The sequence below is a fragment of the Psychrobacillus faecigallinarum genome (assembly GCF_014836595.1).
Taxonomy (GTDB): Bacteria; Bacillota; Bacilli; order Bacillales_A; family Planococcaceae; genus Psychrobacillus; species Psychrobacillus faecigallinarum.
The window spans coordinates 65,217-122,887 of sequence record NZ_JACSQO010000011.1 but is presented as its reverse complement, the minus strand read 5'-3'; the positions used below and the strand labels follow the sequence as shown (position 1 = coordinate 122,887).

At 37.2% G+C, this 57,671-nt stretch carries 54 protein-coding genes, 1 pseudogene and 2 riboswitches (2 of these 57 cut by a window edge); of the genes and pseudogenes, 48 read left to right on the top strand and 7 right to left on the bottom strand.

Annotated features, from left to right (window positions below):
* The 14 genes from purM to gatB all read left to right on the top strand — a co-directional run.
* A protein-coding gene (purM, locus tag H9650_RS17725) for a phosphoribosylformylglycinamidine cyclo-ligase (RefSeq protein WP_151112714.1) crosses the window boundary here: on the top strand, positions 1 to 134 show its 3' portion. It extends 922 nt beyond the left edge of the window; only the last 134 of its 1,056 coding nucleotides appear in the window; its start codon lies beyond the left edge, outside the window; it ends in the stop codon at positions 132 to 134.
* Positions 134 to 703: a phosphoribosylglycinamide formyltransferase gene (purN, locus tag H9650_RS17720; protein ID WP_191697802.1), complete on the top strand. Its 570-nt coding sequence runs from the start codon at positions 134 to 136 to the stop codon at positions 701 to 703. Before purM ends, purN begins: the two co-directional genes overlap by 1 nt.
* 266 nt (positions 704 to 969) lie before the next feature.
* Positions 970 to 2,505: a bifunctional phosphoribosylaminoimidazolecarboxamide formyltransferase/IMP cyclohydrolase gene (purH, locus tag H9650_RS17715; RefSeq protein WP_191697801.1), complete on the top strand. Its 1,536-nt coding sequence runs from the start codon at positions 970 to 972 to the stop codon at positions 2,503 to 2,505.
* A gap of 17 nt (positions 2,506 to 2,522) precedes the next feature.
* The gene (gene purD, locus H9650_RS17710; RefSeq protein WP_191697800.1) at positions 2,523 to 3,782 is read left to right on the top strand and encodes a phosphoribosylamine--glycine ligase; all 1,260 of its coding nucleotides are present in this window, start codon (positions 2,523 to 2,525) and stop codon (positions 3,780 to 3,782) included.
* A gap of 462 nt (positions 3,783 to 4,244) precedes the next feature.
* Complete coding sequence (locus H9650_RS17705) at positions 4,245 to 5,975, top strand: adenine deaminase C-terminal domain-containing protein (protein WP_154309958.1); 1,731 nt, start codon at positions 4,245 to 4,247, stop codon at positions 5,973 to 5,975.
* 14 nt (positions 5,976 to 5,989) lie between these two features.
* Positions 5,990 to 7,048 carry a DUF3048 domain-containing protein gene (locus H9650_RS17700; RefSeq protein WP_154309959.1) on the top strand — a complete coding sequence of 353 codons (1,059 nt, stop codon included), beginning with the start codon at positions 5,990 to 5,992 and terminating at the stop codon, positions 7,046 to 7,048.
* Positions 7,049 to 7,073: 25 nt separating this feature from the next.
* Complete coding sequence (locus H9650_RS17695) at positions 7,074 to 7,394, top strand: YerC/YecD family TrpR-related protein (protein ID WP_144541618.1); 321 nt, start codon at positions 7,074 to 7,076, stop codon at positions 7,392 to 7,394.
* A gap of 349 nt (positions 7,395 to 7,743) precedes the next feature.
* Positions 7,744 to 8,424: a heptaprenylglyceryl phosphate synthase gene (locus H9650_RS17690; RefSeq protein ID WP_154309960.1), complete on the top strand. Its 681-nt coding sequence runs from the start codon at positions 7,744 to 7,746 to the stop codon at positions 8,422 to 8,424.
* Positions 8,425 to 8,491: 67 nt separating this feature from the next.
* Positions 8,492 to 10,720, top strand: coding sequence for a DNA helicase PcrA (pcrA, locus tag H9650_RS17685; protein ID WP_191697799.1), 2,229 nt, complete (start codon positions 8,492 to 8,494; stop codon positions 10,718 to 10,720).
* A 22-nt stretch (positions 10,721 to 10,742) separates the two neighbouring features.
* Positions 10,743 to 12,743 (top strand): NAD-dependent DNA ligase LigA, encoded by a 2,001-nt coding sequence (ligA, locus tag H9650_RS17680; protein ID WP_191697798.1) that lies wholly within the window; start codon positions 10,743 to 10,745, stop codon positions 12,741 to 12,743.
* Between the two features lie 14 nt (positions 12,744 to 12,757).
* Entirely contained in the window at positions 12,758 to 13,894 is a 1,137-nt protein-coding gene (locus H9650_RS17675; RefSeq protein WP_154309963.1) for a CamS family sex pheromone protein, read from the top strand.
* An 81-nt stretch (positions 13,895 to 13,975) separates the two neighbouring features.
* The gene (gene gatC / locus H9650_RS17670; protein ID WP_154309964.1) at positions 13,976 to 14,266 is read left to right on the top strand and encodes an Asp-tRNA(Asn)/Glu-tRNA(Gln) amidotransferase subunit GatC; all 291 of its coding nucleotides are present in this window, start codon (positions 13,976 to 13,978) and stop codon (positions 14,264 to 14,266) included.
* Positions 14,267 to 14,288: 22 nt separating this feature from the next.
* The gene (gene gatA, locus H9650_RS17665) at positions 14,289 to 15,755 is read left to right on the top strand and encodes an Asp-tRNA(Asn)/Glu-tRNA(Gln) amidotransferase subunit GatA (protein WP_154309965.1); all 1,467 of its coding nucleotides are present in this window, start codon (positions 14,289 to 14,291) and stop codon (positions 15,753 to 15,755) included.
* Entirely contained in the window at positions 15,755 to 17,185 is a 1,431-nt protein-coding gene (gene gatB / locus H9650_RS17660) for an Asp-tRNA(Asn)/Glu-tRNA(Gln) amidotransferase subunit GatB (RefSeq protein ID WP_144541632.1), read from the top strand. The genes gatA and gatB overlap by 1 nt, the downstream gene beginning before the upstream one ends.
* 928 nt (positions 17,186 to 18,113) lie before the next feature.
* On the opposite strand, the gene H9650_RS17655 is transcribed toward gatB, so the two are convergent.
* A complete protein-coding gene (locus tag H9650_RS17655; RefSeq protein WP_191697796.1) occupies positions 18,114 to 18,581 on the bottom strand; it encodes a hypothetical protein in 468 nt (155 codons plus the stop codon).
* A gap of 201 nt (positions 18,582 to 18,782) precedes the next feature.
* On the opposite strand from H9650_RS17655, the gene H9650_RS17650 reads away from it, so the two are divergent.
* Positions 18,783 to 19,418 (top strand): Type 1 glutamine amidotransferase-like domain-containing protein, encoded by a 636-nt coding sequence (locus H9650_RS17650; RefSeq protein WP_191697795.1) that lies wholly within the window; start codon positions 18,783 to 18,785, stop codon positions 19,416 to 19,418.
* A gap of 158 nt (positions 19,419 to 19,576) precedes the next feature.
* On the opposite strand, the gene H9650_RS17645 is transcribed toward H9650_RS17650, so the two are convergent.
* A complete protein-coding gene (locus tag H9650_RS17645; protein ID WP_151112741.1) occupies positions 19,577 to 20,893 on the bottom strand; it encodes a TrkH family potassium uptake protein in 1,317 nt (438 codons plus the stop codon).
* Positions 20,894 to 21,017: 124 nt separating this feature from the next.
* On the opposite strand from H9650_RS17645, the gene H9650_RS17640 reads away from it, so the two are divergent.
* The 5 genes from H9650_RS17640 to cydS all read left to right on the top strand — a co-directional run bounded on the left by H9650_RS17640 (position 21,018) and on the right by cydS (position 25,380).
* Positions 21,018 to 21,584 carry a thioredoxin family protein gene (locus H9650_RS17640; protein WP_191697794.1) on the top strand — a complete coding sequence of 189 codons (567 nt, stop codon included), beginning with the start codon at positions 21,018 to 21,020 and terminating at the stop codon, positions 21,582 to 21,584.
* A gap of 117 nt (positions 21,585 to 21,701) precedes the next feature.
* Complete coding sequence (locus tag H9650_RS17635) at positions 21,702 to 22,613, top strand: diacylglycerol kinase (RefSeq protein ID WP_191697793.1); 912 nt, start codon at positions 21,702 to 21,704, stop codon at positions 22,611 to 22,613.
* A gap of 279 nt (positions 22,614 to 22,892) precedes the next feature.
* Complete coding sequence (locus H9650_RS17630; RefSeq protein ID WP_151112747.1) at positions 22,893 to 24,239, top strand: cytochrome ubiquinol oxidase subunit I; 1,347 nt, start codon at positions 22,893 to 22,895, stop codon at positions 24,237 to 24,239.
* Positions 24,236 to 25,261 (top strand): cytochrome d ubiquinol oxidase subunit II, encoded by a 1,026-nt coding sequence (locus H9650_RS17625; RefSeq protein WP_154309970.1) that lies wholly within the window; start codon positions 24,236 to 24,238, stop codon positions 25,259 to 25,261. The genes H9650_RS17630 and H9650_RS17625 overlap by 4 nt, the downstream gene beginning before the upstream one ends.
* Positions 25,262 to 25,275: 14 nt before the next feature.
* Positions 25,276 to 25,380, top strand: coding sequence for a cytochrome bd oxidase small subunit CydS (cydS, locus tag H9650_RS20910; RefSeq protein ID WP_404814919.1), 105 nt, complete (start codon positions 25,276 to 25,278; stop codon positions 25,378 to 25,380).
* A gap of 459 nt (positions 25,381 to 25,839) precedes the next feature.
* On the opposite strand, the pseudogene H9650_RS17620 reads toward cydS, so the two are convergent.
* Together H9650_RS17620 and H9650_RS17615 are read right to left on the bottom strand one after the other, a co-directional pair.
* Positions 25,840 to 26,126, bottom strand: a pseudogene (locus H9650_RS17620) (transposase); the annotation flags it as partial.
* The gene (locus H9650_RS17615) at positions 26,084 to 26,287 is read right to left on the bottom strand and encodes a hypothetical protein (RefSeq protein WP_191697792.1); all 204 of its coding nucleotides are present in this window, start codon (positions 26,285 to 26,287) and stop codon (positions 26,084 to 26,086) included. The pseudogene H9650_RS17620 and the gene H9650_RS17615, both read right to left, overlap by 43 nt.
* Before the next feature lie 352 nt (positions 26,288 to 26,639).
* Here H9650_RS17615 and H9650_RS17610 point away from each other — a divergent pair, with 352 nt between their 5' ends.
* The 20 genes from H9650_RS17610 to H9650_RS17515 all read left to right on the top strand — a co-directional run bounded on the left by H9650_RS17610 (position 26,640) and on the right by H9650_RS17515 (position 48,681).
* Positions 26,640 to 27,341: a YjjG family noncanonical pyrimidine nucleotidase gene (locus H9650_RS17610; protein WP_151112750.1), complete on the top strand. Its 702-nt coding sequence runs from the start codon at positions 26,640 to 26,642 to the stop codon at positions 27,339 to 27,341.
* Positions 27,342 to 27,704: 363 nt separating this feature from the next.
* Positions 27,705 to 28,415 carry a cytochrome c biogenesis CcdA family protein gene (locus H9650_RS17605; protein WP_191697791.1) on the top strand — a complete coding sequence of 237 codons (711 nt, stop codon included), beginning with the start codon at positions 27,705 to 27,707 and terminating at the stop codon, positions 28,413 to 28,415.
* A gap of 37 nt (positions 28,416 to 28,452) precedes the next feature.
* Entirely contained in the window at positions 28,453 to 28,989 is a 537-nt protein-coding gene (gene resA, locus H9650_RS17600) for a thiol-disulfide oxidoreductase ResA (protein WP_191697790.1), read from the top strand.
* A 55-nt stretch (positions 28,990 to 29,044) separates the two neighbouring features.
* The gene (locus H9650_RS17595) at positions 29,045 to 30,406 is read left to right on the top strand and encodes a sensor histidine kinase (protein WP_191697812.1); all 1,362 of its coding nucleotides are present in this window, start codon (positions 29,045 to 29,047) and stop codon (positions 30,404 to 30,406) included.
* Between the two features lie 37 nt (positions 30,407 to 30,443).
* Complete coding sequence (locus H9650_RS17590) at positions 30,444 to 31,121, top strand: response regulator transcription factor (protein WP_191697789.1); 678 nt, start codon at positions 30,444 to 30,446, stop codon at positions 31,119 to 31,121.
* Positions 31,122 to 31,136: 15 nt separating this feature from the next.
* Positions 31,137 to 32,060, top strand: coding sequence for a F510_1955 family glycosylhydrolase (locus H9650_RS17585; protein WP_151112758.1), 924 nt, complete (start codon positions 31,137 to 31,139; stop codon positions 32,058 to 32,060).
* 21 nt (positions 32,061 to 32,081) lie between these two features.
* On the top strand, positions 32,082 to 32,816 hold the full coding sequence (locus H9650_RS17580; protein ID WP_151112760.1) for an urease accessory protein UreH domain-containing protein: 735 nt from the start codon (positions 32,082 to 32,084) through the stop codon (positions 32,814 to 32,816).
* A 124-nt stretch (positions 32,817 to 32,940) separates the two neighbouring features.
* Positions 32,941 to 33,537, top strand: coding sequence for a YdhK family protein (locus tag H9650_RS17575; RefSeq protein WP_151112762.1), 597 nt, complete (start codon positions 32,941 to 32,943; stop codon positions 33,535 to 33,537).
* A gap of 312 nt (positions 33,538 to 33,849) precedes the next feature.
* Complete coding sequence (locus tag H9650_RS17570; RefSeq protein ID WP_144542031.1) at positions 33,850 to 34,038, top strand: hypothetical protein; 189 nt, start codon at positions 33,850 to 33,852, stop codon at positions 34,036 to 34,038.
* A 127-nt stretch (positions 34,039 to 34,165) separates the two neighbouring features.
* Positions 34,166 to 35,527: a 23S rRNA (uracil(1939)-C(5))-methyltransferase RlmD gene (gene rlmD, locus H9650_RS17565; protein ID WP_191697788.1), complete on the top strand. Its 1,362-nt coding sequence runs from the start codon at positions 34,166 to 34,168 to the stop codon at positions 35,525 to 35,527.
* A gap of 202 nt (positions 35,528 to 35,729) precedes the next feature.
* Positions 35,730 to 35,827: riboswitch (TPP riboswitch) on the top strand.
* A gap of 59 nt (positions 35,828 to 35,886) precedes the next feature.
* Positions 35,887 to 35,984: riboswitch (TPP riboswitch) on the top strand.
* A gap of 73 nt (positions 35,985 to 36,057) precedes the next feature.
* Positions 36,058 to 36,747, top strand: coding sequence for a thiaminase II (gene tenA, locus H9650_RS17560; protein WP_144542041.1), 690 nt, complete (start codon positions 36,058 to 36,060; stop codon positions 36,745 to 36,747).
* Positions 36,728 to 37,471 (top strand): hydroxyethylthiazole kinase, encoded by a 744-nt coding sequence (gene thiM / locus H9650_RS17555; protein ID WP_144542043.1) that lies wholly within the window; start codon positions 36,728 to 36,730, stop codon positions 37,469 to 37,471. The genes tenA and thiM overlap by 20 nt, the downstream gene beginning before the upstream one ends.
* A complete protein-coding gene (gene thiD / locus H9650_RS17550; protein ID WP_191697787.1) occupies positions 37,468 to 38,280 on the top strand; it encodes a bifunctional hydroxymethylpyrimidine kinase/phosphomethylpyrimidine kinase in 813 nt (270 codons plus the stop codon). The genes thiM and thiD overlap by 4 nt, the downstream gene beginning before the upstream one ends.
* Positions 38,271 to 38,882: a thiamine phosphate synthase gene (gene thiE / locus H9650_RS17545; RefSeq protein ID WP_191697786.1), complete on the top strand. Its 612-nt coding sequence runs from the start codon at positions 38,271 to 38,273 to the stop codon at positions 38,880 to 38,882. Before thiD ends, thiE begins: the two co-directional genes overlap by 10 nt.
* A gap of 512 nt (positions 38,883 to 39,394) precedes the next feature.
* A complete protein-coding gene (locus H9650_RS17540; protein ID WP_191697784.1) occupies positions 39,395 to 40,246 on the top strand; it encodes a DegV family protein in 852 nt (283 codons plus the stop codon).
* Between the two features lie 401 nt (positions 40,247 to 40,647).
* Positions 40,648 to 41,751 carry a TolB family protein gene (locus H9650_RS17535; RefSeq protein ID WP_154309977.1) on the top strand — a complete coding sequence of 368 codons (1,104 nt, stop codon included), beginning with the start codon at positions 40,648 to 40,650 and terminating at the stop codon, positions 41,749 to 41,751.
* Between the two features lie 281 nt (positions 41,752 to 42,032).
* Positions 42,033 to 42,950 (top strand): LysR family transcriptional regulator, encoded by a 918-nt coding sequence (locus H9650_RS17530; RefSeq protein ID WP_154309978.1) that lies wholly within the window; start codon positions 42,033 to 42,035, stop codon positions 42,948 to 42,950.
* Between the two features lie 190 nt (positions 42,951 to 43,140).
* Positions 43,141 to 44,499, top strand: a complete 1,359-nt coding sequence (locus H9650_RS17525; protein WP_144541324.1) for an MFS transporter — start codon at positions 43,141 to 43,143, stop codon at positions 44,497 to 44,499.
* Between the two features lie 229 nt (positions 44,500 to 44,728).
* The gene (locus H9650_RS17520) at positions 44,729 to 46,081 is read left to right on the top strand and encodes an SMI1/KNR4 family protein (protein ID WP_191697783.1); all 1,353 of its coding nucleotides are present in this window, start codon (positions 44,729 to 44,731) and stop codon (positions 46,079 to 46,081) included.
* 218 nt (positions 46,082 to 46,299) lie between these two features.
* On the top strand, positions 46,300 to 48,681 hold the full coding sequence (locus H9650_RS17515) for a polyprenyl synthetase family protein (protein ID WP_191697782.1): 2,382 nt from the start codon (positions 46,300 to 46,302) through the stop codon (positions 48,679 to 48,681).
* Between the two features lie 143 nt (positions 48,682 to 48,824).
* Here H9650_RS17515 and H9650_RS17510 read toward each other — a convergent pair whose 3' ends face one another.
* Together H9650_RS17510 and H9650_RS17505 are read right to left on the bottom strand one after the other, a co-directional pair.
* Positions 48,825 to 49,175, bottom strand: a complete 351-nt coding sequence (locus H9650_RS17510) for a YciI family protein (RefSeq protein WP_191697780.1) — start codon at positions 49,173 to 49,175, stop codon at positions 48,825 to 48,827.
* A 333-nt stretch (positions 49,176 to 49,508) separates the two neighbouring features.
* On the bottom strand, positions 49,509 to 49,655 hold the full coding sequence (locus tag H9650_RS17505) for a hypothetical protein (protein WP_154309982.1): 147 nt from the start codon (positions 49,653 to 49,655) through the stop codon (positions 49,509 to 49,511).
* Positions 49,656 to 49,777: 122 nt separating this feature from the next.
* Between H9650_RS17505 and H9650_RS17500 the strand changes: the two genes are divergently transcribed.
* From H9650_RS17500 to H9650_RS17485, 4 genes are all read left to right on the top strand, one after another.
* Positions 49,778 to 50,458 (top strand): hypothetical protein, encoded by a 681-nt coding sequence (locus tag H9650_RS17500; protein ID WP_151112786.1) that lies wholly within the window; start codon positions 49,778 to 49,780, stop codon positions 50,456 to 50,458.
* Between the two features lie 185 nt (positions 50,459 to 50,643).
* Complete coding sequence (locus tag H9650_RS17495; RefSeq protein WP_151112788.1) at positions 50,644 to 51,429, top strand: SDR family oxidoreductase; 786 nt, start codon at positions 50,644 to 50,646, stop codon at positions 51,427 to 51,429.
* Between the two features lie 255 nt (positions 51,430 to 51,684).
* Positions 51,685 to 52,365, top strand: a complete 681-nt coding sequence (locus H9650_RS17490; RefSeq protein WP_225216154.1) for a YwaF family protein — start codon at positions 51,685 to 51,687, stop codon at positions 52,363 to 52,365.
* Positions 52,366 to 52,470: 105 nt separating this feature from the next.
* Positions 52,471 to 52,938, top strand: coding sequence for a hypothetical protein (locus H9650_RS17485; protein ID WP_151112790.1), 468 nt, complete (start codon positions 52,471 to 52,473; stop codon positions 52,936 to 52,938).
* A gap of 85 nt (positions 52,939 to 53,023) precedes the next feature.
* Here H9650_RS17485 and H9650_RS17480 read toward each other — a convergent pair whose 3' ends face one another.
* The gene (locus tag H9650_RS17480) at positions 53,024 to 53,986 is read right to left on the bottom strand and encodes an alpha/beta fold hydrolase (RefSeq protein ID WP_225216153.1); all 963 of its coding nucleotides are present in this window, start codon (positions 53,984 to 53,986) and stop codon (positions 53,024 to 53,026) included.
* 204 nt (positions 53,987 to 54,190) lie between these two features.
* Between H9650_RS17480 and H9650_RS17475 the strand changes: the two genes are divergently transcribed.
* The 4 genes in view from H9650_RS17475 to H9650_RS17460 are tightly spaced (at most 14 nt apart) and all read left to right on the top strand, a layout consistent with a single transcriptional unit that may run on beyond the window.
* A complete protein-coding gene (locus tag H9650_RS17475; RefSeq protein ID WP_151112792.1) occupies positions 54,191 to 55,174 on the top strand; it encodes a LacI family DNA-binding transcriptional regulator in 984 nt (327 codons plus the stop codon).
* Positions 55,171 to 56,055 (top strand): ribokinase, encoded by an 885-nt coding sequence (gene rbsK / locus H9650_RS17470; protein WP_154309984.1) that lies wholly within the window; start codon positions 55,171 to 55,173, stop codon positions 56,053 to 56,055. The genes H9650_RS17475 and rbsK overlap by 4 nt, the downstream gene beginning before the upstream one ends.
* Positions 56,052 to 56,441 (top strand): D-ribose pyranase, encoded by a 390-nt coding sequence (gene rbsD, locus H9650_RS17465; RefSeq protein WP_144541305.1) that lies wholly within the window; start codon positions 56,052 to 56,054, stop codon positions 56,439 to 56,441. The genes rbsK and rbsD overlap by 4 nt, the downstream gene beginning before the upstream one ends.
* Before the next feature lie 14 nt (positions 56,442 to 56,455).
* Positions 56,456 to 57,671, top strand: the 5' portion of a protein-coding gene (locus H9650_RS17460; protein ID WP_144541304.1) for a sugar ABC transporter ATP-binding protein. It continues 281 nt past the right edge of the window; the window shows 1,216 of its 1,497 coding nt (coding positions 1-1,216); the start codon lies at positions 56,456 to 56,458; the stop codon falls past the right edge of the window.

The window sequence follows — 57,671 nt, the reverse complement described above, 5'->3', positions numbered from 1 at the left end:
CATTGTCTCAAGAAGAGGCAGAGAAGGCGATTGCTATAGCTGAGTCTCATGGAGAAAAGGCATATACAATCGGTCGTGTGGTGAAAGGTGAAGGTGTTCTATTCAACGGAACACATGACGGGAGCTTAGTGTAATGAATACAGGACCAAGATTTGCCGTCTTTGCTTCTGGAAGCGGCTCTAATTTTCAAGCAATCTATGATGCTGTACGGACAGGTAGGTTAATAGGTGAACCCGTATTAGTTGTAACTAATAAACAAGACGCTTACGTTGTAAAACGTGCAGAGGCAGTAGGAGTAGAAACACTTGTTTTAAAGCCGACTAGCTATTCTACAAAAGACGCCTATGAGCAGGAGATTTTAAAAAAGCTACAAGAACTGCAGGTCGAATGGCTAGTGCTTGCTGGATATATGAGATTAGTTGGCAATATATTGTTGGATGCATTTCCAAATCGTATTGTTAATATTCATCCATCCTTACTCCCAGCATTTCCTGGAAAGGATGCTATTGGTCAAGCATTGAAGCATGGAGTAAAGGTTACTGGAGTTACAGTACATTTGGTAGATGCAGGTATGGATACCGGACCAATACTATCTCAATATGCAGTAGAGGTTGTAGCGGAGGATCGAGAGAAGACAGAGGAAAGAATCCATGCAGTGGAGCATGAATTATACGTGAAGACCTTACAACAGCTATGGAGTTAATGGAAGAAGATAAGACAATGCCTGTAACGAATATTCACATTGACAAGGTAGTATAAGCTCGTACTTTCAAAAAAGTAAGTCATAAAGTAAAGTATGTTGATTTCTGCTCTAGGCGGACGCTTTCCGCGGGGTGAGCGATAAGCCATCCCCGCCGCTAATGCGTCGTTTGTGATTTTTCCGCACGCTAATAAGTAGGTGCGGACATAGGCTGCACTTTTCTTATTAATGAGTAATATTGATTTTTCGATAAATTAGGAGGAATTATTGTGTCAAAACGTGCATTAATCAGTGTATCAGATAAATCAGGAATTCTTGAGTTTGCAAAAGAGCTGGAACAGCTTGGTTACGAAATATTATCAACTGGTGGTACTAAATCATTTTTAGAACAAAATGGTGTTGCCATTACTTCTGTTGACCAAGTGACAAACTTTCCAGAGATTTTGGATGGTCGAGTAAAAACATTAAATCCTATGATTCACGGTGGATTATTAGCGAAACATGATGATCCTTCTCACCAAGCTCAGATGGAGGAACATAAAATCACACCGATTCAAATCGTTTGTGTAAATCTTTATCCTTTCCGAGAAACTATATCAAAGCCTGACGTAGCATTTGAGGATGCGATTGAAAACATCGATATTGGTGGACCATCTATGCTCCGTTCGGCAGCAAAGAATCATCAATACGTAACAGTGGTTACCGATGCCGCGGACTATGATGAAGTATTAAGCCAGCTAAAAGAAAACGGAGAAACTACTATTGAAACACGTCGTAGACTTGCTGCTAAAGTATTCCGTCATACTGCTGCATACGACGCGTTAATCGCAGATTATATGACAAATCTTGCGGGGGAAGATTTCCCAGAGCTATTAACCCTTACATATGAGCGTAAACAAGCGTTGCGTTACGGAGAAAATCCTCATCAACAGGCTGCTTTCTATAAACGACCACTTGGCTCAGATTTCTCAATTGCATCGGCTAAGCAATTACATGGAAAGGAGCTTTCCTATAATAATATCCAAGATGCCAATGCTGCTATCCAAATTGTTAAAGAGTTTGACTTGCCAGCCGCTGTAGCGGTGAAGCATATGAATCCATGTGGAGTTGGTACAGGAAAATCAATCTCTGAGGCATTCCAAAAAGCCTATGAAGCAGATTCTACCTCTATTTTCGGAGGAATTGTAGCTTTAAACCGTGAAGTGGATTCAGCTACCGCTAAAACATTGGCAGGAATTTTCTTAGAAATTATCATAGCTCCGTCCTTCTCTGAGGAAGCTATTGCAATGCTTACAGCAAAGAAAAATATTCGCCTATTGACCATTTCTTATGAACAAACTAAAAAAGACAAATGGAATACTGTATCGGTAGAGGGCGGATTATTAATACAATCTCCTGATACATTTGGATTAAAAGATGCAAATATAAAGGTTGTTACGGACCGTGAACCAACAGAGGAAGAATGGAAATCGATGACATTAGGTTGGAACGTTGTGAAGCATGTGAAATCTAACGCAATCGTGGTAGCGACTAAGGACATGACAGTTGGTGTAGGTGCAGGTCAAATGAATCGTGTTGGATCTGCAAAAATTGCACTTGAACAAGCAGGAGGCCTTGCAAAAGGAGCAAGCCTTGCATCAGATGCTTTCTTCCCTATGAATGATACGGTGGAGACTGCTGCAAAAGCTGGAATTACAGCAATTATCCAAACTGGAGGATCTGTAAAGGACCAAGATTCCATCGATAAAGCAAATGAATATGGAATTGCTATGGTATTTACAGGTGTACGTCATTTTAAACACTAAAGGAGGCTTCCTCATTCATGAAAATACTTGTTATTGGTAGCGGAGGGAGAGAGCATGCAATTGCTAAGCAGTTTCATTTATCTCCCTCTGTGCAAAAAGTGTTTGTAGCACCTGGAAATGCCGGAATGGCAAAGGAAGCTCAAATCGTTCCAATAGAGGCCCTTGCATTTAAAGAATTAGCCAAGTTTGCAAAGGATAATGAAATAGATTTGACGTTTGTCGGACCAGAGCAACCCCTTGCAGAAGGAATTGTAGATTTCTTTGAGGAACAAGGCTTACGCATTTTTGGACCAACGAAGGCTGCTGCACAAATTGAAGGAAGTAAAACCTTTGCTAAAGAATTAATGGACAAATATGGTATTCCGACTGCTGCTTATGAAACCTTTACAGAGGTAGACAAAGCAAAGGAATATATTGAAAGGCTTGGGGCTCCAATTGTTATAAAAGCGGATGGACTTGCTGCTGGCAAAGGTGTTGTAGTTGCCATGACGGTTGAAGAGGCAGATTCTGCAGTAGAAGACATGATTGGTAACCAATTGTTTGGAGAATCTTCTTCGCGTGTTGTAATAGAAGAATTTTTAGATGGAGAAGAATTTTCATTTATGTCCTTTGTTCACAAAGGGACTATTTATCCAATGGTTATTGCTCAAGACCATAAACGTGCTTTCGATGGCGATAAAGGTCCGAACACTGGAGGTATGGGGGCGTATTCCCCAGTTCCACAAATTTCTCAGGCAGTGGTGGATACTGCTTACGAAACTATCGTGGTGCCAACAGTTCAAGCAATGACGGCTGAAGGCATATCATTCACAGGTATATTATATGCTGGTTTAATCCTTACTAAGGAAGGACCAAAAGTCATTGAATTCAATGCCCGTTTTGGTGATCCAGAAACCCAAGTAGTTCTCCCTAGAATGAAAAGTGACTTTGGGGAGTTCATGAAATCATTGATGGATGAAAAGCCATTTGATTTGTTTTGGTCTGATGAAGCTATGTTAGGTGTAGTAATTGCTGCGGATGGTTACCCAGAAAATCCAATCAAAGGTGCAAAACTTCCTAACCTAGATTCTTTATTTGAAAAAGGCTTGCATATTTTTCATGCAGGCACGAAGAAACGGGATGAAGACTTTGTTTCAAATGGGGGTCGAGTAATTTTAGTAGCAGCAAAAGAGACCTCATTAAAAGCTGCGCAAGATAAAATATACGAAGGTCTTTCTAGTCTAGAATGGAATGACTTATTCTATCGAACTGATATTGGCTGGCGTACATTTAAATGACCACGAAAAGAATGTCCGGTAACATTACGGACATTCTTTTTTAAGATAGGAAGCATATTTCTTTTTACAAAACTTTTTAATTGAAGCGACAGACGTCGACTCCAGCGGGAGCAGGGAGACAGATGGCTTATTGCTCCCTCGCGGAAAGCGTACGTCTAAAGCTGAAATCAACCGCAATTTGTTGAAGGCTTAGACGCTTGCACTTTTCTTATCATATTTTTTTCAAATAAAACTATTATATAGTATCGAGTACTTTTATTCGTGAAGTAAATTTTAAAGTGTGATATAAACATCTTCATAAAATATAAGGGAATATACCTTTAAATTGGTTGATTAATTAGTAATGACAATAGACCTATTCGTGTATCAGAATTTACAAAAAATACATTTCAGTGCTTTGCTTTACTAAAGTACTGTGCTACTATTATTTAAATAAAAGACTTACAGGAAGGAGAAGGAATCATGCATTATCCAATATGGAAAATCGAGCATATAAGGCATCAAATAGAAGTGGTGAACGGAACGAAAGCACCAGACATATTAATAACCAATGCTACCTACTTACATAGTCATCTTAAAAAATGGATTAATGGAAATATTTGGATTGTAAAAGATCGAATTGTTTATTCAGGTACTGATATGCCGCTTATTACGAATCAGACAGAAGTATACGATGCTGCTGGACAAAAAATTGTACCAGGCTATATAGAACCTCATGTTCACCCTTTTCAATTATATAATCCACAAACGTTTGCAGATTTTGCTGCACAGTTGGGGACAACAGCGTTTATTTCAGATAATTTAATCCTTTTCCTAATGTTGGAAAATAAGAAAGCGTTTTCAATTATGGACGAGCTTAAAAAGTTGCCTTTCTCTTTTTACTGGTGGTCTCGATTTGATTCTCAAACAGAATTAGAAAATGAAGAGCAACTATTCACCTCTAAAACAGTGGGAGAATGGATTAATCGTCCAGATGTTATTATGGGAGGAGAGCTGACAGGTTGGCCAAGATTATTATCTGGTGATGACCAAATGCTTTATTGGCTCCAGCAGGCAAAAACAAATGGAATGAAAATTGAAGGTCATTTTCCAGGAGCCTCAGAAAAGACGCTTGCCAGAATGCGTTTACTAGGAGCAGATGGAGATCATGAATCGATGACGATTGAAGAGGTTGAAAGAAGAATTCTTCATGGCTATGCTGTAACTTTAAGGCATTCTTCTATTCGTCCTGATCTGCCAAATCTCTTGAAGGACATTTTAGAAAAAGATCTTCACATTTTTGACCATTTAATGATGACTACAGACGGTTCTACACCCTCCTTCCATACGGACGGTGTAATGGATAAATGTATTCAAGTTGCTTTAGATGCTGGAGTTGACCCGATAGACGCTTATTTAATGGCTTCCTTCAATGTAGCAAAATATTATAACTTATCGAATTTACATGGTGTAATTGCTAGTGGTCGCTTTGCCACACTCAACTTCCTAGAGGACGAGCAAAACCCAGTGCCAATAAGTGTTTTGTCAAAGGGTGTTTGGTTAAGGAAGAATAGTGAAAAAGTAAGAGCATTAGATCCAGTTAATTGGTCAGGAATGGCGCTATTTAAACTTGACTTTGATCTTACTGATAGTGACTTTCAATTCTCTATGCCGTTTGGAATAGAGATGGTAAATGATGTTATTACAAAGCCTTATTCCGTAAGCGTAGATACTACTGACAATGAGTTATCTACAAACCATGATGAAAGCTTCCTGTTGCTTATAGACAGAAATGGTAAATGGAAGGTATCAACCTTGATAAAGGGATTTGCGAATAAGCTTATGGGCTTTGCTTCCTCTTATTCCAACACGGGGGATATATTGTTAGTTGGAAAGAATAAGGAAAGCATGCTTCAAGCCTTTAACGAAATGAAGAAGATGAATGGCGGAATTGTCATTGTAGAGAATGAACAAGTTGTTTGTTCTATTAGTCTTCCAATAGGAGGAGGACTCTCTGATAAACCGATGGAAGCACTTATAGAAGAAGAGGTAGAACTAAAAAAAGAACTAGCTGCTAGAGGCTTTAAGCATGGGGATGCTATATATACACTGCTGTTTTTACAGTCCACTCATTTACCTTATGTCCGGATAACACAAAAAGGGATATTCGATGTAATGAAGAAAAAAGTACTATTTCCAGCAGTTATGAGGTAGGAGGATTCGAGAAAGTGTTCAAAAAATGGGGAATCATTGCTGTTGTTTGCTTGTTGCTAGCAGGTTGTTCAAAAGATGCTGGCATTGAAGAAGCTGTCGCTGAAGACACAGGAGAAGACATAGAAGATGTTGTAGAGGAAGTGATAGAAGAGGAGCCAGTTCCTCTTCCGTTTGTTGCTCCTTTTACAGGTATAGGCTCTGAAGTGGAGCTTAAACAAAGACCTGTCATGGTAACGATTAATAATCATCCGCAAGCTCGCCCACAATCCGGAATTTCTCAGGCGGACATGATTTATGAAGTGATGGCAGAAGGGAATGTAACCCGTTTTTTGGCTGTTTTCCAAAGTGAGGTCCCTGATAATATAGGACCAGTTCGAAGTGCGAGAGATTACTTTGTGGAGATAGCTAAAGGATTAGATGCTTTCTACGTAGCTCACGGCTATAGTCCTGATGCTCAAAAAATGTTAAATGCAAGAGTAGTAGATAATATAAATGGTATGCAATATGATGGGATATTCTTTAAGCGTTCTAGTGAAAGAAAGGCACCCCATAATTCCTATATTTCTAGTGAAAATATTTTTGCAGGAGCAGATCGAGTAGGAGCTTCTATGGAAATAAATAAAATCCCTACTTTTTCATTTTATGAAACAGCTGAAGGAGCAAAACTAGGTAGCCCAGCTTCTAATGTTAGCGTTCGTTATGGTTCTGGAACAAGCTTTGAGAATGAATATAATTATGTGCAAGAGCAAGGTATTTACGAAAGAAAATCTGCAGGTATTTTGACAATTGACAAAGAAAAGCAGACTCCAGTGAAGCTTGCTAATCTAATATTTATGGAAATACCACATAAAACCATTGATAATGCTGGTCGTCAGAAGCTATCCTTAGCTGATGGAGGAAAAGCATATCTTTTCCAAGCTGGTATTATGAAGGAGATAGAGTGGAAAAACGTAGACGGAATATTAGTTCCGATGGAAAATGGCATACCGGTCAAGCTGGTGCAAGGCAAAACTTGGATTAGCATTGTTCCTACTAATCCAGGGATAGAAAGCATGGTAAAGTATTTGCCATAAGTAAACGATGAAAGGAATGAACTATATGCAGATTGATAAAATTAAAGGTAAACAAACAGACCAATTATTTAATGCTATTTTAGAATTGAAGGATATAGATGAATGCTATCGCTTCTTTGATGATCTATGCACAATTAGCGAGATTCAGTCGCTTGCTCAACGATTTGAAGTAGCACATTTGCTTCGCCTCAAAAAAACTTATGAATCTATAAAAAAAGAAACTGGAGCAAGCACAGCTACTATTTCACGAGTGAGACGTGCATATGATTATGGAAACGATGCATACGATGAAATGTTAGGCAGACTCTATCCAGACGAAGCACCTGTAATAAATAGAAAAGAGTAGTAGTGAAAAGGAAACGTACATAAAGCCTTTATTGCTATTTAATATGAAAGGGCAAGAATGCTGGTAAAACAGTTATTCTTGCCTTTAGCTTTTTTAAAACTTTATAATAGTTAACCGGCATCCTTTTGTGACAGCTAGTTTTGTTTATGAGGGAATCTCTAAGTTAGTGTAAAAAAAACGATTTAAAGCTAACACCTATATGCTGCGTAATTATTAGAAAAATATTGAAGGGACCAATTAGATATTATTTATTACAAATTTAGAATCATTATGGGCTGAACAGCGATGTCTGTTCGGTTTTTTGTTATAATGGGTTAATGTTAATAAACAATTATATGTAGGTGAAAAAATGGATTATAAAGAATGGCGACATATATTTAAGCTAGACCCTGCCAAAGAAATTGCTGCTGATGCGTTGGAGAAGGTTTGTGAGTCGGGAACCGATGCTATTATTATCGGGGGCTCTGATGGGGTGACCTTAGATAATGTGATAGATCTTTTAATGAGAATTCGGAGATACGCAGTCCCTGTGGCATTGGAAGTTTCTACAATTGACAGCATTACACCTGGGTTTGACTTTTATTTTATTCCTAGTGTTCTAAATAGCACTGACACCAAATGGGTGAAGGATCTGCATCATAAGGCAACAAAGGAATTTGGTGAGGTTATGAATTGGGAAGAAATAATCCCAGAAGGTTATTGTATTTTAAATCCTGATTGTAAGGCTGCAGAGCTGACACATGCAGAGCCAGTCAATTCAATCGATGATATAATTGCCTATGCACAAATGGTGGAGCATATGTTTAAATTCCCTGTTTTCTACATGGAATACAGTGGAATGTACGGAGAAGTACAGACCGTGGCAAAGGTAAAATCAGGCTTGAAACAGACTCAGCTTTTTTATGGTGGGGGCATTAAAACAGAGGCACAGGCTCGTGAAATGGCAGCCCATGCAGATACCATTATTGTTGGAAACCAAGTATATGATAATTTAAACGAAGCATTAAAAACTGTGAATGCTGTTAAATGATAATTGAGTAAATGCATAGCCAACGGTATAATATAAAGAACAAATGTTCTTGTAGAGGAAGTGTAGTATGGAACTTATAGCAAAAAACCTATTAAACGGGATGAATAAAGAGCAAGAAGAGGCAGTCAAAGCAACCGAGGGTCCATTACTAATCATGGCCGGGGCAGGATCAGGTAAGACAAGAGTACTCACCCATCGTATTGCTTACTTGATAGTAGAAAAGGAAGTATACCCTTCTAAAATTTTGGCCATAACGTTTACAAACAAAGCGGCACGGGAAATGCGTGAACGTATAAATACTATTTTAGGAGAGGGCACTGGAGAGAGAATGTGGGTTTCCACTTTCCACTCAATGTGTGTGCGAATTCTAAGAAGAGATATTGATCGAATTGGTTACTCAAAAAGTTTCTCTATTTTAGATACTTCCGATCAGCTAACGGTTATTAAAGGTATTTTAAAAGAGCTAAATATTGATACTAAGCAATACGATCCTCGTTCTATGCTGAATGCGATAAGCAGCGCCAAAAATATATGTATCGATTCGGATACTTATAAATCACAAATGAATGAGTCTAATCCTTTTGAAAAGACGGTTGCCAAGGTTTACGAGGGTTATGAAAAACGCCTGAGAAAAAACCAATCCTTAGACTTTGATGATTTAATCATGACTACTCTAACGTTATTTAAGCGAGTACCAGATGTTTTGGAATTTTATCAAAATAAATTTCAGTATATCCATGTAGATGAATATCAAGATACGAACAAAGCGCAATACGAGCTGGTTCAAATGCTTGCTAAGAAATTTAAAAATATTTGTGTTGTGGGCGACTCGGATCAGTCCATCTATCGCTGGCGTGGAGCGGATATTCAAAATATCCTTTCCTTTGAAAAGGATTATCCGAATGCAAAAGTGATTATGCTGGAGCAAAATTATCGTTCCTCCCAACGAATCTTGAAGGCTGCAAATGACGTCATTGGTAATAACCAAAGTCGTTACCCTAAAGTGTTACGCACAGAAAATCTTGAGGGCGAAAAAATTGAACTATTCCGCGCCAATGATGAACAACAGGAAGCCCAGTATGTAGTACAAAAAGTTCAAGAGCTGATTGAAACCGAAAATAGAACGTTAAACGATTTTGCCATCTTATATCGCACTAACGCACAATCACGTGTTATGGAGGAAGTGCTTGTAAAATCGAATATGGCCTATACAATAGTTGGCGGTACTAAGTTCTATGATCGAAAAGAGATTAAAGACTTATTAGCCTATCTTCGCTTGATCGCCAATAATGACGATGACTTGTCACTTGCACGAATCATTAATGAGCCGAAGAGAAATATAGGAGCTACTTCCTTTGATCGTATTGCGAGATACGCTATTGAACAGGATCGCTCTATTTTAGATGCGTTAAACGAAGTAGATTTTATGGGATTACCAGCTAGAGCTGTAAACTCGGTCGTTAAGTTCCATGGACTTATTCAAAACCTGACACAAATGCAGGAGTTCCTATCAGTAACTGAAATCGTGGAGCAGGTGTTAGAGAAAACTGGTTATAAAACTATGCTTAAAAACGAGAAAACGATTGAAGCAGAAAGTCGATTAGAGAATATCGAAGAGTTTTTATCTGTTACGAAAGCATTCGAAGAAAATAGTGACGATAAGTCACTTGTTGCATTCTTAACAGATTTAGCGTTAGTTTCAGATATCGACAAACTGGACGAAGATGAGGACATGTCACAGGGGAATATTATCCTAATGACGATGCATGCTGCTAAAGGTTTGGAGTTCCCGGTAGTATTCATCATTGGAATGGAAGAGAATATTTTCCCTCATGCTCGCTCAATCGGAGACGATGATGAGATGGAGGAAGAGCGTCGTTTAGCTTATGTTGGAATTACCCGAGCAGAGGAAAGACTTTATATCACTTGTGCACAATCTCGTACAATATTTGGGCGAGGTAGCTTTAACAGCCCTTCTCGCTTTATCTCGGAAATATCGGATGAGATTATTGAGGTTGTTGGATGGTCTCGAGATATCCGTAAAAACAAAAGCAGAGATACGAAGGTGATTGCACCAGTACCAAGAGCTGCTGTTTCAAGACCAGCATACCAGTCCACTGGTGGTGAGCGTTTAGGCTGGCAGGTTGGCGATAAGGCTTCTCATAAAAAATGGGGAGAAGGTATGGTAGTAAGCGTTCGTGGCGAAGGTGAGAATACAGAGTTAGATATCGCTTTCCCTAGTCCAACTGGTATAAAACGACTACTGGCTAAATTTGCACCAATCGAAAAAGTATAATTTTCTTAGCGGAGGAAAGTTCATGGATAAATTAGAAAGAGTGAAAGAGCTGCACAAAATATTGCATGAATATGGATATGCTTATTATGTGTTAGATAAGCCCACCGTTCCTGATGCAGTTTACGATCAATACTTACATGAGTTAATCGCTTTAGAGGAGGAAAACCCTGATTTAATCTTCCCAGATTCTCCTACTCAACGAGTAGGCTCAACGGTAAGTGAAGGGTTTAAGAAAGTTACCCATGCTAATCCAATGCTAAGTCTGTCCAACGCATTCAATGAAGAGGATATTAGAGACTTTGACAAGCGTATTCGAAATATTATTGATGAGACCCCTGTCTATGTATGCGAACTGAAAATAGACGGGTTGGCTGTTTCGCTTCTATATGAGGATGGCCGACTAGTGCGTGGTGCAACTCGTGGAGATGGAACTACAGGTGAGGATATTACAAGCAATATTAAAACCATTCGTGCCGTCCCTTTGCGACTAAAGGAAAATGTAACCCTAGAGGCTAGGGGAGAGGCGTATATGCCTAAGTCATCCTTCCTTAAGCTAAATGAACAACGAGCTGAGAGAGGCGAGGAACTATTTGCCAATCCGAGAAATGCTGCAGCTGGTTCTTTGCGACAGCTAGACCCTAAAATGGCCGCAAGTAGGAATCTTTCAATGTTCGTCTATGGAATGGGTGGAGATGGGGAAGAGTTTAATATCGATACCCACTCAGAAGCCTTGAAATTTATGAAAGATGTAGGCTTACCTACTAATAACGAAACTCGAGAATGTCGCTCGATAGAAGAGGTTATGGCATTTATAGAGGAATGGACGACAAAAAGAAATGATATTCCTTATGAAATAGATGGAATAGTTATTAAGGTGAACAATTATTCTCAGCAGGAGGAGCTTGGCTTTACAGCAAAGAGTCCCCGCTTTGCCATAGCCTATAAATTTCCGGCAGAGGAAGTAGTGACAACTATTATTGGTATCGACCTAACAGTAGGACGAACCGGTGTTGTGACCCCGACCGCATTATTAGAACCTGCTCAGGTAGCGGGTACTACCGTACAAAGAGCTTCTTTACACAACGAGGATTTAATCCGTGAAAAGGATATTCGTATTGGAGACCGCGTTATTATACGAAAAGCTGGTGACATTATTCCAGAGGTCGTAGAAGTCATCCTACAAGAAAGAAAAGAAGACTTACCTCCTTATGAAATGCCGACTCATTGTCCTGTCTGTGAAAGTGAGTTAATACGGATAGAGGAAGAGGTTGCACTAAGATGTGTCAATCCGCAATGTCCAGCTCAAATTCGTGAGGGAATTTACCATTTTGCCTCTCGTAATGCGATGAATATTGAAGGGCTAGGTGGGAAGGTCGTAGAACAGCTGTACAGAGAGAAACTTGTCCAAGACATCTCCGATTTATATAAGCTGACTGTAGATGATTTAGTTAAGCTAGAGCGAATGGGATTGAAATCTGCTACGAATTTGGTAGAAGCGATAAGTGCTTCCAAATCTAGTTCTATGGAAAGAGTGTTATTTGGTTTAGGGATCCGTCATATTGGTGAAAAGGCTGCCAAAATTCTATCAGAGAAATTCCACAACTTCGATGCGCTCATGCAGGCATCTAGAGAAGAAATAACTGCTATACACGAAATTGGGGAAAAGATGGCTGATTCTCTAGTAACTTATTTTGAGCAGGAAGAGGTTCAGCAACTAATTGGTCGCTTAAAAGAATCTGGCCTTGGTATGAAGTACACAGGTAAAATTATTGATGCTTCTACAATGGAAAACAGTCCTTTTGCAGGCAAAACAGTAGTTTTAACAGGTAAACTAACACAGTTGACACGCCCCGATGCAAAGGAAAAAATTGAATCATTAGGTGGCAATGTAGCTGGAAGTGTCAGTAAAAAAACGGATTTAGTCATTGCAGGTGAAGATGCCGGATCTAAGCTTGAAAAAGCTATTAGCCTAGGTATTGAAGTATGGGATGAGCAAAAGCTGCTCAATAATTTAGAGGAATAAAAGGAGTTCTAAGCATGGCAAAAAAATATTTAGGTATGTCTATATTGATTTTATTGCTAATCGTAACTGGATGTACTCCTAATCAAAAAGATAAAACGGAAGTTATACAAAATACGGAGGAAGAAGAAGGTGAGACTGTTATTATTCCAAGTCTCCAGCTAGATGAAACATATTATCGCACTCTTTTTCCATATAAGGAGAGCGCTAGCAGGGGCTTGGTTGTCTCCAATCTTTATACGAAATATGATATGAAAGAAGTCGAATTAGGCCTCTTTAGAATTTCTCAAACAGAGTTTTCTCCAGACAAGTATTTATTCCAAGAGGGACAATATTTAGATAAAAAAACAATATCCTCCTGGCTGGCAAGAAGCAGTCAAACAAAGGAAGGTTTAAATCCAAGTGATGAGGGGCTTACTGGAGAAGAGAAAGCATTAAAGGCTCCCGTTTATGTGACTCATATTGTGGAGCAAAACTATCTAGAAGTAGTTGATAAAAAGGCAAGGTTGGCTGGAGTCTCAGTAGGAGTTTCGTTAAACTCTATCTACTACTATCAAAAAGAACAATATGGAGCAACGTTTGAACAACCTCTAACACAGGAACAGATTAAGAAAAACGGTGAAAGAATTGCAGCTGAAATTGTCAATCGTATGAGACAAATAGAAGGATTAGAGGAAGTACCTATTGTTGTAGGGTTATTTGAACAAAATAGCCGCAATGCTATAGTACCAGGCTCCTACTTCCAGTATAGTGTAGCATCAAAGGGAGCTAATTTATCAGATTGGAAGCCGGTTGATGAAGAGTATATTATGTTCCCATCCACTGATGCCGAAAAAAAATATCGTGAATTAAACACAATATTTAGCAACTTTAAGCAAGATGTAGGAATATACTTCTCTAACTATACTAGCGTTATCGGTAGAGGCTACTTTAGAGATCAACAGCTTCAAAAGCTTACGATTGAAATACCTATACAATTTTACGGCACTGCCGAGGTAATAGGCTTTACCCAGCAACTCGCTGTATTGTTGAAAAACCATTTCCCTGCCGAGATGAGTGTAGAAATTCAAGTGACCTCTCTAGATGGAGCAGAGGCATTATTAGTAAAAGAAGCTGGAGAAGAAGACGCATTTGTTCATATTTATAACCAGTAAGGAAACCAATCGTACTCTGTTCAACTAGTGTGAAAAATGATATGATAGTTGTTATGGTTATTGAATTCGGAGGTGTAAAAATTGGCGAATATTTCAAAAGAAGAAGTAAAGCATGTTGCACATTTAGCTAGACTTGCAATTACAGAAGAAGAGGCAGAAATGTTTGCAGATCAACTAGCTGCAATTACAAAATTTGCGGACGAGCTTAATGAGTTAGACACTACTGATGTCGCTCCAACTACTCATGTATTACCATTAGTGAATGTTCTTCGTGATGACAAATCTGTACCTGGTTTAGATCGTGAAAAAATGATGAAAAACGTAAAAGAACAAGAAGCAGGACAAGTTAAAGTACCAACTATTATAGAATAAGAAAAAGTAAGGAGGGCATCTGATGACATTATTCAAACATTCAGCAGCAGAGCTTCAAGATCTTATCAAAAAGAAAGAAGTATCTATTCAAGAGCTAACTGCTGAATCCTATAAAAGAATTGATAAAGTAGACGGAGAAGTTCAAGCTTTTCTAGCGTTAAATGAAGAGCAAGCTACTGCTCAAGCAAAAGAAATGGATCAAGTTCCTTTCGAGGAAAGAGGCCCCCTTTTCGGATTGCCAATCGGAGTTAAGGACAATATTGTAACTGAAGGCATTGAAACAACATGTGCCAGCAAAATTTTAGAAGGCTTTAACCCTATTTATGATGCAACTGTTGTACATAAATTGCGTGATGCAGGTCTAATTACTATTGGTAAGCTAAATATGGATGAATTCGCTATGGGTTCTTCTAATGAAAACTCTGCCTATAAAAACACACGTAACCCATGGAACTTAAATCATGTACCTGGTGGTTCGTCAGGCGGCTCTGCTGCAGCAGTTGCAGCTGGTGAGGTTCCTTTTTCATTAGGTTCTGATACTGGTGGTTCTATTCGTCAGCCTGCTTCTTTCTGTGGAGTAGTTGGGATGAAGCCTACATATGGTCGCGTTTCACGTTTTGGATTAGTAGCATTTGCTTCTTCTCTAGACCAAATTGGACCTGTTACTCGTAATGTAGCGGACAATGCCTTCTTACTAGAGGCTATTTCAGGCTTAGATGCAAACGATTCTACTTCTGCAAATGTAGACGTACCAAGCTTTACTAAATCATTAACAGGTGATATTAAAGGACTCCGTATTGCTGTACCTAAAGAGTATTTAGGACAAGGTGTTGGAGAAGCTTCCAAACAGTCTGTACTTGACGCACTAAAGGTTTTAGAATCTCTTGGAGCAACATGGGAAGAAGTATCCTTACCACACTCTAAATACGCACTAGCAGCTTATTACTTATTATCATCATCTGAAGCCTCATCTAACTTGGCTCGCTTCGATGGCATTCGTTATGGCTTCCGTGCAGACAATGTAGAAAACTTGATGGAGCTATATAAAGAAACGCGTGCACAAGGCTTTGGTGACGAGGTTAAACGAAGAATTATGCTTGGAACATACTCGCTAAGTGCTGGTTCTTATGATGCTTATTATAGAAAAGCACAGCAAGTACGTACATTGATCAAGCAAGATTTTGACAATGTGTTTGAAAAATATGATGTAATCATCGGGCCTACTACACCAACGCCAGCTTTCAAAATTGGTGAAAATGTAAAAGATCCATTAACGATGTATGCAAACGATATTTTAACAATTCCAGTTAACCTTGCAGGTGTACCGGGAATCTCTATCCCATGTGGATTTGCAGAAGGTCTTCCACTTGGTTTACAAATTATCGGTAAATACTTCGATGAAGCAACAATTTATCGTGTGGCACATGCTTATGAGCAAGCAACAAGCTTCCATAAACAAACTCCGCAAATATGGGAGGGAGCAAAATAATGAATTTTGAAACGATTATTGGACTAGAGATTCATGTAGAGTTAAAAACTGATTCTAAAATGTTCTCACCAGCACCAGCTCACTTTGGAGCAGAACCAAATACAAACACACATGTAATTGATCTTGGTTATCCAGGGGTATTACCTGTAGTAAATAAAACAGCAGTAGAGTGGGGAATGAGAGCCGCTCTTGCGCTTAATATGGACATTGCACCTATTACGAAGTTCGACCGTAAAAACTATTTCTATCCTGATAATCCGAAGGCTTACCAAATTTCTCAATTTGACAAGCCGATCGGTGAAAATGGTTGGGTAGAGATTGAAGTAGGCGGCGAAAAGAAACGTATCGGTATCACTCGTCTTCACCTAGAAGAGGATGCTGGTAAGCTTACACATACAAGCAATGGATACTCTCTTGTAGACTTTAACCGACAAGGTACTCCTTTGATTGAAATCGTATCAGAGCCAGATATTCGTACGCCGGAAGAAGCTTATGCTTATCTAGAAAAGATTAAATCCATCATTCAATACACTGGAGTTTCTGACTGTAAAATGGAAGAAGGATCACTTCGTTGTGATGCGAACATTTCCTTACGTCCATATGGTCAAGAAAAATTCGGTACGAAAACAGAGCTTAAAAACTTAAACTCCTTTAACTTTGTACGTCGTGGTCTTGAGCATGAACAAGTTCGACAAGCTGAGGTTCTTTTATCAGGTGGAGTTATTCCACAAGAAACTCGCCGTTATGACGAATCAACTGGTAAAACAATTTTAATGCGTGTCAAAGAAGGCGCGGATGATTACCGTTACTTCCCAGAGCCAGATTTAGTACAAATTGTCATCGATGATGCTTGGAGAGAAAGAGTTCGCTCTGAAATTCCTGAGCTTCCAGATGCTCGTAAAGCACGTTACATTGAAGATTTAGGCTTACCTGCATATGATGCAATGGTACTTACTTTAACAAAAGAAATGTCTGATTTCTTCGAGGAAACTATTGCCCTAGGAGCAGATGCAAAGCTAGCTTCTAACTGGTTAATGGGTGAGGTATCTGCGTACTTAAACGCCGACCAAAAAGAATTGAAGGATATCAAGCTTACTCCTTCTAATCTTGCTGGCATGATTAAGCTAATCTCAGATGGAACAATTTCATCTAAAATTGCGAAGAAAGTATTTAAAGAGCTTGCGGATAATGGCGGCGACGCTGCTGAAGTAGTAAAAGCTAAAGGCTTAGTACAAATTTCAGACGAAGGCGCTCTTCGTGAAATTGTTACAGCTACATTAGATGCTAACCCACAATCCATTGAAGACTTTAAAAACGGGAAAGACCGTGCAATTGGTTTCTTAGTAGGGCAAATTATGAAAGCAACAAAAGGCCAAGCTAATCCGCCTCTTGTTAATAAAATCCTAAATGAAGAAATTGTGAAAAGATAATAAAAGAAGATGACTCCTTAAAGGGGTCATCTTTTTTGTTTATAGTATAAGTAATTATAGATATAATTTGTTATAAAAACGCCAATAATATATGGTTGATTTCCGCTTTAGACGGACGCTTTCCGCGGGGGGAGCGCTAAGCCATCCCCGCCGCATGCGTGTCGTATGGGATGTCTTATCTGTCTCCCTGCTCCCGCAGGAGTCGCCGTCTGCCGCTACAATCAGCGGTTATATATAAAAATGGGGAAGTCGTATAGACAACACTCACCCAACTACATAAAGCTTGAACAATTAAATAGTTGATTTCCGCTTTAGACGGACGCTTTCCGCGGGGGGAGCGCTAAGCCATCCCCGTCGCTTGCGCGTCGTATGGGATGTCTTATCTGTCTCCCTGCTCCCGCAGGAGTCGCCGTCTGCCGCTACAATCAGCGGTTATGTATAAATGGGAAGTCGTATAGACAACACTCACTCAACTACATAAAGCTTGAACAATTAAATAGTAGATTTCCGCTTTAGACGGACGCTTTCCGCGGGGGGAGCGCTAAGCCATCTCCGTCGCATGCGCGTCGTTGGGATGTCTTATCTATCTCCCTGCTCCCGCAGGAGCCGCCGTCTGCCGCTACAATCAGGGGTTATGTATAAATGGGAAGTCGTATAGGACAAAACTATTTAACTACATAAAGCTTGAACAATTAAATAGTAGATTTCCGCTTTAAACGGACGCTTTCCGCGGGGGGAGCGTTAAGCCATCCCCGTCGCATGCGCGTCGTATGGGATGTCTTATCTGTCTCCCTGCTCCCGCAGGAGTCGCCGACTGCCGCTACAATCAAAAGTTGAGTATTATTTATAAGCTTATTTTTGTCTTTATTAATAAAGCAAACGTTACTTCAACAAGAATTCCCCAATGTTTTCACACTAATGCTTATTTCTATTTTGACACCACAAAAAGTTGAGAACTCATAACTTCTTTTCCATTTTCTGAGACATAAACTCGCACTTCTTTGCCATTTATAATTCTTAAGGGGTTTTTCATGGAAACATATAGTTCTCCTTGCTCATTAGGTTGAAATAAAGTTCCCCCAACCATTGTTCCAAATCGTAACTCTACATTTTCTTTAGGTCCAAAAACAACTCCTTCGCTATTATCTCCTTCAAGTGAAATTTCATAGTTTGCAGTTGGTTTTAATCCCTTTGCTAATACAATTACATCAATAATTCCGTCTTCAATAGAACTGTCATCGATTATTTGCTCAAAGGCAATAGTTACTCTACCTGATCCATCTTCCAAAGGTATATCTTCTGCCATATAAGCTCTGACTTCTGTAACACTTTCTTCATTTGAGCAACCGGTTAACACTAGTCCAAAACCTAATAAAATGATAATAATACTACGCATTAGTATCCTCCTATATTGATTAGTATTTTTATTCCTATTGTCCATAGAATTCTATCTTTTATATTTTAACTTAAATATCTATTTACGATATATATAGGAAAAGCCATTTTTCAAATTCCTTAAAGATAGAGGAGAACTAATTTACATTTAATTTACTAACAAATGGTGCTATGATGAGAGATAATTAGGAGGGATAGGGTGATGAGGATGGAGCTTTGTTTTATTGGTGGTGGACATGTTTTAAATGGTGAACTTAATGATGTTTTGGAAGAATTGGAGTGTAAAATTAATCCTAATGCAAAAGTTTTGATTATACCATTTGCAACAGACGAATCTAGATATGATAGCTGGATGGAAAGCATGAGACAGGCTTTTGCTCGCATTCCTAACGTGACACTTGGTTTATTGCATGAAGAGTTATCAAAAGAAAAAATGGTGGCGATGATTCAAGCTTACGACGTTCTTTATTTTATAGGAGGACAACCAGAGAGATTGCTTCAGGTTATCTTGGATAAAGAGCTGACTGGAACTATTAGTAGCTTTCCAGGATTGATGATTGGCTATAGCGCAGGTGCATTAGCTTTTTGTACTGACTGCATACTGACAAAGGATGAAGACTACCCTGACACAATAGTATTACAAGGATTAGGGTTAGTGGATTTTAGTGTAGAAGTCCATTATCGTCCAGAATCAGATAATGAGCTATTGACTCTATCTAAAGGGAGAACCATCTATGCTCTTCCAGATGGTAGTGCTATCTTTTATAAGGATGGAAACATAGACACAAGAGTAAATAATATCATTACCTTTGAGAATTCGAATAAAAGCATTGTTTAAGAGAAACTGTCTTCTGGGGCAGTTTTTTTGTGTGAAGAAAAAAGTGCTGGTTAGGTCGCATATCAGTAAAGCGAAACGATTATTTGCCCTAAACCGACAGATTCCAAAATATCAATATGGAAAAGCCCCTGCTATCTGACAGGGGCCATTAGCTTTCCTCACCCAGTAAATATCTGATCATTTGGAAATTTATATTTTACCTTTTTTGGTTTAGTCAAAATGAAGAATAAAGTCAGTGGTCCAATCCTTCCTAAGAACATCAATATACAAATTAGGAATTCTCCTATATTTGATAGCTGTGGGGTGACACCCATTGTGATTCCGACCGTTCCAAAAGCTGAGAAAACTTCGAATAGTAATGGAAGTAAAGGTAAGCGCTCCGTTATGGTTAATGCAAAAGCAAATATAAATACTGTTGCCAAGCTTACGGTACAAATAACAAGAGAACGGATAATAATCTCTCTGGATATGGACCTTTTAAACAGCACAGGCTCCTCCTGTTGACGGAAAAATGCAATTGTTGCAGCTATAATGACAATAAAGGTCGTTAGCTTAATACCGGAAGCAGTGGAGGCACTACCTGCACCAATGAACATCAAAAGCATTGTAAATAATAGAGAAGGGTCCTCCATTAGGCCATAATCGACCATATTAAAGCCGGCAGTTCTCGGAGTTACTGCATTAAAATAAGAGGTCATAATCTTCTCTAGTAAACTCATTTCACCGATTGTATCGTTATTATTAAATTCTAAGATTAATAGAACTAGAGTTGCAAAAGTATTTATACATAGTGTCCCTATAATCATCAGCTTAGTATGGAGTGACCATACTCGAAAGCTGTTTTTACGTAATACATCAATTACTACTACAAACCCAATACCTCCAATGATTATAAGGCTCGTGATAAGTAACACTACTATAGGGTCGTTTGTAAAGTCCATTAGGTTATCTGAAAACAAAGAGAAGCCTGCGTTATTAAAGGCGGAAATTACATGAAAAAAGCTATAATAGATTGCATCGACGAAGCCATACTTCGGAATCCAATGGATCGTTAAAAGAATAATAGCCACAGACTCGATACAAACAACAAACAGGAGAATATGTTTAACTAGCTTGACGATACCTCCGATAGAGGGCTGGTTAAAGGATTCCTGCAAATAAATTCTTTGCTGTAGACCAATTTTCTTTCGGAGAAGAATAAGTATAGCGACAGCAAATGTCATTAAACCGATACCGCCACATTGTATCAAAATAAGTAAAACTATTTCCCCGAAAAGCGTAAGAGTACTACCAGGATCAAAAACGCTAAGACCTGTAACAGTGGTAGCAGAAGTTACCAAAAAGAGAGCGTCTACCCATGAGATATACGTTGTCGTCGCTATAGGCAGCTTTATCATAATTGTTCCGATAAATATTAAACAAGCAAAACTACCAGCAATAAGAACTGGCGGTGAAAAAGAGAGCTTCTTTCCCATGTGGCACTTCCTTTTAATGGATATAAAATAATAATTACTTTAATCCTATTAAGATCGGCTGTCAACAACTTGTTTGAAACAAGTTGTTAAACGAAGTATACTAAAGAAAAAGGGGGATTTTTCATTGAAAACAGAACAGCATTACTTTGAAGAAGCTAAAACGTTGGAGCAATATATGAATGATATGACAACGAAAAAAGAGGAATCCTTTAGTATTTATGACCAATTTGAAGTCCCAGCAGATGATGAATTTATTGAGATATTAAAAACAAAAAAACCGCATATACTAGCTATAACTGAAGACTGGTGTGGAGATGCTATGATGAATAATGCGATTATTCGTAAAGTTTCAGAAGCAGCAGGTCTAGAAACCCGTGCTGTATACCGCGATGAAAATTTAGAGCTTATGGATCAATATTTAACGAATGGTGGACGTTCTATTCCTGTTTATTTATTGCTCAATGACGATGGGAAAGTAATTTCTAAGTGGGGACCGCGTGCAGAGGTCGTTCAAAAATTTGTAATGGACGGTAGAGCGAAATTTCCAGATAAGGAAGATCCTGCTTTTGAAGAAACGCAAAAGAAGTTTTATGAGCAAATGACTCATGAGTTTATGACTAACAATGAATTCCATTTAGCCGTATACGAAGATATTCGTAGTCACTGGCTGCCACTTCTTCAAAACAAATAATCGAGCATTGTTTTTTATGGGAGTCGGCTATAGTCGGCTCTTTCGTACGTTAGGAACTTATTGTGAATAAATATAGTCTTTATAATTAAGAAATTGTAAAGTAGAAAGGAAATCTGTATGAAGCGTGCACGAATTATCTACAATCCAACCTCAGGAAGAGAATTGTTTAAGAAACACTTACCAGGAGTATTGGAGGCTTTAGAAATAGCAGGCTATGAAACATCCTGCCATGCGACCACAGGTGAAGGGGATGCGATTAACGCAGCCAAGAAAGCAGTAGAGAATAAATTTGATATCATAATTGCCGCTGGGGGAGACGGGACTCTCAATGAGGTAGTAGCTGGTGTAAGTGAATTTGAAAATCGCCCGAAAATTGGTGTCATTCCAATGGGAACGACAAATGACTTTGCACGAGCTGTGCATATACCAAGAGATATTCATCGAGCGGTTGAAATTATTATAAAAGGCGACACAATACCAGTTGACGTGGGTAAGGTCAATGACCGTTATTTCATTAACATAGCAGGTGGTGGTCGTATCACTGAGCTTACATATGAAGTGCCAAGTAAACTAAAAACTATGCTTGGACAGCTGGCCTATTATTTAAAAGGAATTGAGATGCTTCCATCCATAAACGCAACTAAAGTCCGTATTGAATACGATGACGAAGTATTTGAGGATGAAGCTATGATGTTCCTTGTGGGGCTTACAAACTCTGTAGGCGGCTTTGAAAAGCTAGCTCCCAACTCAAGCATTAATGATGGGAAATTCTCCTTACTAATTCTTAAAAAGGTAAATATTGCAGAGTTTATTCGCCTGGCAACACTCGCTATTCGAGGAGAGCACTTAGGAGATCCTCATGTCATTTATAAGAAAGCGACAAATATTAAAGTAACTTCTGACGATAAGGTTCTTCTGAATCTAGATGGTGAATATGGTGGTACCATTCCAGCAACATTCCATAACTTATACAGACATATTGAGGTTTTTGTACCAATCGATGAAATTCGAGAGCAGGACAGACCGTAAAATTATTGAACCCAGCACAATATACGTGCTGGGTTTTAGTGTAACTTTTTTTATGCAATCCTTCATTATTCATATTTGTTCTAATTTTACTAATAGTATGTTAGAAATCCATCTTTTTAGGGAATAATTTAAAACTAATACTGGATAAGGAATATGAAGGAGTGGAATAGTATGTATAAGAGACAAGAGAAGTATTTGATGTGGCTCGCCTTTGTAGTTGCGGGAATTATGATACTATCGATTGCTGGAAGAGTTTTTGGAGGATGAGGAGGGTTTAGCATGGGAAATGCTGATTCATTATTTTATAGTCGTGTTTTGACAGAGTTGACCTTATCATTTCATATTATTTATGCGACGATCGGCGTTGGTGTTCCTTTAATGATTATGATTGCACAATGGGTAGGTATTAAAAAGAATGATGAACATTACATATTGTTGGCAAGACGTTGGGCAAGAGGATTTGTAATTACGGTTGCAGTCGGAGTAGTTACCGGTACAGCAATTGGTATGCAGCTATCACTTTTATGGCCAAATTTTATGGAGCTAGCAGGTAATATTATTGCACTTCCATTGTTTATGGAAACATTCGCATTCTTCTTTGAAGCAATTTTTCTAGGAATTTATTTGTACACTTGGGATCGTTTTGAGAATCAGAAAAAACATTTATTATTGCTAATTCCTGTAGCAATCGGTGCTTCCTTTTCAGCGGTATTTATCACTATTGTAAATGCTTTTATGAATGCGCCACAAGGCTTTGATGTAGTAAATGGAGAGCTAGTTAACATTAGCCCCATACTAGCGATGTTTAATCCAGCGATGCCTACAAAGGTAGCACATGTAGTTGTAACAGCTTATATGACATCAGCATTTGTGTTGGCTAGTATAGCAGCCTTTCGTTTGTTAAAGGGATCTAATCATATTTATCATAAAAAAGCTTTATATTTAACGGTAAAGCTCGGATTAATCTTTTCGATTGCGACAGCCATTATCGGTGATTTTTCCGGTAAATACTTAGCGGAGTATCAGCCCGAAAAATTAGCGGCAGCTGAATGGCATTTTGAAACAGAAGAAAATGCTCCACTTATTTTATATGGGGTCTTAGACGATGGAGAAGTTAAATACGCTATTAAGATTCCTTATGCATTGAGTATACTTGCACACTTCAACCCAACTTCAGAGGTTATTGGATTGGACCAGTTCCCAGAGGATGAAACACCACCGCTTTATATACATTATCTCTTTGATATTATGGTGACAATCGGTATGGGATTAGCTGCACTTTCAGCGCTATATTGGCTAGGTAAACGATTAAAATGGGCATTTGTCGATTCTAAGTTTTATAGATGGCTTCTCGTTTTAGGAGGCCCAGCAGCTATTATAGCAATTGAAGCTGGCTGGTGGCTTGCAGAAGTAGGGAGACAGCCTTGGATATTAAGAGGAATAATGAGAGTAGAAGATGCAGCTACTACGAGTGATCAAGTAGATTTTATGTTAATCCTGTTTGCAGGTCTGTATGTGGTACTTGGAATAGGTAGCGTTGTAGTGCTTACTCGTATGTTCCGAAAAAATCCGGTTGAGCAGGAGATTAAAGATAGAAATTCAGAAAAGGGCGGTGATATTCAATGAGTCTGGAAATCATAGGTCTCACAGTTCTTTGGACATTTCTATTTGGCTATGTAATTGTTGGCTCCATTGATTTTGGTGCCGGGTTCTTTAATGCTTATAGCTTGATAACTGGGAAGCAACATATATTGAGTAATATTATTCAGCGATATTTATCCCCTGTTTGGGAGGTAACAAATGTATTTCTCGTATTTTTCTTTGTAGGAATTATTGGCTTTTTTCCTAAGACAGCTTTCTATTATGGAACAACTCTTCTTGTCCCAGCGGGTATTGCTTTAATATTGCTCGGGATTAGAGGCTCCTATTACGCGTTCGAAACATACGGGTCCAGAGGGCATAAAGGGTACTCCTTTATGTATGGTTTATCCGGATTGTTACTACCAGCCTCATTATCAACAGTCCTGACCATTTCTGAGGGTGGTTTTATCGAAATGATTAACGGCTCACCAAGCTTAGATTACAACGCCTTGTTCATCAGCCCCTTAACCTGGTCAATTGTAGCATTAAGTCTTACTTCTGTTTTATATATTTCGGCTGTTTTTTTAACATGGTATGCCAACAAGGCTGGAGATGTAAAAGCAACAAATTTGATGAGAAAGTATGCATTAATCTGGTCTTTTCCAACGATCATTACAGCTGGTGGAATTATTGTAGAATTGCGCTCGCACAACGTGGAGCATTACAATAATATGCTCGATATTTCGTGGGCCTTTGGATTGTCATTCCTATTGTTTTTAGGTACCGTCTGGTTATTATGGAAAAAAAGTAAGTATGGTTTGGCATTTGGATTATTGGCAGGACAATTCTTAATCGCCTTTTTTGCTTACGGCTTTTCCCATAAACCTTATTTGCTTTATCCATATTTAACAATCTATGATAGCTTCACAAATGAGGCAATGGCAATATCCTTAATAATTGTGTTTATACTAGGTTTAGCCTTGTTAATCCCGTCCTTATATCTTTTATTGAAGCTTTTTCTTTTCAATAAAGATTATGTCAAGGGGAAGAAGAATAATCACGCTTAGGAGGAACGAACGCTATGACTGAATTTCTAATTTTTTATGCACCCTTCATCGTACTGATCGGCTCCATTATTATTGCATTTTGGGCATCCACCAAGGATGGCCCAGTTAAGGATGAATAAGTAAAAAGGACCTCATTAGTAGAGGTTCTTTCAGAATGTAGACAAACACTATGAATTTTGGTGCTTTGCCTACAGTTTTTTTTTAAGAGATAAAGCTAGAAACGTTGATCTCCGCTACGAGCGGACGCTTTCCGCGCGCACGGCTTCAGCCGCTTCCCTCGCTAAGCTCAGTCCAGGGTCTTCAGCTCGCGCTATTCCCGCTGGAGTCACCGCTCTCCGCTCCCATCACCAGTGCTTCCTATTAAAGGAATGAACAAGCCGGTTTGGCATGGAAACCCCAACTTGAAGTAATAAGAACCAAAATGATAAGCTGCAACGGACTTTTTCGCCGATTTAACCTAGATTAATTGGAAAAGGGTTGGGAATCGAAATGGTTTCCAACCCTTTTGTCATTTATTTTTCAAAATAAGTACACTGATTTGGAGAAATGAAAGCCTCTTTGAGGCAATCATCCCTTTTCTAAGCTCCTTGCCAAGTCCATGTGGCCAGCTTTTTCAAATTCATTGCAGCAAAAGTAAGCACCGCCTGCAGGGACAATTTTTTAAGGCCTCTTAGCGTTGTCCATCGCATACCATGATTTTCTTTCGCATCTGCAAAGAACGTTCAATCGTCTCTTTGCATTTTGCATAAATTGATTTCACTTCCTGATGATGACGAAGATGTTCGACTTCTTCTAAATAATCTGCCCAAATAGGACGCTGAATCAATTTAGTAGGATTTTTACTTTCTGTACATCTGTTAAGAAGGGACAGTTTGCAGTCGAATATAGTGGCTCAACAATAGGATAGAAAAAAGAAAACTCAATAGCAGCATCTAACTTCCGTACTAAGTGATCAGAAGGAACAAGTTGTTCCATTGTTAGTATTTCAAGCTGTTCACGTTCATTGATTTGATTTTTAGTCATCATATTTATAGACCTCACTTTATTACATAGAATATTTAAGTTGATTGGAATGGAGGGACCGTGACTCCACCGGGAACAGCACGAGCGGAAGATCCACTAAATGGGCCTACCGTTGTAGGCACCATTTAGTTAGCTGGAGCCGTGCCCGGGGAAAGCATCGGTCCCGGAATGGAAATCAACGATCTTATTGTTAATTTAATTCTAAAATATAAAAAGACTGTAAACAAACCCTATTTTAAGAGTTTGTCTCAGTCTGAAAGGACCTCATTAGTAGAGGTCCTTTTTGCTTAACAATTTCTAAACAAACAAGAAAAGTGATTATGCTAAAATAGAATTAGAAGGGGTGGAGAAATAAATGAGATATGAAGTAATTATGTTCGATTTAGATGATACCTTATACGATTTTGGAATGACTGAGAAAAATGCATTTCAACAGTTATTTGTAGAATATGGATTACCAAATGGACTTCAGGATTATTTAAGCAGCTATAAGGCAATTAGTAAGGTATTATGGGATGAATTAGAAAACGGCATTACAACACTAGAACTATTAAAAATAGAGCGATTCAAACGTTTGTTTTTAGAGCATAGCCTCGAGTTAGATGTAGAAAAAGTAAGTGATAAATATATTGAAAACCTTGGAAGAGAAATTCACTTAATCGATGGTGTAGAGGAAATGCTTACGGATTTATCTGGTTGCCGTTTTGCTGTTTTAACGAATGGCTTCCAAATAGCCCAGCATGCAAGAGTCAACGGTTCTCCTTTGAATGGGAAATTTGAAGCTATAATCACTTCAGAAGAGGTTGGTTATCAAAAACCGCAGTCAGCTATTTTTGAATATGCATTCAAGAAACTAGGAATAACAGACCCGTCTAGCGTTTTAATGGTTGGTGATTCACTTACCTCTGATATACAAGGTGGGAATAATTTTGGTATTGATACTTGCTGGTTCAATCCTCAGCAAAAAGAAAATAGAACTTCTATTTTACCTACATATGAAATACAAGATTGGAAAGAGATGAAAAAAATAGTTCGAGGTCAAATGTTAGAAATTTAAGCTTTAGGAGATTCCAATATTAACAATTTTATAAAAAGAATAAACAAATCTACAAAGCAAATTGCACTCCTAATTTGTTTTATAACAAAAGAACGAAAAACAACAACGTACAAATAAACGTTGTTGTTTTTTTATTATTTGAGATTATAAAGATGCTCCTCTCATTGTATCCGCTGTAAAAGAGTGTTAAGTATTAAGCTCCGTCCCCTGTAGAATTAGCCTCTTACAATCCAACTTTTCCATTAAAAAAACAATAAAAAGATATTATAACTTCTTTTAGTTTTTTATATTAATCTCTGCATAATTTCTTCATATTTATTATCTATACTATTCGTGAGGATAATGAAAGGATAGGTGAATTTATTGTTTGACCAATTAAGTTTATTCTTGGCTTTTGGGGCGGGATTTTTGTCCTTTATATCGCCTTGTTCATTACCCCTTTATCCCGCATTTCTTTCATATGTAACTGGGGTATCTCTAAATGAACTTACACAAGATAAAGGTATGTTAAATAGAAAGGCATTGGTACATACGCTTCTTTTTTTACTTGGATTTTCATTCATTTTTATGGCATTAGGTTTCTCCACATCTTTTATAGGAACAATTTTTATTGAATACCAAGACTTAATACGCCAAATAGGAGCAATTCTTATAATATTTTTTGGTTTAGTAATACTAGGAATTATTAATTTTGACATTCTCCTTTCAGAGAAGAGAGTTCAGTTTAAAAAGCGTCCCAAGGGACATATAGGGTCTGTGTTGATTGGTATGGGATTTGCTGCTGGATGGACTCCATGTACAGGACCAATTCTTGCTGGTGTTATTGCTTTAGGGTTTTCTGATCCTGAACGTGGAATCCTATATATGTTATTTTATGTCCTAGGTTTCTCTGTCCCATTTCTCATTATGTCGTTATTTATAGGAAAAATGAAGTTTTTACAAAAAAGAAGTGAAATGTTTATGAAATTTGGAGGAACTTTAATGGTTGTCATGGGAGTCTTACTATATTTTGATATGCTGACAAAGATTATAGAATTTTTGACTCCTTTTTTTGGAGGATTTACAGGGTTTTAAATTAAATCAAAACTTATTAGAGAGTAGGTTTTTTACTATGGAAAACAAAAAGAAAAAAAGATTTTACATGCGACTTACACTTTTGACGATAATGGTTGGAGTAATTGTCTTTACCATATACACTAATTTAAGTAAAAGTAAAAATGAAGTTTTACAAGTAGGAGATACAGCGCCTGATTTTGTATTAATTGATATGAATGGAGAGAGACATAAATTATCTGATTACAGAGGTCAAGGGGTCTTTTTAAACTTTTGGGGAACTTGGTGTAAACCTTGTGAGAGAGAATTCCCGCTGATGGACAAACAGTATAAAAAAGTAAAAGACAACGGTCTTCAAATACTGGCAGTAAACATAGGTGAGTCCGATTTTAAAGTGCAAAAATATATTGATCGCAAAGGTTTGAGCTTCCCGGTTTTGATAGATAAAAATAAAAGTGTAATGGAGACATATAATATTAATCCTTTACCTACTACTTTTCTTGTTAACCCGGAAGGTAAAATTGAGAAAATAATCACTGGTGAGATGAGTGAGGAAAGCATAAAGCGATATATGCAGCAGATAATGCCTTCATAATATTTAGTTTCATTTGGTTATTTGGATTCTTTAGTGAGAAGGTGTAAATGGTTTGATGAATAGAATTTCGACAAAGTTAACAGCTTATTTTTTCATCGCTGTACTGATAATGGAAGCATTCCTTATTTTTTATCTCCATCAAAATATTGTACATGCAAGAATTGATGAGGAGTTCTCTTTATTATTAAAAAACGGATCAAATCATCGCGAGGTACTTCTTGAATACTACTCTGATACTACTATGAGACATATCGTATTGATGGAAAAGGGAAAGGAAAGAGAAGTCGTTATTACAAATAACAAAGGGGAAATCATAAATAGCTCATTTGAAAAAAATTTGCCTTTAGATGACTATATCCCACTAATAAAAAATCTGGATTCGAAAAAAGATGAAGTACTAGTTTCAGAGTGGAATGAATCACCTTATATTATAAGTGCACATCCCTATAAAGTGAGTAATGATCAATCTGGTTATGTTGTCATGTTTCAAAGTACATCTTCTATTAAGCAATTGGTGGATAAGCTAAACATGCATTTTGGAATTGCCGGTGGGACAAGTGTTATCCTCTTGTTTATCGTCTATACGGCATTATCTAGACTACTTACGAGACCTTTAATACGTATGAAAGAAGCTACGGAGAACTTAAGCAAAGGGGATTTTGCTGTGAGTCTTCCTTCCATCGGTAAGGATGAACTCGGGAAATTGTCAGGTTCTATTCAAAAGTTAGCGAATGACCTAGAAAGAATGAAAACGGAACGAAATGAATTTTTAGCTTCAGTTGCTCATGAACTGAAAACTCCTCTTACATATCTAATTGGATATTCTAATGTAGCAATGCGAAAAGAGATTAGTAAAGAAGAACGTGAGCAGTATCTTTTAATAATTGCAGAAGAGTCAGAAAGAATGAAAGAACTTGTTAAAAATTTATTAGATTTAGCAAAAATGGATGAGAATTCTTTTACTGTATCAAAGGAGTATTTTGATGCACAGCCGTTTTTTGACAACATCATCAAACTAGTTGGACCTTCTTTTGAGATGAAGAATATCAAACTAAGTTATGTATGTGAGGACAATTTTCAAGTACATGCCGATTCTTTGCGATTAGAGCAAATTGTATTGAATTTACTTGATAATGCATTGAAATACTCTAAAGAAAATACAAAGGTTTCATTGGATGTACGTAAAAAAGAGAAGAGGACAATCATTTCTGTTATTGATTGTGGAATAGGAATTCCCAACGATGAAATTAGTTTCATATTTGAAAAACTATACCGTATAGAAAAGTCACGTTCACGTTCGTTTGGTGGATCAGGAATTGGGCTTGCTGTTGTGAAGGAATTAGTGGAAGCACATGGAGGAAGCATTGAGGTTCATAGTATTTTGGGAAAAGGAAGTACATTTACAGTAATAATTTAGGATTATGTAAGGATTGAATAGGAGGTTTTGAGCGTTTATGCAGAAAATTTTGTTAGTGGATGATGAGCCTAGAATGTTAGATTTAATTGAATTATTTCTTCAGCCACTTGGATTCATATGTATGAAAGAAACAAGTGGCAAGAAAGCAATAGAGATACTGCAAAATGAGAAAGTTAATCTTGTCCTTTTAGATGTCATGATGCCAGAAATGGATGGATGGGAAGCTTGTAAAAAGATAAGAAAGTTTTCTGATGTTCCTATAATTATGCTTACAGCCAGATCTGAAAAGTTAGATTTAGTAAAAGGATTAAACACTGGGGCTGACGATTATATAACAAAACCTTTTGATGAAAAAGAGTTGGTGGCAAGAGTTAATGCAATATTACGCCGGTTATCTGTGAATGAATTGGAGGAAGTGTCTATAACTTACGAAGCTTTTAGACTAAATAGGGAGACTTATTCATTACAATACCATGAAGCAATCGTACAACTAACATTGAAAGAATTTTATATTATTGAAGCATTAATTACTCGCCCCAAAAAAACATATACACGCGAAGAGCTATTGAATGCTGCATGGGAATTTAGCACATATACAGACACAAGAACGGTAGACTCACATATACGCAATTTGAGAGAAAAATTGAAAGCTAATGGTTTCCCTATTGATGAATTTCTTAAGACGGTATGGGGAATCGGATATAAATGGAGCTAAGGGAGTTATATTAAAATGAAAAAATATAAATTTTTAATTGGTTTAATTGTAATATTATTTCTCCTGTCTGCATGTAACTCAAATGAAAAGGAAGGATATTTATTTAACGAAGTTAAAAATAATAAAATTGATCATATACACGGTATGGGATATATAAATGGAGGAAACGAATTTGCCATTGCAACACATTTAGGATTATATGAATATGGCAAAGAAGGATGGAAAGAAGCAAATAGTCAAAAACATGATTATATGGGCTTTCAAGCTGTACGAGAAGGATTTTTCTCAAGTGGTCACCCAGAAGAAGGAAGTGAATATAAAAATCCTCTAGGTCTTATAAAGAGCAACGATAAAGGAGCAAGTTTCGAACAATTAGCTTTTTATGGAGAGATTGATTTTCATTATCTTGCGGCTGGCTATGATTCAAATACAATTTACGTATTAAATGAAACACCCGTTAAAGAGATGGATGTAGGTTTACACTATTCTGTAGATGAAGGTGTTTCTTGGAAGAAGGTTGCTATGAATGGATTTACGTCAGATTATATTTCCAATTTGTCTGCACACCCAACGTATAAGCAAACTATTGCTGCAGCAAGCAAGGATGGATTATTTATTTCGGATGATTATGGACAAAATTTTAAACGGAAGAATGATACTAATAATATCACGTATGTAACATTTAATGAGACAGGAGGTTATTATTCTAATTTTGATAATGATAAGGTATTTCTAAAATCTTTCATGATAGAGAATAGTGAGGAAACAGAAATTGAACTACCATCTGATTTAGAAATGGATCCCATTATCTTTATTGCAATAAACCCAGGGAATCTAAAAGAGATCGTAATAGCTACAAACAATAATAATATTTATGTAACAAAAGACGAAGGATTTTCTTGGGATAAACTCGCTTCAAATGGTGAGTTATCAATATAAGAAAATAGAAGGTGAATTTAGATGTACAGTTTGATGTCAAAGATAAGTCAAACAATAAGTAACCCAGTTACTGATTTCTTACACTCCTTCGAACATTTTCCGATTGTAGTCGCACTTCTACTTGGTTTAATTGGGGCGGCTGCACCTTGTCAATTAACGGGGAATTTAAGTGCTATTACCTTTTATGGAAATCGAACAATTCAAATGAAGGGGAATTGGGGAGAGATTATATCTTTTATCGTAGGGAAAATCGTTGTATTTAGTTTAATTGGATTATTGGCTTGGATATTTGGTCAATCCTTTGAGACAAAAATGACAGAGTTCTTCCCAATATTTCGTAAAGCGATTGGGCCACTTATGATGGTTACAGGTCTTGTACTTTTAGGGATTTTTAAGTTTGGCTTTATTAATAGATTAACTATGCGCATCCCATTGGTATTAAAAGAAGGGAAGTTAGGTTCTTTTCTATTAGGAGCTAGTTTTTCATTAGCATTTTGTCCTACAATGTTTATCTTATTTTTTGTTTGGTTAATGCCTACTGTTTTATCAACCTCTTATGGTTTTGTCTTACCTGCAGTATTTGGATTTGCGACGTCCTTACCGCTAATTCTTTTGTTTATATTAATTTGGTTATTTGATGCAAGGCAATTAATAATGAAAAAAAGTATGAAGCTGGGAAAAGTTATTCAGAATTTAGCAGGCATTATAATTCTTATGATAGGACTTTTTGACACAATCACTTACTGGGAAATATAAGCTTTTTGGTCAATTATTTATGGGGAAGTTCTGCATAGTTTTTTCATAATTTCAGTGTATGATTGTCTTCAACAACAAAGTTTCTTTTGTTGTGTGTAATTAATAAAGATTGAGGAGGATTATAATGAAAAGAAATTTAATAATAGGTACCATTTTGTTGGTTGTTGTAATGATTATTTCTGCTTGTGCTAGTGATGAGAAGGAAACCAATACAAACCCTAATCCTAATAATATGAACATGAATGAAAGTTCTGGCGAGAGTATGGAAGGTATGGATCATTCTAATATGGACATGTCTGGGTCTGGTGAAGTTCCTGACGGATTGAAAGTAGCTGAAAACCCAACTTTTGAAATTGGCAGTCAAGCGATTTTAGAGACTGACCATATGAGCGGCATGAAGGGTGCAGAAGCAACTATTGTAGGAGCTTATGATACATCTGTATATGTCATTTCTTATACTCCAACAACTGGTGGCAAAAGGGTGGAGAATCACAAATGGGTAATTCAAGAAGAAATAAAAAATGCCGGTGATCAACCTTTAAAACCAGGAACAGAAGTTACCATTGAAGCTGACCATATGGCTGGAATGGAAGGTGCTAATGCAGAAATTGACTCATCAGAAGCTACGACCGTATATATGGTAGATTACATTTCAACTACAGACGGGGAAGCAGTTACAAATCATAAGTGGGTAACAGAAAGTGAACTATCAGCAAAATAGACTAAAATTTTTATAACTTTCACGAAAGAGTTTGTTTGAAGTTGCGGAAGAAATGTCTATATTGCAGAACAGATACTTCTTTCTAAAAATTACTTTCTAAAAATAAAAATGGCGTTGATGCCATGCTGCTTTTTTAGGTTGTATAGACTATTATCAAAAAGACATTTAATGTATTTTGAGATTTTAAAAATTATATTTTTTTTTAATATATAATTTTATGATTTTCCAAAAAATGTATACTTTTCTTTTGTTTAATGAGATACTATGGTAATAACAATGATAAATTGTTAATGCCATAAATTGGAGTTGAACATGTTTGTGATTGCACGTAGCACGAATGGTGTTACAGAAGTGTTGAAAAATTCAAATAGCCAACTGATAAAAGTATTTTACAATCTTGAAGAGGCCGAGCAATTTGTAGCTCGGTTAAACAAAAGCATACTACCTGAGAAGCAGTGGACTGTCATAGAGGATTCATTAATGTTAAAGTTAAACGAGTAAGGAAATTTTCCTTACTTTTTTTTGTGGGTAAAATAAGTGAGAAATTTAATACACTTAAGCTAACTGATACTATTGGACGCCTATATTTGATATAATAATATCCATTACACAAGAACGGAGATTTAAAGTGAACACACCAGTAAAAAAGAATGATCAGTTAGCGGTTTATATAGAGGATTTGACACATGATGGATCTGGCGTTGCTAAGGTCGACGGCTATCCACTATTCATACATGGTGGTCTGCCAGATGAAAAAGCGGAAGTACGTGTTTTAAAGACATTAAAGAACTATGGCTTTGCCAAATTATTAAATATTGAAGAGCCCTCCCCATTTCGCGTAGAAGCTCCATGTCCTGTATTTTATGAATGTGGCGGCTGTCAGCTCCAGCATATCAATTATGAAGGTCAGTTAAAATGGAAAGAAAATATGGTTCGAAATGTCATGCAACGATTAGGCAAGATTGATGCGCCAGTATTACCTGTAAAAGGAATGGACAACCCTTGGGAATACCGTAATAAATCTCAAATTCCATTTGGTTTAGCGGATGGAAAGGTGATTGCAGGGTTTTATCAGGCGAAGTCTCACAGAATTGCAGACACTCCAACTTGTTTGATCCAATCGGATGAAGCTGATCGATTGATGAGAGCATTCAAGGAAAAGGCATTAGAGCTAGACTTAGTCCCTTACAATGAAGACACAAAAAAAGGTCAGCTGCGTCACTTAGTAGTCCGTAAAGGCAGAGCAACTGGCGAGGTGATGGTCGTTTTAGTAACAAAGCATCCTAAGCTTTCAAAGAAAGAAGCAATTATTGAACTAATTAGAGAAGCAGAACCAAAAGTCACCTCGATTATGCAAAATGTTAATTCAAGAAATACGAACGTCATCTTCGGAGACGAAACAAACCTATTGTGGGGGAAACCAACGATTGAGGATTTAATCGGAGATGTTCGATTTGAAATATCTGCTCGTTCCTTTTATCAGGTAAACCCAGAGCAGACAGAAGTATTATATAAACAGGCACTCGATTATGCTCAGCTTTCAGGAGACGAGACTGTAATTGACGCTTATTGCGGAATTGGTACAATTTCATTGTTCCTTGCGCAAAGAGCGAAGCAAGTGTTGGGTGTAGAAATTGTCCCTCAAGCGATTGAGGACGCAAAAAGAAATGCTGAGCTAAATGGCTTCACTAACACATACTTTGAAGCTGGCCCAGCAGAGGAAGTCATTCCACGGTGGTACAAGGAAGGAAAAAATGCTGATGTTCTAGTAGTGGATCCCCCGAGAAAAGGCTGCGACGAAGCACTTCTGACGACAATCATAGAGCAACGCCCAAAACGTGTAGTTTATGTCTCATGTAACCCAGCAACACTTGCACGTGATCTTCGCATTTTAGAAGATGGAGGCTATAAGACACAGGAAATTCAACCAGTGGACATGTTCCCGCAGACGACACATTGCGAAGCGGTTGCTTGGCTGGAGTTATCATAAGTTTTCACAAACGAATTCTGATTTTGGAATTCGTTTTTTTTATTTTTCTCTTACCTAAATTAAGCCTGGAAGAAGCTCCTACTTATGATATAAATTCAATACATCTACTAGGGTCTTTGATTCATTTTTAAATTCGTACTTGAAACGTCGTGATTATTATCTTGTTTGCCGTGGTTCTTTCAGTTAAACTTAGTGTAATTAAATGAATTTGCAGGGGGACACGTTTGTGTTGAGAAGGTAAAACCTGACCCTTAGAACCTGGCTGTTAATACGGACGTAGGGAGCAAAGTACACGATGATCAATATGTACTTACTTAAGCTCCGCGTATTATTTACGTGGAGCTTTTCTTTTGCAAATACTTTAATTGCGGGGGGACACATTGTGTTGAGAAGGTTAAAACCTGACCCTTAGAACCTGACAGTTAACACTGGCGTAGGGAGCAATCATGGGTGTAGTCTACACTTTTTGGGCGTCTCTATTAGAGGCGCCTTTTTTGCACTTACGTCCACCAATTAAGGAGGACAAAAAAATGGAGTTTTGTGAAAAAGTTAGACAGGAGACGCAATTTTATTGGGAGGCTAGTTTTAACCATCCGTTTGTGCAAGGTATTGCTGATGGTAGTTTACCACTCGAAAAGTTCAAGTTTTATATGCTACAGGATGCGTATTATTTAAAGCATTACACAAAAGTCTTAGCTTTAGCAGCTGCAAAGGCAACAAATGATGAGGACATTCAGTACTTTTTAAACAGTGCGAGATTTATTCATGAAGCAGAGCTTGAGCTTCACCGTACAACTTTTCAAGACTTAAATGTAACGGCCGAAGAAATTGAAAATTTTGAGGTGGCACCAGCTACTTATAATTATGTGAGTCATATGTACAATGCAGTCCATAATGGCGATGTAGCAGAAGCATTTGCTGCTATATTACCTTGCCCTTGGCTCTATCAAGAAATTGGGCAACAGCTTAAGTATGCTCGTCCGAATATACCGCTGTATGCGCAATGGATTGCATTATATGCATCTGACGAAATGCTTCAATCGATTAATAAGCAAAAGTCGATGTTAAATCGTTTTGCGAAGGAACAGCCCATGAAACAAAAGGTTTTAAAGGCACATTTTGAAAAAAGCTGTTATTACGAGTGGATGTTTTGGGAAATGCCATGGACGATGCAAAATTGGACAAAAGGGGTGTATATGAATGAGCCTACAAAAAATTAATCTACAAAAACCTTTAGTGCATTGTATCACCAACTATGTCGTGGCCAATTTTACAGCAAATGGCTTACTAGCAATAGGAGCTTCACCTGTGATGGCCGATGCGGTTAAAGAAGCGGCGGAAATGGCATCAAAATCGAATGCGCTTTTATTAAATATCGGCACATTAAATGAACAGACTATAAAATCAATGCTTCTAGCAGGAAACAGTGCGAATGTGAAGAACATTCCTATAGTTTTTGATCCCGTCGGTGCAGGGGCAACGAATTTTCGATTAGAAACAACGATGGAAATATTACAACAACTTAAAATTAATTTAATTCGGTGTAATGTCGGAGAACTCGCGGCTATTGCAGGTGTTACTTGGCAAGCAAAAGGCGTCGATAGTGGCGTGGGTGAACTTGATGTAGCTGAGACGGCCATGCATGTTGCAAACAAATATAACTGTCTTGTGATTGTGACAGGTAAGCAAGATGTGATTACAGATGGTATCAGAATAGAATGGATCGTAGGTGGTCATGAAAAGGTAACGAAAATGACAGGAAGTGGCTGTCTATTAAGTGCCCTTTGTGCAGCAGAGCTCGCAAGCTGTGAAAATGCATTCGAAGATCTTGCGAATCTACTTCGTGATTATAAACAAGCAAGCTCAAATGCGTATTCAACGATTGGGACATTCCATATGAATTTTCTAAATCAACTTGAATATTTAGCGGAGGGACACCAATGATTACATTAACGATAGCGGGTTCAGATAGTGGAGGCGGAGCAGGCATTCAGGCAGATATTAAAACGTTTCAAGAGCTTGGTGTATTTGGTACAAGTGTTATCACTGCCTTAACCGCCCAAAATACGTTAGGTGTACATGGCATTTTTCCAACAACAGTACAATTTGTAGAAGCACAATTGAAGGCGGTCCTTGAAGATTTTAATGTGACAGCGATTAAAACAGGCATGTTATTTAATTCAGAGATTATTGAGTGTGTCGCTGCTACACTTAAAAATAGAGGCTTACCTCTTATCGTTGACCCTGTGATGATTGCGAAGGGCGGCGCCAGCTTGCTTCAACAAGAGTCTATACAAGCTCTTAAAAATAAGCTGCTACCCATTGCAACTGTTTGCACACCAAATATACCAGAAGCCGAGGTCATAAGTGGTCGCTCCATTCATACGGAACAAGAACTATTTCTAGCTGCTCAAGATATTATCTCCCTTGGGGTACAATGTGTGGTTATGAAAGGTGGACATTTAGCTGGTGACAAAGCGATTGATGCGGTGTTTATAAAAGGGGAGGTTCCTTTTGTCTTAGAAACGAATCGATTTGAAACTAAACATACGCACGGAACAGGCTGTACATTTTCAGCAGCATTAACAGCAGAAATAGCAAAAGGAAAATCTTTGCAAGAAGCCGTTTTGGAAGCGAAAAAATTTGTCCATTTAGCGATTAGCAATCCATTAAATATTGGGCATGGTTTTGGTCCAACGAATCATTTTGTCTATCGTCAGCTTGAGGGGAAGTGTGATGTTGTATGTCACTAAATCTCGATAAATATTTTATTATGGGTACGATTAATTGTAGGCGTGATCCTTTAGTGGTGTTAGAAGCAGCATTACAAGCCGGTATTACGATGTTTCAATTAAGAGAAAAGGGTGAAAATGCACTTACTGGCGATTCCTATGTACAATTTGCACGTAAATGCCAAAGTTTATGTCACGCTTACAAAGTGCCATTTCTAATAAATGACGATGTAGAGCTAGCCTTAAAGCTTAATGCTGATGGGATTCATGTTGGTCAGGATGATTTAAATATTGAAATGTTTCGTAAGCGTGCAGAAAATAAAATCATCGGTGTTTCTGTGCATACGATGGAGGAACTGGAAAAGGCGATTGCAAATGGTGCAGATTATGTTGGGATTGGACCCATTTTTGAAACATCATCAAAAAAAGATGCCGAACCACCAGCAGGGGTTGCATTTTTAAAGAAAGCAAGAACTGACTATCCGAATGTCCCCATTGTAGCAATTGGTGGTATTTCACCAACAAACAGTAGCATCGTACGTGAAGCTGGGGCTAATGGTGTTGCAGTTATTTCTGCCATTAGTCTTAGTGAAGATATTTGGAAGACTGTTAGAGAAATTTAAAGTGAATTTTCGTAGTTAATACAAATATAATTTGTTATAAAATCTATAACTTCATTAATCATTATACGCATTGAAGTATGAAGATAAATATGAAAAGGCTACCTTTAACTATAGCAAGTCCTAGCTAATTGCTTAAACCACCAGCATCAAAGTATTGCCACATAATGCGAAGCAGTGGCATGGTTGGAATTAGTTTAAAGTAACTAAGCAGACGGTTTAGTAGTGCGATAATGCATTTCTAAACCGTCTGTTTTATATTTATCCTATTTTTAATCAGATAAGAATGGGGATAAGTAAGTATTGTAGAAATTAAACCGAAAAAGAATAGGTGGTTTTACGTCATTGCTAAGCTTAATACCTTCTTTTATCTGTTTAACTTAGTGTTAATATTCCACTACATACGGAAATCTTCTGTTTATTAATCTGTATATTTTCCCCTTTTAGTGTATATTTAGGATAAATAAAATAAATAAGTACGCAGCATTGCATGCGTTATTTGAAGGGGATGTACTATGAGAAGGATAATTTTATCAACAGAGAGTGGAGCGGATTTACCGAAGGACCTGGTTGAAAAACATCAAATTCAAGTGGTACCGATGCACGTCATTATGGATGGGAAGGATTATTTAGATGGTGAGTTACCTGTAGAAGATGTCTTCGATTATCATAGTCGCACAAAAAAAATTCCATCTACAACAGCAACGAATACACATGAGTATCATGAATTGTTTACGAAAATCAGAACAAATTTTCCTGAGAGCATCATTATTCACATTGGATATACATCAAAAGCATCTGCTTCCTTTCAAAGTGCTTTAATTGCAGCGGAGGATTTTGAAAATCTTTTCCTAATTGATACGCTAAACGTGACAGGAGGATTAGCTGCAGTTGTGCTGTATGCTGCCAATTTAATGGAGGAAGAACCTTCCATTGATCATAATCAGCTAATAGAAAAAATAGAATCTATCGTTCCTAAAACAAAGCTGGCTTTCATACCAGGCAGTTTGGACTTTCTAAAATCGGGTGGGCGCGTAAGTAACATGGCTTACATTGGAGGGTCATTATTAAAAATAAAGCCCTGCATTGAGCTAAAAGAAGGCAAGCTTGTTTCAACGAGAAAATATCGTGGGAAAATGAGCATCGTAGCGGAAAAGCTCATGCAAGATTACTTAAACCAATATGATATTGATAGAAAACAGCTGTATTTGATCTATTCTATCGGACTTGATGAAAGTATTAAGAGGCAAGTGGATGAAATCGCAAAGGAAACAGGCTTCGAAAATGTAACATGGATGCAAGCTGGTGCAATGATTTCTACCCATGCTGGACCTGGAGGCTTTGGGATTGCAGGGGTAGAAAATTAGAAAAAGTTCTGAAAAAACATCAATGAGTTATAAAGTTACTTATAAGTACTGGTCGCGTTGTGTGTCTAAGCGAATCAAGCACTTTCTTTAAAACTCACCAACATCTCCTATTTACCATATACACTAAACATATTGTGAAGTGGTCGCTAAGTTAAAATTAGGATAAGAAAAACGAATTCCAATGATGGATTTCGTTTTTTTATTTGGCTGTTTCCTAAACTTCCAATTACCATTTTATGGTATAATTAATTAGGAAGTAGAATCTTGAAAACGTGTCAGGTTACTTAAAGAGGGGAATACGACTAGGATCATTTTATTTGTTGTATAAGTATAATTATTTAATTAGTAGTTTAGGATATTAGATGTTTTTACATATGATAATAGACAAGGAGATGATTCAAATGAAAAATTTAGGATTTGTCAAAATTACTGTCCTCCTCTTAGTCGTATTGACTCTTTCTGCTTGCAGTATGCAAGAAGAAAATAGTAAAGACATTGAAGAGCCAGATGATAGCATTGTCGATAATGAAAACGAAAGTAACGAAAACGATTTAGACTTTGTTACAATCGAAAAAATTGAAAAATACGAGGGAATGGAAATTTCCGACTGGATCGATGAACAGACCGTTGTCCTTGCAAAAGAAAACCAAGAACTTGGAAAAATGAGTCTCTTAGAGAATGCAGAGTTCTACCCTAGAAGTATATATGAGTACAAATTGGACACAAAAGAGTTTAAAACGATAAAAGCCCAAAAAGACATGTTCCTTGGTGGGGCAATTTTGTCTCCAGATAAAAAACATCTATTGTATTATGAATACTCTATTGGGGATGTAGCCTATTATCTGATGAGTTTGGAGGACGTGGGGCAATCTTCTGTGACGGAGGACATTATTGGTAGCGCCTATACAGCTGGGTGGACTGACGAGCAAAATGTAATCGGTGCTTCCTATGCAGGAGGGGCATATATGGCTGACACGAGAGGTAATCTAACTCAAATTGCCGAGCTTCAGGAGGAACAATTGTTCACAGTTCATAAAATGAAGGAAAAAATCTATTATATAACTACAGACAGTCCAACCTTTCAGGTATATATGCTGGATCTGGTGACCAAAGAAAAAAAGAATCTGCAAGTGGAAAATGCGGATGGAATCACACTCTCGCCTGATGGAAAGCAAATGCTAGTTACTCAAGCAACAGAGACTAAGAAAAGTCTAAAAATTGCTGATGCCGATGGAAATATACAAAGTACTATTACTGAAGGTTCTGATGTGACTGGCGCTTCCTGGTCTCCCAATCAGCAAATGGTTGCATATCAATTAGATTCTGTTATCAACGATGTAGACAGTAGTGGACTATACCTGTACGATGTATCAACCGGTAAATCCATACAAATTGCTCCAAATGTCAGAAATGCGAAAATCAAATGGAGCCCTTCAGGTAAAAAAATTTCCGTTACAGAACTGGATGAAAGAAACTATAACAGCAGCATTATATATATAAAATAGTGCGAGGTATTTACTTTTTACTTAAAGAAGACAGTTAGCTAACTGTCTTTTTTTGTGTTTAATAAAAGTTTTAAGAATTAATGGAAGCGTTGTGAAATTAAAAGTTATTGTAATATTACAAAATTTAAGTTATGTTTTAAAATACTCATAAAAATTTAGAAGAATGTATTGGTTGTTCAATTTAGTGTGAACATCTCAATGAAGTAAAACTAAATCATAGAGAACGAGAGACACACTTTCTTTTAAAACTATAAATTAGTATCAGAAAGAGGTATAAAATAATGACACTTCAACAGTTAAAATATGTAATTGAAGTTGCAAGAAGTCGTTCTATTAGTAAGGCTGCACAAAATTTATTCATTAGCCAGCCAAGTCTTTCAAATGCACTAAAGGAGTTAGAAAATGAAATAGGGATTATCATTTTCCAAAGAACTAATAAAGGAATTATTATGACACCTGAAGGCGCAGAGTTTTTAGGTTATGCTCGACAAGTGGTTGAACAAGCAAATCTTCTGGAAAATCGCTATTCCAATATTCAATCTTCCCAGCAACACTTTTCTGTATCAGCTCAGCACTATGCTTTTGCGGTAAGTGCATTTGTCCGTCTGCTAGAGGAATACAATCGAGATGAATACGAATTTACATTAAGAGAAACCAAAACCTATGAAATTATTGAAGATGTAAAAAATCTACATAGTGAAATTGGTATTTTATATGTAAATGATTTTAATAAAAAAGTGATTTATAAATTCCTGAGAGAAGGTAATCTCATCTTTCAAGAGCTGTTTGAAGCAAAGCCTCACGTATTTATTAGCTCTAGAAATCCGCTAGCAAAGCAGGAATTTGTAACTTTATCAGATTTAATTCCTTATCCTTATCTTTCCTTTGAACAAGGAGATTATAATTCTTTTTATTTTTCTGAGGAGATTTTAAGTACTTTTTCTAGGCCAAAGAATATACGAGTTAGTGATCGAGCGACACTCTTTAATTTATTGATTGGACTTAATGGTTATACAATATCAACTGGTGTGATAAGTCATGAACTAAATAGTAATAACATCGTTTCAGTTCCTTTACTTGTAGATGAACGGATTACAGTTGGATATATTACACATAAAAATGTAAAAAACAGTCCTTTAGCGACTATATATATTGAATATTTAAAAGAAACAATTGCTGAAGAACAAGTTCAGCTATAGTTTAAAACTATAGCTAGAGATACTTAATAAGTGTTACATGCTACCAATTGTATAGTGCTAAAATTTCCTTACATACACATTGCTTTGCTTTTTTAATAGCCTATCCTTTTATTTTCTATCAAACTGTTGCGAGACAAATAGAAATGATAGCTAATTATCTACCTTAAACTACGTGTATATAGGAGGTACCATGAGAACAGTAAACCCGATTGAAATAGTTAATCAGAGTAAATTGAAAGTCTTTCATTACGTGCTTATTCTTTGTTTATTTTTTATCATGATGTTCGACGGCTATGATGTGGTCATTTATGGTGCAACCATTCCAATGTTAAAAGCGGAGTGGGGAATCTCTGATTTAGTAGCGGGGGCGATAAGTAGTTATACGACAATCGGTACAGCAGTTGGCGCTGTTTTATTCGGTCTGTATTCAGATCGTTTTGGAAGAAAGCGTATTATTATTTTAACGACCTTCTTATTCAGCTTTTTTACATTATTATCTGGATTTGCAACGTCACCGATTTTATTTATTGTTTTTCGTATTATTGCAGGTTTAGGATTTGGTGGTGTTATGCCAAACATAGCAGCTTTAATATCAGAATACGCTCCGTCCAAACACCGTGCTGCAATTATTTCAATCATATTTTGCGGTTACTCCGTTGGTGCAATTCTAGCCTCGTTTAGCGGTCAGGTATTGCTCGAAAGATTCGGTTGGCAACCGGTATACTGGATAGCCGGCTTACCACTGCTTGTGTTGCCTTTTGCTATACGTATCATTCCAGAATCTATTAATTCTTTAATTAAACAAAAGGATACAAAACGTCTTGTCAAAGTCCTTCAAAAAATAAACCCAATGATCTCTAAAGATGTTCAATTTAAATATGTCCATCAAGAACAGCAACAAAAGTCATCGGTTCGTGATCTTTTTAAAAACAAACTTGGATTAAGCACGATGATGTTCTGGCTGTCTTGCTTCTGTACATTTATCCTCATGTATTCACTAAATACATGGCTTCCAACTTTAATGATGAATGCAGGCTATAATCTGAAATCTAGTCTGTTCTTTGTTGCAGTACTTCAAATTGGTGCCATAACTGGTACAATGATTTTCGGTAACATTATTCAACTACTTGGTTTCAAACGTGTCCTTATTCCACTTTACTTAGTAGGGGCTATCTCATTAATACTGATTGGCTACTCAAAAAATATTTATATAGCTTATGGGTTAATTGCCATTATAGGTGCTGCATCAGTCGGTTTACAAAACATGTCTAATGCATATGTAGCTCAATATTATTCTGTCGATATTCGAGCAGCTGCTCTAGGAAGTACAATGGCTTTTGGACGTATCGGTTCGATTGTTGCTCCAACTTATATGGGAATTTTATTAACTTTTAATCTGCAGCCACAGTTTAACTTTTTTGCAATTGGTATTGCTGCAATCTTTGGCGCAATAGCTATGAGTTTCATTCGTGAAGACCATGCAGACTATGCAGTAGAGAAGCAATTAGTTTCTAATGAAATAGCCTTTAAAAAAGAATCTTTATCATAACAGAATACAAGGAATTCATCATATTTTGGTGAAGACTTACTTAGAAATCAGGAGTGTTGAATGAACAACACCCCTGATTTTTTTATTGTAAAATTATTGATATTTTATACTATCTATCGACTTAACCAACTCCTAATATGAATTCATTTATTTTTCCAAAATTACAAAAAAATTCTTCGGTTTATATGGTTTAATAAAGATAGAGAAGTAAATAGGGAGGGGTTTAGCAATGGGGAAAGAATTCTTTAAAAGACTTGAAAAATACATAACGAAAAATAAAAAATACTTAAATAAAGGTGCATCTAAAAAAGAACTCCTAAAATTAGAGCTGGAAACTGGCTACCCATTACCTGAATCCTTTAAAGCTACGTATTCTGTTCATAATGGTGAAAAAAAGTTAGGATTAATGTTTGGATTAACCTGGTATTCCATCGAAGAAATTTTATCGGCATGGAAGGGGTACAACAACTATTATGAAGAGTCCGTTACCGATGTCATTTCATTCGAAAAGAATAAAATCCAAGAGGCATACTACCATCCAGGATGGATTCCTATAGCATACGATTATGGAGGAAACTATCTTGCGATGGACTTTGCACCTGGGGAGAATGGGAAAGCTGGACAAATTATAAATTTTGGGCGGGATGAAAGACAAATGTTTGTCATAAGTGAAAGCTTTGATGCGCTCCTCGAGCTACTAATACAACAATTTGAGAACGGAAATTGTTCTCTAATTACGGAGGAAGACGGTAATCCATACGTTATATGGGGAGATTATGGTCACTTTTTTGATAATCTCATTGAACTTCAAAAGACTCCTTGTGCAGGAGAGGATGTACCTCTGGAGCTGGATGAAAGCTGGACAAACTTTCTTACCCAAATGTTAGGAAAAACGCCTAGTAAGATTCATGAGTTACAAAACATAATAACCCTTAGGTTATTTCCATCTAATATAACTAACTTAAAACCACTTGCTTACTTTCAAAACGTCCGCGAATTAATCGCAAGTGGATTAGAGATCACAGACTTCACACCAATTGCTGAGATGCAAGACTTAAAAAAACTCTATTTGGCCAAAACATCTTTGCAGCATTTAGAGTTTTTAAAGCCACTTAAAGATTTAAAGCAATTATCTATTGGAAACACCAAAGTAAGAGACATATCTGTATTGAAAGAGCTGCCTTTACTTCAAGAGCTGTCACTTGAAAATTTAGTAATAGATGATTTGTCTCCTTTGGCATCCTGTAAGAAGTTAAGTCACTTAAATCTTTCAGGTATTCAAACAGCTGATCTTCATGGTATTAAAGATATTTTCAGCTTGCGTGAGCTTGATATTACGGGGATTAAAATGAGTAATCTGGATGTTCTAAAAGGGATGATGAATCTACAGGATATTAGATTCGAGGAAGTGGAGAATTATTCAGCTCTCCAGGAACTGGATAACCTTCAATCACTTACTTGTCCGTTCAATGCTTTTATTGCAACAAAAGATCTTTTCGATAAAAAAATGAACTATACCATTATGGGAGAGATTAACGACGAACAAGATGAAATTTACACTAATTATGTGATGGAAGGATAAGCTAAGAACACAACTAACAAAATTGCTGCCCTCTTTTTCATCACCTTCCAAATGAGTATAGGCATTTAGAGATACATTGAAGAATAAATTGATATTAAGTAATTAGTTAGAAGTAAGGGGTACAAGTGAAGAAATAAAGAAATGTGGGTTATAATAGCAATGCTATACAGCTGGATGATTTCCAGAACGGATAAAAAAACAGTAAATGAAGGTGACAGATGAACATCTATTTAAAACCAATAATAAATCCTGATGAATGCTATAGGGAAGCTGAGCAAAAGGCAGCCCAATATTTTAATAAACTTACTGTACAGGCCACAGAAAAAAGCTATATTCCGGTGTTAACGGACGATATTAAAACATGGAAATCTGATCACGTTCATCATCCCATGTTATCCCTTTTTACGCTTGGAAAAGGAAAGGACGATTCTAAGAACTTTAACCATTATATACAGTACTTAAATTATAGAGGGAAGCTAGATAGCTACTTAAACAGGAGCATCTCCTATATTTTTCTCCGTGATTTAGGAAAGTCCCTTGATTCTCCAAATACGCAGACCAGAATTCATAGTGTAGTGAGTAGCTTAAAGGATCAGCTTACCAATTCTAAGCCAGATGGCGAGGAAGCTGAAGCATTTAGTATGGTTGGACTGTATCGGATGGCAAAGAAGGATGGTGTGGAATTAACTTATATTTGGCTATTAAACAAGCTAAAGCAAGTGTCCAATCATATACCAAAGGGAATGGATGCAGAGCACGCCCAACGAAAACTTATAAAAATAATTGCTGGGGTTATTATGCAAGAGAATGAGGAAATGGACAGTGATATATCATCTGATGAGCGTGCTGCAAGGCTCGATAAAGCTATCAGACTGGGATATTCCTATGGATTGACCTATCCATTTATTGACGATTTGCTTGATGCCACGATTTTGTCGGACGAAGAAGAAAAGCAATATGCAAATTTAATCAGGACAACGCTTACTACAGGCAAAGTACCAAAATTGGGAGAATGGCTTGGAGAAAACGAGGAATTAATCACTTATGTACATCAGGAGCTTGGTGAGGCTTTTCAGTATATTGAGCAAAATCAGCATCCTGAAAGAAGGAACAAATTTTTTGAGCAAGCATATGTGTTTTTCCATTCACAGGAAGTAGATCGTGAAAAGAATTTAATGAACTCTCATTATACGAATGAAGAACTATATATACCTGTTATTTTAAAAGCATCCTCATCTAGGCTTATCGTCCGTTCAGTCCTTAGTGCCTCTGACGATAAGGAGATGGATAACCGTACTTTTTACTACGGTATTTATAATCAGCTGTCAGATGATTTTGCAGATATGTTCGAAGATATGAAAGATGGAGCGGTAACTCCCTATACATATTATTTAAAGTATCACGGGACTCGACCAGACCTGATTAACCCCTTTGAATTGTATTGGACTGTCATTAGCAACTTAATCCATAATATTTATGGTTCTGACGAGAAAACACGAGAAGTAATATTGGACAGAGCCATAAATGGACTCAAGCGATTGAAAAAGCGTGTAGGTACAAACAAATACAAAGAAATTATGAGTCTATTTAGATTCGGAAATCCAAGATTCAATAAACTTCTACAAGAAATGGTTCGAAAAGCAGCTGACGTGGACTTTTTTGATAAATTACTGCGTGATCACATGATTACCGTATTAAAGAATGAAAGTAAGGAGAGAGAGGATTTCTCAAATACGATTAAAACAGTGCGAAACGAAATAAACCAAATATTAGCCATTCCTCTCACGGAGAGTTCTTCCTTCGGAAGAGATTCTATAGCCGAGGCAGCAAATTATAGCTTGGAAGGGGATGGCAAAAGGCTGAGACCGATTGTTACATGGTTTATGAGTGTAAAGGTGTACGAGTTAGATGAAACTGCAATAATGCCACTTTTGAAATCATTAGAATACCTTCATACGGCTTCTCTTCTATTTGATGATTTACCTGCTCAAGATAATGCAGCGATGCGACGTGGACGTCCAACTCTACATGAAGTTTATAACGTAGCGATATCCGAATTAACCGGTCTTTTTCTCACTCAAAAAGCAATTTGGGAGCAGACTAAACTAAATCAATTTGATTCAAAAACGGTACTTCAGATGATTCAATATTCTTCCCAAACAATAGCCGATATGTGTAAAGGGCAAGCTATGGATCTGGAATCTAAAGGAAAACCACTTAGTCGAGATCAGTTAAACACCTTATGCTTTTATAAAACAGGGATAGGATTTGAAGCAGCTCTTGTAATGCCAGCTCTCCTTGCCAACGCAAAGGAAGAGGAAATAATTGCTTTAAAAAGGTTTGCTCGTTTTGCTGGCATCGCCTTTCAGATTAAGGACGACTTACTCGACGTAGAGGGAGATGCAATGCTACTCGGTAAAGACCTTGGAAAAGACGCGGAAAACAATAACTCTACATTTGTTTCTATCCTGGGTCAGGAAGCTGCCACAATCGAAATGTGGGAAAATTACTGTCTAGCAATGGATGCACTTCAGCACGTGTCCAAAGATACAACCTTTCTAAAACATTTTTTAAACTACCTTATAAATCGAGAACAATAAGATTTGTCCCCATGTTAGCAGCCAAAAAGTTAATGATTGATTTGTATAGAAAAATGAGCTTGGAGATGCTACTCCAAGCTCATTTTTTGTCTTTTTATTAAAGTATATATGCGTCCGTTAGTTACAATAAAGTTATCCGGCTCCTAAAATACTTGACGCAAATCAATCTGACCTTCTCCGTGACCTTGCGGGTCCGGCATCCGCAGCGCCCACTCAATGGCTTCTTCTCTTGACTTCACATCAATGAGAATGAACCCGGCAATCAAATCATTCGATTCAGTAAATGGACCATTGGAAACTACCGGTTTTTCGCCTGATTTCGGGTACGAAATGCGAACCCCATTTGAACTTGGATGTAGTCCTTTAGAATAAACTCGTATGCCTGCCTTAACTAGTTCTTCATTGTACTTCGTCATGGCTTCCATAAGATCATTGCTCGGCAGCTCTCCAGCTTCAGAATTCTTCGAGGCTTTAACAATCATCATAAATAGCATAAAAACTTCCTCCTTCTTTTTTAGAGACATATCCCCTAATTGATCACTTTATAAGACAACAAGCCGGTATTTTCTCGACATATTAATGAAAAATAGGGAACTTTAGTGTCAGGAACTTCATAGGAATTATAAAAAGGTATTGCATAAATAGCACTTTACGTCTTAACCACGAAAATTTTTTATTTGTTGATTGTAGTGGCAGGCGGCGACTCCGGCGGGATGAGTGAGACAGATAAGACAACACAACGGCGCGTAAGCGACGGTGATGGCTTATCGCTCACCCCCGCGGAACGCGTCCGCCTAGAGCGGAAATCAAGTCCATATCTATAATAATTACAAGGCTTCCAGTAGTGTCGGTCTCTGTATTATTGAAAGTAACAGAACTTCGTCTTTGGCATAATAAGTTTTATTGATTTCTTCATAATTCTTCTCCTTTGTATCGATTGACTTCCATATAGATTCAATAACCTTGTTAAACAATCCTCCTACTTTAAGCGAAAGTTATTTCCTTTCTAATTTTATTTAATGATAGATTCAAGAATAAATTCATAATCTCTCGAATAAAGTCTCTATAAAGAGATAACAGACAAGGGGTAGTGAACATGAAAATATTCATAATCTATCTATTAAGTGCTATATATTTCTTCCTGTCATTTTCAATGGATCATATTCGCTCCATTGGTTTTTACTTAATCGTTTCTGTGGCATTGTTCTTTTGGGGAACTTGGGAATGGAAGCGGCGAAGTGAAGAAATTATAGCAGAGAATAGAAGAAACACAGAAGAGGTTTTAGAAGAGATTCCACATACTCAAATGTTACTGTCTCCCAATAATTTAAATGCTTTACTGATCAATGAAGTTACTAATATTCTTTATATCGCTCGTCGGGAAGAGCTAGGAAGTGACTTTGAGATAAAAGATATTCCTTTCAATAAAATATTAGAAGCTGCTTTATTAGAGGATGGAGAAACTATCTCGATGTTTCCTAAAGAGGGTATACTTAGCAGCCGCATAAAATCCGGGGATGAAAAGGAAACAGATGAGGAAGAAGATGAAGAAGATGACGAGGAAGAGTTTGAATTTAGTCTTTGCTTTAAAATCGTTTCCGATGATTTAACAGAGCCTATCCATTCTTTTACCTATTTGGAAGATTATAAAGAGGATTATAAGGAATCTGAACAATACGAAGAGGCGATGGGAGCCTGTAACCAATGGTTTCAAAAGTTAAGCATTATCATTAGACGTTATCAGTATGATCGAGTAATGGTGAATCGATGGAGTTAACGAAATTTATTGATTTTACTTTTAACTATTTCTTCTAATTATTGTCTAGCTTAAGTGTCTTTTCCTAAGGTCAATTGGAAAAATCGGTGGTGGATGGGGGGAGAGCTGTCTTACCCTTCTTATGTTTCAGTTAGATCTCAAAGGGAAGAAAAGAAGTAGATGACAATTTGTTAGGAGGAATACAATTGAGTAAAACAATTTTTATTACTGGAGCTGGAAGTGGCCTTGGAAGAGGTACAGCCATAGGACTAGCAAAAAAGGGACATCGCTTGATTGCAACTACCGAAACAACTTCTCAAAAGACAGATTTATTGCGAGAAGCAAGAGATCTAGATTTAGATATGGAAATTTTCAAGTTAGATATAACCAATGCAAGAGATCGTGCTCAAATGGAAGAGTACGACTTTGATATATTTGTAGCTAATGCCGCTATTAATGAGGGTGGACCTCTTGCCGAGGTGCCAATGGATCGATTCCGTGCATTATTTGAAGTAAACGTTTTTGCAACCTTAGAAACAGCACAGATTGCAGCACGCAAGCTTGTGAAAAAAGGAAATGGTAAAATTGTATTCCTTAGCTCGGTAGCAGGACTTTCAGCAACTCCTTATGTAGGGCCTTATACAGCTACTAAGCATACAGTTGAAGCAATTGCAAAAACGATGCAGAAGGAACTCGAACAGTTTGGCGTACAGGTAGCAACGATCAATCCTGGACCATATAATACAGGGTTTAATGATCGAAGTGCTGAAGAAAAATGGAAATGGTTTAATGAAGAAAAGCATTTCACGAAAAAGGAAGATATGAAAGAGCAAGAGGAATCCTTGAAGAATCAATATGACCCACAAGACATGATTGAAAAAATGATTGAAGTCATCCCGGCAGACAATCATAAATACCGTACTGCGTGGCCGAAAGAGATTGAAGAGAAAATTAAAAAAGACGAAAAAGAACGTTGGGAACTAGAAGTATAGTACAAAGAGGAGAGCATTGCGAGCTAGCAATGCTCTTTTTATGTTTTATACTTTATTCTCTTCTCGATAGTTCGTGTTTCTTTATAATTATAGGAATTATGAAACTAATTCAAGAAAGTATTTAAAACATTTGTTAGCAATAATCGGTCAGTTATCCCGGATAATCGGTAGGCTCCCGTATTTAAATCACTAAATAAGAGGAAAATCCAACGGCTAACTCGAATACTAATAGTAGTAAAACGGGCGGTGAATCTGTTGGATAATCGATTTGTGATGTTTTCATTGGCACATTGGGGTGCAATAGCTGTACTTATTACCTTCATACTTCTTCTATTCATTACGAGGACACGCTGGACCGAATCAGAAAAGAATATTCTGAGCATGGAGCGTTTATTTGGCTTGTCTTTATTAGTGATTGATATTTTATATCATGTATGGCTTGTTCAATCGGACAGGTGGGAGTTAAGTAATTCATTGCCATTGGAATTATGCAGTATTAGCCTTCTATTGACGATTGTTTTGTTATGGACTGGTAATCGTCTGGTTTATCAGTTTGTTTTTTATGCAGGCATAGGTGGTGCTCTACAGGCCATGCTAACTCCAGTTTTGGATATGGATTTTCCACACTTTAGATACTTTCATTTTTTTTATACACATGCAGGGATTATATTAACTGCATTATATTTTACTTGGGTGAAAGGATACCGACCAACGTTTAAAGGTGTTCTCACAACATTGCTTGCTTTAAATATTTTGCTGCCTTTTATCTTTTGGATCAACTACCTTTTTGAAGGGAATTATATGTTTTTACAAAGAAAGCCTTCTGGTGGAAGCTTGTTAGACTTTTTAGGACCATATCCTTGGTACATTCTATCATTAGAGATTGTTGCATTTTTAATATTCATATTTTTATGGTTTCTTTTTAAGAAAAAGTAAATTAAACTTATATCTTGTAATGATGAAATTTTCATCCAGGTGAAAATATTAGATGGGCAAAATTTTTACCTATCTAATTGCATATAAGAAAGGACGTTTTTAACGGTGAAAAAAATTCTATTAAATAAGATGTCTATGCTCCTAATTGCTCTTATAGGGGTCTTAGTACTTTTAAGTGCCTGTAATGAAGAGAATAAAGATGAGGAAACAAAAGAGGCTACTTCAGATAAGCTAGCTTACATAGTAGATTTCGAACTTTCCACTAAAAGTTTAATCATTGATGAAGTAGAATGGATTGAGGAAGCGGATAAAGAACGCATCAAGGAACTGGGGCTAGATGTTGAAAAGGATTTGCCTACGGGATTTATGATTTATGATGAAACTCAGAAGGCCGAAAGCATTAAGCTAGCTGAAAACGCTGAGTTCTTTTTGGTTAACCATGAGGATATCGCCAAGCCTAAGCAAGTAGAAGAAAAGGAATTCATATCTTATTTAGCAGTTGGAAAAGGACCATATGATTTAACCATAGAAGATGGGCAAGTAGTAAAGGTCTCTGAAAAATATACTCCGTAACAAGCAAAACACTTGATAACTATAAATTAGTTATCAAGTGTTTTTTATGAATACATTTTGGAAAGGACACAACTCTATGGAAAAGTTAATCCATCTCCTTTACAAAATCCTTCACTTCCTCGCTCATTTTTTCAGACTGAGACCAATGTAAATAATGATGACCTTCTAAAGGAATTAGCTTGCTTACATTGCTATTCTCTAATTGCTCTTCATAAAAGGTAATATTGGATTTCCCTTCCTTGTTTGCTTGGTTATCATTTGTCGTAAATATCATGACAGGTAAATCAGTAGGGAAGTTAAGCTCCTTTGTGAATTCCATGTTTCTTTGAATATAGTTAGTTTCATTGATTACATTTTGGTTGTAGCCATTCCATGATGATAATAGTTTGGTCATTTTCAAGTTTTCTTTAGAATACGTTCCATCCTCTGCTATAGGCAAAAAATCCTCTGGGGCAATATACATTGCCAATCGAGCAATTCCACTAGGAGCAATAATGCTTAAAGCTTTTGGCATCGTTGGGGCAGCTTCATCAAAATATTCAAGTGCCTGAGGCAAGGTTGGATCAATACCGATTATTGCTTTTATTTCTTCTGGATACAAGTTGGCATAATACATGCTGTATACTCCTGAAATGGAATGTGGCATTAATATGTATGGTTGTTCAATGTTTAACTTCAATAGAGCAGCCCTTGTTTCCTCTACGATGTTTTCTACGGTGCGTTCACTATCTGTTCGATCACTCCAGCCATAGCCAAATGGTTCTACTACAACTACTCTATTGTCCTTTGATAGCTCATTCACTAATGGTTCAAAGTCAAGGGCAGGGGCAGTTGTTCCTAAACCACTCCATAAAACAACCGTGTTGTCGCCATCCCCTTTTTCATAAACATGCATTTCTTTACCATTAACCTCTACTAATTTGCCAATTGCTTCGTACTTGTTCTTTTCATACACAGTCATTAACTGATGAATAGCAAACCAAATACATACAAGACCTACTATCCCTATAATAATATTTTTGAAAATCTTCCAAATTCTATGTTTCATTGATTTCATCCTTTTTAATAATTTCTCTTTAATGAATATTACGAATATATTTTCTTAAAGTTCCATAAGTGGCTATAAAACCACTGTTATAAAACAAAAATATTATTCTAGGTAAATGATATAACAGATTTATATTGACAGTTTAAAAAGTACTTGTTATATTTTGTGTAACCGGTTACACATATAAGGGAAAGGGGAAAACAGATGGCAAACATAAGAGATGTAGCAAAAGAAGCTGGTGTTTCGGTTGCTTCTGTATCCCGATATCTAAACAAAAAAGGGTATATCAGCGAAGATACAAAGCTCAAAATAAGAAAAGCGATAGATAAGTTAGAATATATACCAAACCAAGTAGCGAGATCCTTAACAACAAAGCAGACGAACTTCATAGGGTTGATTGTTCCTGATATTACTAACCCATTTTTTCCGGAGCTTGCTCGAGCAGTTGAAGATATCGCATTATCTTATGGATATACAGTAGTTTTATGTAATTCCGATGAAAAATCTGAAAAAGAGATACATTATATTGATACTTTAAAGCAAAAATATGTAGCAGGATTTATAGTAACGACGAATCAGTTACGTGCAAGTCATTATGAAGATTTAAATGTACCACTGGTGGCGTTAGACCGGATGATTCATGAATCCATTCCAACAGTTTCCTCCAATAACGTAGATGGAGCATGCATGGGAACAAATCATTTGTTGGATTCAGGCTGTGAAAAGATTGTGTTTATGAGAGGACCTAAAGGGTTGGGACCAGCTGATGATCGGCTGGCTGGATTTTTAAAGGCTGTCGAAGGAAAGAATGTACAAACACATATTGTTGAGAGTCCATTCCATTTTGGGGAATCTGAGAAGATCGCAAAGAAATTTTTAACAGAAATTGAAGGTGTAGACGGTATATTTGCAAGTACGGATGTATCGGCCGCCGGGGCTTTGAAGGCTGCACATTCATTGGGTATTAGTGTTCCTGACCAGCTACAAATTATGGGGTTCGATGGTATTTCACTTGGAGGAATGCTGACACCTGGACTGACCACTGTAGCCCAAGACATTTATAAAATGGGTGCTTTGGCAACCCGTATACTCATTAAAATTATTGAAGAAATTGAATTAGACGAAAGAGTTATTCAAGTACCCGTTGAGCTAGTGGAACGGGGAACGACGAGGAGTGTACATCGATGATTACAGTTATAGGTAGTATGAATATGGATATAGTTGTGCAAACAGACAACTTCCCTGTCCAAGGAGAAACAGTTTTAGGTCAGCTATTTACTACTGTGCCAGGTGGAAAAGGGTCTAACCAAGCAGTAGCAGCAGCTCGTTTAGGCAGCAAAGTACAAATGCTTGCCAGTGTTGGGATTGACAGCTTTGGGAACGAATTATTGGCTGACCTTAAAGCAAATGGAGTGAATACGGATTCTGTCATACAAACAGAGGAGGCTGCAACTGGAATCGCTAATATCTTACTGTCGGAAGGTGACAATAGAATTATTGTCGTTCCAGGTGCAAACTATTCATTAACCGTGGAAAGTATAAAAAATATGAAAGAAACTATTCAACAAAGTACGTTTGTTATCATGCAGCTAGAGATTCCGATTCCAGTTGTAAAGTACACATTGGAGTTATGCTTAGAGCTAAATGTCCCAGTATTACTAAACCCAGCTCCAGCAAGCGGTTTTCAGCTGGAATTTATGGATTATATTGCTTACCTGACACCAAATGAAACAGAATGCGAGTTAATTTTTGGTGAAAATATGGAAGCGACTTTGGAAAAATATCCAAACAAGCTAATTGTTACACTCGGCAGTGATGGTGCTAGATATTTTGACGGAAATAAGCATATTGTCGTTCCTGGATTTAAAACAAATGCGATAGACACTACAGGTGCAGGAGACACGTTTAACGGGGCACTCGTTCATGCACTTGGGCAAGGGCTAAGTTTAGAGCAAGCGGTTCGTTTTGCAAATGCATCTGCCTCCTTGTCAGTAGAAAAATTTGGAGCTCAGGGCGGCATGCCAAGTCACGAGGAAGTAGTCAATAGATTAGAAGGAGCTTGTAAATGAAAAAACAAGGCATTTTAAATCGAGAGCTGGCTGGCATTTTTGCCAAGCTAGGTCACACAGATCAAATTACAATAGGTGATTGTGGCTTGCCTATTCCTGATGGAGTTAAATGCATTGATTTATCATACATTGTCGGCAAACCATCATTCGATGAAATATTAGAAGTTGTTTTAGAAGATTTAGTAGTTGAAAGAGCTTATATTGCTGCTGAAATGAAAACAGCCAATGCTGAAATGAATTATGTAGTCAGAAAATCAATTGAACAAATTACGGAAGTATCACATGAAGAATTTAAAACAATGACTAGTCATTCTAAAGTCATTATACGTACTGGGGAAGCTACTCCTTATGCAAATGTAATCTTGCAAGCTGGTGTCATATTTTAAAGGTGGTGGAAGCAATGATTGAGATGACTGGTATTTCAAAGGCCTTTAACGGAAATACAGTGTTGAATAATGTTGAATTTGAAATAGCTCCAGGAGAAATTCATGCACTAATGGGTGAGAATGGTGCAGGTAAGTCTACCTTAATGAAAATTTTAACCGGAATTTACACTAGAGATTCAGGTGAAATCAAGATCAAAGGAAACCCTGTTGAATTTAAAAATCCCAAGGAAGCAGAACAGGCTGGGATAGCAGTAATTCACCAAGAGCTTAATATTCTACCGGATTTGACGGTTGCAGAAAATTTATTTCTTGGAAATGAAAAGACGTTTGGCAAATCAGGAATTTTAAAAACAAAGGAAATGAATAAAGCTGCTAAAGAGGTATTGTTAAACCTTGGCTTGGATGTAGATGTAAAAACAACAGCAAGAAATCTATCAGTGGGTAAGCAGCAAATTGTTGAGATAGCAAAGGCCATTTCTTCCAATGCAGATGTTATCATTATGGACGAACCTACTGCTGCTTTAACAGATAGAGAAATAGAGACATTGTTTGAAACTATTAGAGCATTACAGGCTAAGGGAGTGTCCTTTGTTTATATCTCTCACCGAATGGAAGAAATTTTTGCAATATGTGACCGTATCACTATTTTACGTGATGGAAGCTATGTGGGAGTTAGAAATGTCAAAGAAACGACCTTCGATGAAATTGTCCAAATGATGGTTGGACGCGAACTAGGCGGGCGCTTCCCCGACAGAACTTCTAAAATCGGTGAGGTGAAGCTTGTAGCCAAGAACTTAACAAGAAAAGGCTTTTTCGAGGATGTTTCTTTTGAGTTACGAAAAGGAGAAATACTTGGCGTTGCAGGACTTATGGGTGCAGGGCGTACAGAGGTAGTTCAATCATTATTTGGCTACAAAAAGCTGGACAGTGGTGAACTAATTCTAGATGGTAAACAAGTAAAGATTAATACGCCACTAGACGCTATTAAGCTCGGCTTTGGCTTTGTAACCGAGGACAGAAAATCGGAAGGGCTAATATTAGATTTCTCTGTTAAAGAAAATTTAGGCATTACAAATTTCAACAAAATATCAAAAAACGGTGTTGTGAGTAACCAAAAAGAAAAAAGCTTATATGATTCTATGGTGAAACGATTAGGCGTACGTACTTCTGGTCCTGATCAAACAGTTAAGTCACTGAGCGGTGGGAACCAACAGAAGATTGTAATAGCCA

What these genes read in the sequence shown, in the direction of transcription:
- purN (WP_191697802.1), top strand. Translation starts at nt 134, where the DNA reads ATGAATACAGGACCAAGATTTGCCGTCTTTGCTTCTGGAAGCGGCTCT.
- purD (WP_191697800.1), top strand. Translation starts at nt 2,523, where the DNA reads ATGAAAATACTTGTTATTGGTAGCGGAGGGAGAGAGCATGCAATTGCT.
- H9650_RS17705 (WP_154309958.1), top strand. Translation starts at nt 4,245, where the DNA reads ATGCATTATCCAATATGGAAAATCGAGCATATAAGGCATCAAATAGAA.
- H9650_RS17695 (WP_144541618.1), top strand. Translation starts at nt 7,074, where the DNA reads ATGCAGATTGATAAAATTAAAGGTAAACAAACAGACCAATTATTTAAT.
- H9650_RS17690 (WP_154309960.1), top strand. Translation starts at nt 7,744, where the DNA reads ATGGATTATAAAGAATGGCGACATATATTTAAGCTAGACCCTGCCAAA.
- pcrA (WP_191697799.1), top strand. Translation starts at nt 8,492, where the DNA reads ATGGAACTTATAGCAAAAAACCTATTAAACGGGATGAATAAAGAGCAA.
- ligA (WP_191697798.1), top strand. Translation starts at nt 10,743, where the DNA reads ATGGATAAATTAGAAAGAGTGAAAGAGCTGCACAAAATATTGCATGAA.
- H9650_RS17675 (WP_154309963.1), top strand. Translation starts at nt 12,758, where the DNA reads ATGGCAAAAAAATATTTAGGTATGTCTATATTGATTTTATTGCTAATC.
- gatA (WP_154309965.1), top strand. Translation starts at nt 14,289, where the DNA reads ATGACATTATTCAAACATTCAGCAGCAGAGCTTCAAGATCTTATCAAA.
- gatB (WP_144541632.1), top strand. Translation starts at nt 15,755, where the DNA reads ATGAATTTTGAAACGATTATTGGACTAGAGATTCATGTAGAGTTAAAA.
- H9650_RS17655 (WP_191697796.1), bottom strand. Translation starts at nt 18,581, where the DNA reads ATGCGTAGTATTATTATCATTTTATTAGGTTTTGGACTAGTGTTAACC.
- H9650_RS17650 (WP_191697795.1), top strand. Translation starts at nt 18,783, where the DNA reads ATGAGGATGGAGCTTTGTTTTATTGGTGGTGGACATGTTTTAAATGGT.
- H9650_RS17645 (WP_151112741.1), bottom strand. Translation starts at nt 20,893, where the DNA reads ATGGGAAAGAAGCTCTCTTTTTCACCGCCAGTTCTTATTGCTGGTAGT.
- H9650_RS17635 (WP_191697793.1), top strand. Translation starts at nt 21,702, where the DNA reads ATGAAGCGTGCACGAATTATCTACAATCCAACCTCAGGAAGAGAATTG.
- H9650_RS17630 (WP_151112747.1), top strand. Translation starts at nt 22,893, where the DNA reads ATGGGAAATGCTGATTCATTATTTTATAGTCGTGTTTTGACAGAGTTG.
- H9650_RS17625 (WP_154309970.1), top strand. Translation starts at nt 24,236, where the DNA reads ATGAGTCTGGAAATCATAGGTCTCACAGTTCTTTGGACATTTCTATTT.
- cydS (WP_404814919.1), top strand. Translation starts at nt 25,276, where the DNA reads ATGACTGAATTTCTAATTTTTTATGCACCCTTCATCGTACTGATCGGC.
- H9650_RS17615 (WP_191697792.1), bottom strand. Translation starts at nt 26,287, where the DNA reads ATGATGACTAAAAATCAAATCAATGAACGTGAACAGCTTGAAATACTA.
- H9650_RS17610 (WP_151112750.1), top strand. Translation starts at nt 26,640, where the DNA reads ATGAGATATGAAGTAATTATGTTCGATTTAGATGATACCTTATACGAT.
- resA (WP_191697790.1), top strand. Translation starts at nt 28,453, where the DNA reads ATGGAAAACAAAAAGAAAAAAAGATTTTACATGCGACTTACACTTTTG.
- H9650_RS17595 (WP_191697812.1), top strand. Translation starts at nt 29,045, where the DNA reads ATGAATAGAATTTCGACAAAGTTAACAGCTTATTTTTTCATCGCTGTA.
- H9650_RS17590 (WP_191697789.1), top strand. Translation starts at nt 30,444, where the DNA reads ATGCAGAAAATTTTGTTAGTGGATGATGAGCCTAGAATGTTAGATTTA.
- H9650_RS17585 (WP_151112758.1), top strand. Translation starts at nt 31,137, where the DNA reads ATGAAAAAATATAAATTTTTAATTGGTTTAATTGTAATATTATTTCTC.
- H9650_RS17580 (WP_151112760.1), top strand. Translation starts at nt 32,082, where the DNA reads ATGTACAGTTTGATGTCAAAGATAAGTCAAACAATAAGTAACCCAGTT.
- H9650_RS17575 (WP_151112762.1), top strand. Translation starts at nt 32,941, where the DNA reads ATGAAAAGAAATTTAATAATAGGTACCATTTTGTTGGTTGTTGTAATG.
- H9650_RS17570 (WP_144542031.1), top strand. Translation starts at nt 33,850, where the DNA reads ATGTTTGTGATTGCACGTAGCACGAATGGTGTTACAGAAGTGTTGAAA.
- tenA (WP_144542041.1), top strand. Translation starts at nt 36,058, where the DNA reads ATGGAGTTTTGTGAAAAAGTTAGACAGGAGACGCAATTTTATTGGGAG.
- thiM (WP_144542043.1), top strand. Translation starts at nt 36,728, where the DNA reads ATGAGCCTACAAAAAATTAATCTACAAAAACCTTTAGTGCATTGTATC.
- thiD (WP_191697787.1), top strand. Translation starts at nt 37,468, where the DNA reads ATGATTACATTAACGATAGCGGGTTCAGATAGTGGAGGCGGAGCAGGC.
- thiE (WP_191697786.1), top strand. Translation starts at nt 38,271, where the DNA reads ATGTCACTAAATCTCGATAAATATTTTATTATGGGTACGATTAATTGT.
- H9650_RS17540 (WP_191697784.1), top strand. Translation starts at nt 39,395, where the DNA reads ATGAGAAGGATAATTTTATCAACAGAGAGTGGAGCGGATTTACCGAAG.
- H9650_RS17535 (WP_154309977.1), top strand. Translation starts at nt 40,648, where the DNA reads ATGAAAAATTTAGGATTTGTCAAAATTACTGTCCTCCTCTTAGTCGTA.
- H9650_RS17530 (WP_154309978.1), top strand. Translation starts at nt 42,033, where the DNA reads ATGACACTTCAACAGTTAAAATATGTAATTGAAGTTGCAAGAAGTCGT.
- H9650_RS17525 (WP_144541324.1), top strand. Translation starts at nt 43,141, where the DNA reads ATGAGAACAGTAAACCCGATTGAAATAGTTAATCAGAGTAAATTGAAA.
- H9650_RS17520 (WP_191697783.1), top strand. Translation starts at nt 44,729, where the DNA reads ATGGGGAAAGAATTCTTTAAAAGACTTGAAAAATACATAACGAAAAAT.
- H9650_RS17515 (WP_191697782.1), top strand. Translation starts at nt 46,300, where the DNA reads ATGAACATCTATTTAAAACCAATAATAAATCCTGATGAATGCTATAGG.
- H9650_RS17510 (WP_191697780.1), bottom strand. Translation starts at nt 49,175, where the DNA reads ATGCTATTTATGATGATTGTTAAAGCCTCGAAGAATTCTGAAGCTGGA.
- H9650_RS17500 (WP_151112786.1), top strand. Translation starts at nt 49,778, where the DNA reads ATGAAAATATTCATAATCTATCTATTAAGTGCTATATATTTCTTCCTG.
- H9650_RS17480 (WP_225216153.1), bottom strand. Translation starts at nt 53,986, where the DNA reads ATGAAACATAGAATTTGGAAGATTTTCAAAAATATTATTATAGGGATA.
- H9650_RS17475 (WP_151112792.1), top strand. Translation starts at nt 54,191, where the DNA reads ATGGCAAACATAAGAGATGTAGCAAAAGAAGCTGGTGTTTCGGTTGCT.
- rbsK (WP_154309984.1), top strand. Translation starts at nt 55,171, where the DNA reads ATGATTACAGTTATAGGTAGTATGAATATGGATATAGTTGTGCAAACA.
- rbsD (WP_144541305.1), top strand. Translation starts at nt 56,052, where the DNA reads ATGAAAAAACAAGGCATTTTAAATCGAGAGCTGGCTGGCATTTTTGCC.